The sequence below is a fragment of the Paenibacillus xylanivorans genome, assembly GCF_001280595.1.
Classification (GTDB): Bacteria; Bacillota; Bacilli; order Paenibacillales; family Paenibacillaceae; genus Paenibacillus; species Paenibacillus xylanivorans.
In genome coordinates this window covers 559,515-617,185 of the sequence record NZ_LITU01000070.1, presented here as the reverse complement: position 1 = coordinate 617,185, position 57,671 = coordinate 559,515, and the positions used below count along the sequence as shown (strand labels likewise).

The window sequence follows — 57,671 nt, the reverse complement described above, 5'->3', positions numbered from 1 at the left end:
AAGTATATGAGCAGAATCATAGTCAGATGAGCAACCATGGCAACTGCACCTCCTCGGAAGGTCATGCTCACCCATGGCGAACATCCCTGTATACAGCAGTATATGCTGCATCCCCTGAAGGGTTACACTTGCAAATTCCGAACGCTCATATTCCATTCTGATCGACACTGGACGAAGAAGACAGGCCAGGTCGTTCACTCATTCATGCCGAGGCTTGAAGATAAGTTCTCCTAACTTCACACTTCGCTCATTTGCAGTAATAAAGTCCATTAACCCGCTAACCAGTCCAACATTCTGGAATGGGCGCGAGTAAACAGAATCCTATAATTGCTAACATCAAACTGCATCTAAGTACAATCGTATATTAGAGGGTAACCCAACCATATTTGATCGAGTTGATAACCGCTTGTGTACGATCGTCCACTTCCATCTTCTGCAGAATACTGCTGACATGGTTTTTTACCGTTTTTTCACTGATGAACAGGAACTCACCAATCATTTTATTGCTCTTACCTTCAGCCATCAGACGCAAAACTTCAGCCTCACGACGAGTAAGCGGATTATTGTCGCCAGCGACAAACTTAACGCCTGCTTCCTTCGAAGCTCCCTCGCTCATTGCCCCTGTCTCATTAAGATACGTCATACGACGTAACTGCATGATCAGTTTGCCCGTTACTTTAGGGTGGATAAATGCGTGCCCTTCATGAACGGAACGAATCGCGTTAATCAGTGACTCGGCCTCCATATCTTTCAGCAGGTATCCATTAGCGCCTTTACGCAGCGTCTCGAACACATAGCTCTCATCATCATGAATAGACAAGATAATGACTTTGACATCTGGGAACAGCTCACGCAATTTCTCCGTCGCTTCAACCCCGTTCTCCACAGGCATGTTGATATCCATCAATACGATATCCGGTTTATCCTGATTACAGAATTCGAGCACCTGAATCCCATCGCCGCATTCGCCGATGACCTCAATGTCGTCCTCCATATTTAAAATGCGTTTCAAACCTTCACGGAACAGCTGATGATCATCAGCCAAAAGAACTTTAATTGATGCCTTACCAGTATCACGGTTTTCCATCCTGCTACTCCTTTCCCTTATCCACGTTTGTCGGGATATGAATCACTATTTTGGTTCCTTGATTTTCCGCGGATTCGATCTCTATTCTTCCTTCTAACAGTTCAACCCGCTCTCTCATCCCAATCAGACCGAAGTGGGTATGATCCTTGCTCTTCTTCGCAAGAAGCTCCGGTTTGAACCCAAGCCCATTGTCCTGCACGACAATCTTGACGAGCTGAGCCTGGTATGTAATTTCCACTACAACATAAGTGGGATAAGCATGCTTTGCAGCATTGGACAGACCTTCCTGCACGAGGCGGTAGATCGCAGCCTCCATTGCCGAAGACAAACGGTGTTCCTTGCCTCTCGTTTCAAAAAGCGAGCGGATTTTTGTTTTTTCTTCAAAATCCTGCACGTACTTCCGAAGCGTCGGAATCAATCCCAGGTCATCCAGTGCCATAGGACGCAAATTGAAAATAACTTTTCTCATTTCTCCAAGACTCGAACGAACCTGGCCTTTCAAATCTACTATTTCGGCCTGGACCATCTTAAAATCCTGCTTTATGAGCATTCTTTCTACAATTTCCGTCCTAAGCACTAGATTTGCGAGCATCTGCGCAGGTCCGTCATGGATCTCTCGGGCAATGCGCTTCCGCTCTTCTTCCTGGGCCAAAATTATTTTCAAACCAATCATTTGTCGATTTTTGGCGGATTCAATGATGCGGGTCACTTGACCCAGCTCACCCGACAGATACTCCAGTACAACCCCCATCTGGGAACCGATCGTCTCAGCGCGTTCTACCGAGGCTTCCACATTTTTGGCACGCTTCTGCAGATCATCCCGACGGGCTTTCAGGTACATTTCCTTCTCACGGTAAATCATCAGATCCAGCTGTAACTGCGTCGCTTTCTCATACGCCTGCTTGATATCATGCTCGGAATAACGGACGAAATCACGGCTAACCTCGGTTAGCCGGATCCGGGAGCGGCGGTAGTTCAGCTCCAATTGATCTACTTTCTCGATCGTTTCCGCCGTCTCCTTCAGAACCGACTTCAACTCCTCGTTCAGCGTTTTCAGCTCATTCCGAGTCGAGTCCATAATCTCAAACATTTGATATTTACTGTTTTCCATGACTTGTATGGCGTTTTTTATGACGCGGTCTATGGCATCGGCTTGTAAATCCACGTTTGTTCGACTCCATTTCTATCGTTTCCGGTATATATCATACCATATCACGATGAGATGGTAACGGTCTTCGTGTTCTGTTCCCATTTTACAGTCAGTCCAAGCTGCTCCGAAACGAGTCTAAGAGGGACTAAAGTCCTACCACCAGATACGTAAGGTGCGACTGTTGCGCTTTGTCTTATACCATTGATAATAAATTCTTTCTGACCTACAACCAAATCAATCAGCTTGCCACCACGCACGACAGTAATCCGTTGATTTTTGCTATCCCAGCTCGCCTGTCCGCCAAAAGCATCCAATACATGCTTGATTGGAACATAAGTTGTTCCATTTTTCAGTACAGGTGCGGCGTCGATTGCCTTTTTCGTTCCGTTCACCGTCATGGATTTCTGTCCAAGCACCAACGAAGCAGTTCCTGTAGGCAAGCCCACTTCACTGGATTTGGATGGCATGGTGAAAGCAATGTTGTCAAAAGCAACCGTGCCTGCCTTCGCACGCTCATCCTGACCTTCTTCCACATTCACCACATAAATCCGTTTCAGCTTCGCCGGATAAGCAATGTTCAGCCCATTCAGGTCCACGTTCAGCTTTTTCCAACCGTCCCAATCAATTGCTTTAGCGAGGTCGGCATATACCGTTTTGCCACTGGCATCAGTAAATTCAGCACGTAGCCAGTTCAAGCTCTTATCTCCCATAACATCCATCGACATCGATGTCGCTGTTGCAGATACCTCTTTGCCAGTGGAACCGTTCAGTTGGGCATAAGCATACATTTTACCTATTCCCGCAGTCATGTCATAGCTTAGCTGCAACACCTTGGAGCCCGCTTTCTCACCTGTTCCTGCTGTCACGGAAGCCGATCCAGTTACACCTGATGCGTTGGTCGTGAAGTTGATTGGGTAGCTTACATTCTCGAAGTTCTCCCATATCGTTTCACTTGCCGCAGCAGAGAGCACAACCACCGTGCTGTAGCCGTCATAACGACCGATCGCATAGCCAACTTGAGCGCCAGCATTTACGGAGGATACGGTTAATTGGTCTGCAGACACTTTACCTTTGAATCCAATAAACTCCCAAGTCAGCGAATCCGCCGGAACCGTCACACTTTGTCCGTCTTTGGTCTTCGCCGTCACTGGAATGGAAATCGTTGTTCCCGCTTGCAGCGATCCCAAGCCAGACCCTGCTGTCAGTGAAGCCAGTTCACTGCCGCCCAGCACGGTAACTTTAATGGAAGATGAAGCACCATTGCTTGTTGCAGTCAGCGTCGCTGTACCTGGTTTCAAACCTTTGATCGTTCCATTGCTCACACTTACGATGCCGTTGTTGCTCGACTTCCATGTCATCTTGATATCGCCTGTCGCAATCGGGTTGTAGTAGGTGTCGTATCCTTTAGCTGTATACTTGCCCTCTTGCCCTACCAGCAACGTTTGGCTGCCACTCACGGCAAAGCCCTTCAGCTTACCTTCCGGAGCCGTAGAGAACACGCCCAGCGTGTTTACGACCTGACGCTGCTCTGTACCGTACTCCGTGTTGAACGTAAGCCCTGCTGTCTCCTCGCCAAGCGGACGAGTTACCATCGTTGTGGAGCCGCCTCCGTCCAGATTCATGCCTTTCCATACACCAATGCTGGTCATGAAGGATTGCAGTTCAGTCAGCGACAAGCCGCTGCTGTTACTGTTTTTCTCCGCTGCAATAATGTAGACATACCGACCGTCCTGAGAGTAGCCGACCGCTGTTCTCGCACGAATGCCACCAATGCCGGAAGCAACAATATCGCGGGAGAAAGTAGCCGCCTTGCCACCATTTACCAGAATGGTATGACCTCCGATCATCATCTGCAGGTTGCTCGGATCAACGGTTTCCCCGGTTGTTTTGGCTTTTAGCTTGTAATCCGCATTCAGCGTCTGCCCAACCGCCAGGTGAGTCATAATCCATGTCGCTGCCGTTCCATGCGCACGCAAAATATACCCATCTGCAGGCACCGTCATGTTTAAGGCCTTTTTATCCGAAATTTGGGTGATCACACCGTTCTGCACAAGTACCTCGGTTGGTGTTGTGGAAGGATCATTAGGCCGCTTCGTGGACGTCCAAGCCGGTGTATAAATATACATCGAATTGGCGTGGCTGTATTTCACCGAGCTTGATTCGACTGTGTAGTCCTCTTTATTTATCCCACGCAAAGCAAACGTTGAACCATCATCCGCCTTCACAGTGCCATCGAATGAATATTCATCAATCATCGGCTTGCCGTCTTTGGTTACGGTGAGGGCATACATGCCTGACAATTCCGATGGAGTAGATACGAGGACCCCATCCGAGACCTGTCCACCGATTGGGGCAAGCTCTCCGGATACATTGAAATAATCGCCGTTCACGGCGGCTACTGCACCATTTTCCTTGGCCATGCCACCCGTGCTTTGTTTACTGTTCAGATTGCCGCCCTTGCCTGTCATGACGTCCAGCTTCACATAGGGATTCTGCAAATCCACTTGAATGACGTCCGCCAATACGTTCACTTTCGAGCCGGAACGTGTCGTTGTATAACTGTATTTCATCAACTTCGCACCCGAAGTCAGAATTTCTTCACTCAGTTTGCTTGTCGTTGTAGATGCCGCAGCGGCTACTGACTGCCATGAACTTCCGGACCACACCTGTTGTCCCGCTCCCAGAACCGGTGCAATCCAGATCACGCCTGCCAGCGTCACAATCGCCCATTTCTTCGCCTTGCTACCCTTAACGTCGTTCAGCCGTTTCCCTTGTTTCCCCAGCATGTTTGAAACGTCTCTCCCATCTTGTATATCAATCTTAGATATCACGATCTCTACCACATGGCAGCAGATAGCGAGATTTCTAGTATACTCTTCTATTAATAGACTACTTTTTGTGGAAAAAGTTACGCCCCGAGCCTGAATTCAGGTATTTATTGGGTTACGCGACATCTTATGATTATGTTATACGAACAACGTATAGGGCAAATAGACTTCTGCTATGCCTAGTTCAGCACAACAGAAGTCTACTTGGCTTAGATTTAACTTTTGAAACCATTGCCGGAACCCAATCAACTCTTACATGTAACTCCATCTGATATGATGCTATTATTCCCCTGACTATCTCGACATGATAATTTCACCGACGATAATTGTTGTTCCATCTTTCTCGTACACGGGTATGCTTTGATCCGGCTTCTGCTGGCTCTGCCATTGCAACGCTTCTTCAGGGGTTTTGTGATCTGGACCCTGTAAATCAGACTCCAAAACATAACCAATAGCCCCATTAGTGGCTTCAGCCCGTACTAAGTCCGGACCTACAAACTCATTGCCATAATCTCCGAATTTTCCATACGTCTGTCCTGCCTGATTTACTGGATAGGAGGTTTCACTTCTCTCCTCCCCATCTTCATTCTGTGCAGAATTAGCAGCGTCGATATAAACAGCCCCCGAAATACTTACTACTACAGCCATTATAGTTAATATAGCTATCAGAGATTTCTTTATTTTCATCGTATCCTTACCTCCCTATCCGTTCCGTATGCCAACACTGTGTAATTTCACATATATATTTTCTCACTATTGACTAGCGTACCACTCTAACTACAATAATGTAAACATTTTCCTCTTTCTAAATTAAAAAGGAACACCTCAAGAAATGAACTTTCTTGAAATGTTCCAGCCTTGTTACATATCGTTATCTTGACCATTCCTGAATAAAATGAATGATATATTTATCTCGTTTTTACAAATATCCTAACTTATCCAGAACACGTTTCAACATTACCGCTGCTTGTGCACGAGATGCATTCCCCTGAGGTTCAAAAGTCTTTGACGTCATTCCCTGAATAATGCCTTCCTGCACCGCTTTGGCGACAGAATCCTTGGATTGGATCTTTTTATTATCCTTAAACTTAGCTAATGTTGATGCAGCTGAAGAATTCAATGCAGTTGGCTGACCTCCATAATTCAAGGCACGAACCATCATAATCGCCATCTGCTCTCGCGTGATTGGGCGATCCGGCTTGAAGGTTCCATCGGTATTTCCCGTAATGATCCCCGCTTCGGCTGCAGCACCAATATATGCACTTGTCATACTGCCACTACGAACATCCCGGAAACGGCTTGAAGCCGTTGGTTCTCCGCTTAACCCGAGACCTCTGGCAACCAATTCAGCGAATTCTGCCCGTGAAATATTATCATTCGGTCGATAGTATGAACCGTTAGGCGTATTAATAATCCATTTTGCAGAAAGCTCATTAATTACTGTATTTGCCCAGTGTGATGCCGTATCCGGATAACTAACGATGTGATTAACCGGAATGACCGATTGATTACCGTTCAGTAGTCCTTGTACAACCACACCTCCTGGCGTATTTTTAAACGAACTAGGCACATTGGATAACATAAACGTCACCGGATCAATATACGTAAATCCGGATGTTAATCTAGGCGTATTTGCAGACAATTGCATAGCCAACTGGCTTTTGATATTCTGCTCCACACGTTGATCGGCATTTCCATTACTAGCAAACAAGTATACATCCGTATAATTGCCAAGCTTCTGCGCCCCTGCGCCCGCAATCAAACCTTCTATTGAACCTGATGAAGATACAGGTACCGTCTCTAACTGAACGTACAAGGATGGGGTTGTAGCTCCTGTCGTTGTACTTGTATTGATTGGCGCTCCTATGTTCTGGCTCATAGCTGCTAAATTCAGATTAGACAGCGGTACAGTCCAGAGCCGATCCCCATATTTTACACCGATTGTACCCGTTCGATGACTTGCCGCAATCTGAATAAGTGCATTCAATGGGAACCCAACATATGCAGAGGATTCGCTATCTGGAATCTCAATCACAACAGGCTGATTCATTTTCCCTACGGTTGAAGCATATTCAAAAGTCTGGATTAACTTGTTCGCATCCACATTAAATTGACGAGTCGAACGATTATTACGTGACACCGCAGATACGGCAGAAGCAGTATTGTTGTTCATCACAAGTAAAGACTGACCATAGCTCGAAGAATCTAATTCCTCCACCCAGGCAGGACGCGCCCCCGTTTGACCACTACTACCACTCAAACTATTGCTCGTCTGTTGCAACGTAAGAGGCCCAAATGCCGCTATAGTAACACTCGACGAGTCCCTTAATGGGACTGCACCAGGCACATAACTAACGGTTCCTGTCTGGCTAGCTGTAGTAGATGATGAAATATCTAATTTCAGCGTCACCACAGATCCAGAAGCAGAAGCAGACAATACAGTTGTGGATGAATTGCCAAGCACCACACTGAACTGAGCTACCGTTAATGCCGTCTGAGACTGAATTGCATCACGGAAGTTTATCTGAACGGTGTCTCCTTGGAGCGTGGCCGACAGAATTTTACCATTTCCGTAGGTGTACGTTACTGGAGTCAGATTGAGATAGCCCGCAGGGTTACTATTCAGATCCGTTAATCGTAGGGCTCCAGGTACATACGATAAAGATATATTTTGTGTATCCTTCACGGCCGATGCCAGTGTCAACGTTACCAGATCATCTTCAATCATGGAATCCGTTACGTAGATTGGCTTGCCATCCACAAGAACAGAATATTGGCTATTGAGCGGCTTATTCGTCGTTTTCAGTGGTTCATTGTATCGAATCCATAATTTATTCCCACTGACCTCGGCGCTCTTGAACTCAGGCGGTTTGGTATCAATCGTATTTCGGACATAGAAGCCGCTGAATCCAGCAAGAGCCTGTCCACGAGTATCTTTTACAGGCCATGAACCTGGCGTGTACGCAACACGAACAACTTCACCATCCGTAATAGACCGACTGAGATTCAATGTCACAACGGAACTATTATTGACCGATATGCTATTAATGCCTACAGCTGACTGATCGGCAGTTACGCTGAATTGTCTCACTGCATCACTTGAGGTAATGTATACCGTCTCAGGGTAATACAACGTAATTGTACTGTAATATACACTACCTTCTCGCGGCTTGGACATGACGGAGTCCAAACTGTTCTCCACATCTCGTGCACCAAAAGCAGCTGCAGCATTCAAAGACTGATCTGTAAGGCGGTTACCTGTTGTACCAGGCGCATAAGCAATCCGCACGACCTGTCCTACCGCTACACCAGTATCCAATACAACATATACACTATCACCTGAAATATAGGTGGAACTAACGTTCCGATTCTCTCCATTTACGGTGACTGTATAACTGCTACTGAGTGAATTAGTGCTATACAACCATTCATCGTACGTTAGACGAATGGTGTTATTACTGTGCATCTTCGCTGTCTTAAGTACAGGAGCCTTTGTATCCGGGCTGAGCGTCCGGAATGTCCATGACGTTGCGCCATTCAGACCAACGAACAAGTTCCCTGTCGTATCCTGCAAAGCCCCGCCTGCGATATCTACAGTATAGCTCGTATTGCTAGCCAAACTGGTGTTTGGGGTTATGCGCAGCTGCCTTTTGTTAGAACTGATAAATGAAGGAGTAGTCGCTATAATTGAACCATTAGCATTCTTCAGCGTAATCCGTCCAATAAAGCTCTGATCCAAGTCCTTGTTGAACGTTACAAGTAAATCGCCAGTTAAAGCAACGTTACTTGCTCCGTTGGCAGGGGATAAAGTCGCTACAGTCAACGCAGCCGGATCGGATTGGAATGCCGTAAAAGTCCATTCCCCTTGTTGGATGGCCGATACGTCATTGCCTTGTTTAAGGTCTCGTAATGCACCTTCTGGAACAATGACCGAGTATGTAGCCTTGTTCTCGAAGGTTTTGGACGGCGTAATTGTAATGGAACTATCACTTATACGAATCCGGTTGGAGTCCTTGACATTGAATTTCTCAAACAAGGTGTTACCCTGCATGATCTGAATTTCACCTGCTCCAGCTTTAATCGGTTCACTGTATGTCAGTTGAATATTTGATGCAAGAGGAACTGAATTAGCCCCTTTCGTCGGAGAAAACGCTGTTGCTTTCGCCGTACCTATTCCCTTCGTGGTAAACTTCCATAGCTTCACAGATGGAGTGCCTATTCCTATGTTATTCGCTACAGTGACGAAAGCTCCTGAAGTATACTGCACATAATATGTACCCCCGGGTAAATCTTTGTGATTAATGGTTACCTCAGTGCCAGTTCCCGTACTGCTTGCAGGGATCGCTGGATCAGCAGAAGGGTCACCGATTAGAACATTTTCACTATTAAGAACAATGCTTTCTTCATATTCATCATCTTGATAACGTTTGATATACACCTTTGCATCATACTCTGTTTTTCTAACCGCTTCCTTAAAATGTATAACCAGCGGCTCCTTACCGTCTACTTCCTTAGCATCAACTGCTGGAATGGTTGATTCAATAAATATCTCATCCCAACGCGGATCTTCTGCTGCATATGCCTTATTTTCCGCATTCGGGAATCCAAAACTGCCTTGGACTGCCAATAGTGAAACCAATAAGACGATCATGCTTTTACGAGCCAATCTTGATATGCTCACCTTTTTCTTCCCCCTCATCCGTATCAAATGTCCCTAATTCTATTATGTAGACCTCATTGTGTATATCGGGTTTAGGAGCGCTTTCCTTTAGTAATATGGAAAATAACGTAACAAAAAAACATTTAATCGTAATGGTCAGCTAAGCACAAAAAAAGCCTTAATCCCTTTTAAGGGATCAAGGCTCTTATTAATTTCACCATTTTGAATTACAGACCTGCTTGCTCTTTCAAAATGTCTGCTTTGTCCACTTGTTCCCAAGGTACATCCAGGTCTGTACGGCCGAAGTGACCGTAAGCAGCCGTTTGTTTGTAAATTGGGCGACGCAGATCCAGCATACGGATGATACCAGCCGGACGAAGATCAAAGTTATTACGCACAAGCTCAACCAATTTCTCTTCACTGACTTTGCCTGTTCCGTATGTATCTACGTTGATCGATACCGGGTTGGCTACACCAATCGCATAAGCGAGCTGGATTTCCACTTTGTCGGCAAGACCTGCAGCAATAAGGTTTTTCGCTACATAACGAGCTGCATAAGCTGCGGAACGGTCTACTTTTGTTGGATCTTTACCGGAGAATGCGCCACCGCCGTGACGTGCATAACCGCCGTAGGTATCTACGATGATTTTACGTCCGGTCAGGCCTGCATCTCCTTGAGGTCCGCCAATAACGAAACGTCCTGTTGGGTTGATGAAATATTTAGTCTGCTCATCCAGCAATTCAGCTGGAACGACAGGCAGAATTACATGTTCTTTGATGTCTTTTTGGATCTGCTCCAGTGTAGTCTCTTCAGCATGCTGAGTAGACACGACGATTGTATCAACACGTACCGGTTTGTCACCGTCGTATTCAATTGTTACTTGAGTTTTACCATCCGGACGAAGATATTCCAATGTACCGTTTTTACGCACTTCAGCCAAACGGCGAGCGATACGGTGTGACAATGCAATTGGCAAAGGCATGAGTTCAGGTGTTTCGTTGGTTGCAAAACCAAACATTAGACCTTGGTCTCCAGCACCAATATTCTCTGTTTCGCGAGCCATTTGTTCCGGGTCACGATTCTCCAGAGCTGCGTTAACGCCTTGTGCAATGTCAGCAGACTGCTCATTCAGAGAAGTCAGGACTGCACATGTATTGAAGTCGAAACCGAACTTAGCACGAGTGTACCCAATTTCCTTAATCGTATTACGAACGATGGACGGAATGTCCACGTATTCAGACGCTGAACTGATCTCACCGATGACAAGCACAAGGCCTGTAGCTACCGAAACTTCGCACGCTACACGAGCGTTTGGATCATTCGCGAGGAACGCATCCAACACGGCGTCCGAGATCTGGTCGCAAATTTTATCCGGATGTCCTTCAGTTACAGACTCCGATGTGAATAGATGTCGGCCTTTAATAGACATTGAAGTTTCAACCTCCCATAACCAGTAGTATGGCGATTGCCCGAACAAAACATTTACGTTGATTCGTTCACTGTACCCTCGAAAGCTTTCCGGGCGGAATAAGGACGCAGGGGCCGCAGTTACGAAGATAAGGATTTTTCAGGTAATGGCCTCAACAAAAAATCAACCTTTTCCTAGCGGAAAAGGTTGCGTACCTCAACTGCCATCTTAACGTATTTGTCAAGACGTGTCAAACCGATTTGGATAAGGAAAACATCCTATAAGTGCTGCTGTGCCTGGCGAATCAGCCTTTTCGTAATCTCTCCACCGACCGATCCATTCTCACGGGAAGTCAGATGGCCCCAGCCTTTATACTGGCCATAAGAGTGATCACTCACTTCACCCAGTTCAGAACCAAATTCGGTATCTGCACCAGCAAGACCTCTACCGCCATATCCCACATTCAGACCAAACTCAGCAGCAATTTCATATTTCATTTGATCCAACATCTGACGACTTTCGGGTACCACTTTGCGGTTGCTTCTAGCCATAATTCCTGCACCTCCGGTTATTGGTTGTGTACAGTTATAGAGTGAGCAGGAACAAGGCTGGCTAGCCATATTAATGTTTGTTAGAACTGGGTAATCTCAGCAATCCTTATTACGTAATATTGAATAATTTCAGGTTACAATGCTCAAACTACTTCAAAGAATATCCACCGCGAACCATAACGGTCAGACTGTATTTGTTGCCATCGAGAACTGTAATGCCTCGACCATCCTTTGGAAAAGAGAGCAGGTGATTTGTCGGCGCTTCCTGACCATTCGTCAGGTCTACCCCGTCCGTCAGATCGGCTACACCATTCGTACCCTCACTGACGATCACAGCCTTGCCGCTACGTACGATGAACTCCGCGCCAGTTGTACCTATCAATTGTTGACCCGGTTTCACCATAACGATCTCAAGCGCATCCGAAGCACCGGATACTAGTGGAGGAAGCGTGGTATCGCCACCTGTGTTACTTGAGTTTCCAGTTCCAGTTGAGCCGGTATTGCTACCATTGCCTGCATTACTGTCTGCACCACTACTGTTATTGCCACTGCCCGTGGAGATCTTCCCCCCCAGCGCCTGCTGAATTTGTTGATCTACATAACTTTTGGTAACTACAGGATCATCTGCTGTTCCTGGTTGAATTGTGCCTGCACCTATTGCCGTATTGCTGTATACAGACCCAACCCACACGCCAACACCAATCGCCAGCGCAGCCAGGGATACTTTCATATAAGGTTTCATGTGATTTATTTTCCTCCTCTGGAAATCTATTAACTTTAACTATAGAGAAAAAATGTTGTGGGGACAAGCAAAACCTCGCTCCCGATTTCTCGGAAACGAGGTTTTGCTTGTATTCACAGTATAGTAGTATAGATAAACTATCTACTTATTATTTTGTATTGTTGTTCCCGGAACCCTCTTCCGGAAACTCTGGTTCTTCTTTTGGCAGTTTGGACACATCGTAACTGTACCCTTGTTCTGCAAGACGAATCCGTTGGCCCTCAAACACATCATACAATGCTACACGATATGAACCCCCGCGTATTTTATTGAAGACGGAGTCATCTATGCTCCAGTTCAGCGTCTGATTAATACCTGTTTTCAGATCGGTTCCCGGTGTAAGCTCTTTATCAAACACTTTACCAGATCCATCTGTGAGAGAAAGAATCAATTTGTGTCCGTATTCGCCGCTATCTACTGCTTCTTCCTGCGTTAACGAGTAAATCATCTCAATCTGAACCGATGTACCACCTGTGAGATACGCTCTGATATTGCTGCCAGAGAATTTGTATGGATACAAATCAATATCGTTCAAGGAAGCCAGCACTTGTAATGTTTTTGGCTGTACTTCAAATGCCATCGCATTGACATAAGCTGTAGCCTCTCCTTCACCAGATACAAATTTGTTGTCAGCCACACCTTCACCCACGATCAGTCGCATATCGGATGTTGACGTTACACTCTTCGGTACTTTGGCCCAGAAGGTTACAACACTCTTCTGACCTGGTCCTGGTACACGATCAGCCTGTTTGGCAGTTGCTTTATAATACTGACCATCTGCTGTTTTATAATATCCTACTAATTTCGCGAGACCGCTCTGACGCAATGATTTGTTCGTCATTTCGAACTCGGTATAGACAATATCGGACGAAGACCCCGGATATACATATGTTCTGCGCACACCCAGCTCGGTTTCTTTTTCGGCAGTACCTTGAGTAAAGGTCTTCCCTGCACCTACATAAGAAAGTGGCTGAATTAAACCGGACGTACTGAGGGTAATCCAATCGTTTGTTTCTTCTTCGCCTACCTTCTCCAGTAAAGTCACTTCCAGACGACTCATATTCAGCTCCGATGGAATTTTGGTCAAGAGATAAGCTTCTGTAGTCATACCTGGGCCAAGTAACTTACCACCTTGCGCACGAATCAGCTTTGTATCTCCATCAATTCGTGCGGAGTCGATGGTGAACATCGCTTCCAGCTCAGGTAATTGAACGGTTTTGGCCGATGCGTTACGAATGGTCACCTTGGCAGCAATAATATCACTATCTGTCCATGGCAGGCGTTGGAGAGAGCCGACAGACACTCCGAATGTGCCTTTGCTGTTCTTGATCACCGTTTCAGTAGTAAGCCCATCTCCACTGGTTACAGACTCCGGTATAGCGTAGATACCCACAGGATAGGAGAACTCAAAGCTGCTAGCATTCGTGTTTCCTTCCTTACTTTCTTCCTTCGTTATCGGAGTCATGGCATACAGTTTAATTTTGCTGGTATCCCCATCACCTTGAATGGTAGTGATCAGCTTAATCGTCTTCGTCGCACCTGGCTTCAGCTTCAGATCATCCAATGCCTTCGTCTCAATCGGGTAAGCTGTACCATCCGCTGTACGGATCTCTAATGCGTATTTAGGAATCTTAACTTCTTTCTTCCCTTGGTTCTTAATAACCCATTGCATCGTTAGATCATATTCTTCATCCTCTCCACGAACACGTGTAGATTCAAGAAGTGTGGATACAGGTTGTCCATCAATTGAAATGATATTCGGTTGATTCGCTGCCGTAACCACATTAGATTGACTACTAGCTTCTGGCAGTTGTAAAGCAGCCACAGGTAGAGCTGTCTTCTCTTCACCTTGTTCTTCCACAAGCAGCAATTCAGACTTTTCGAGTTTCAGCGCTGTGGGCAAAGAGGCCATTAAGCTCAATGTTTTATTTGCCTGTGCCTGGATGCTGATGCCTGTGCTATCTTTATCCGGGGTTAATGGATAGTTCGTACCACTCGATGTACGCAAAATCCATTTGATATTCGGATTATCTAGCAGTTTATAGCTAATGTTATTGAGGTTTACACCAACTTTGACATATTGCTTCTTATCTTCACCCGGATATACTTTGATTCCTGACACCTTAACCTTGACGGCTGAATCACTCAAACGAACCGTTTTTGTTTTGCCTACGGGTGTTGTAATGCTATATGAAGCAGGAACGTTGAATTTCCCCAATGTGCTTTCATAGTTGGGTTTACTGAAATCCCATTTTACAATCAGGAAGTTCAGATCACTCAACTTCACTTCACGTCCAACCTTCATCACGTAAGTGAGATCCACCGTGGAACCTGGAGATACCGTCTTTTTTTCCTGATCCTTGGCAATCAGTTTCGGAGAAAAGCTCGTCCCTCCTTTGGTCTTCACTTTGCTCCAATAATCGAGCATCATCATAGGTTTACTGTCATTATTTTGATACGTTAACGTATACGTCACTGTGTTCCCATCATCTTGAGACAAGATATTTACGTCCGTTAATTTCACGGTACTCCTTGCGGTTACTTTCACCACAGGAACGTTGGCCAATGTATGTACTACCTTTTTAGCTGTGGGTGTCTGTTCTTTCTTCGTTGTATTGTTATTTAATGAATTATTTGAACTCGTCGACGTATTCGCAGCTGCTGCGATCCCCCCACTTGAACTGATCAACAACATACTTGCTATTAAAGTCATCATGACCTTTTTATGATCCACTTCCAAACCTCCCATAAGTTGCTTGTTGCTTATAGTATAAACGTTTGAGAGGGAAAGAAAGTTACGATGTTGTTGTATAAAAAGAAAAAAGCTTACCCTAAGGGTAAGCTTTTTCTTAACTAACTTCTATTAGTTAGCAGAAGTTGTAATAGTGATTGTTTTGTTAGCCGCAGCATTATCTGCTGTGAAGATTACATCTGAAGCTGAATTTGTTACTGTGTAACCAGTCAGTTCTCCAGCAAATGCATTTTTGATATTTAGAGCAATATCACTTGTAGATTCAGAAGCCAAAACATCAACTTTTACTTCTTTAGTGATTGTTCCATCTGTGAACTTCACTGTGTTGCTTCCATCTCTGTTCGCTTTTTGCGTTACAGTGATTTTCACTTGTTGTGCAGCAGCAGCCACTGGCGCTTTACCTTCAGATGTTGTCCGTGCAGAACCAGACAATGCAGCACCAGAAACAGTAGCACCAATTGGTTTGCTATTCGCTTCATTTTTAGCTGTGAATACAACTTTTGCACCGTTGCTAGTTACAACGTAATTAGCCGTCAATGCAGTATTAAAGTCACCAGCAACAGCTGTAGCAATTGTAGTCAGTGTATCACCAGCAACTACTGTATGAGTTACACTTTTAGCAGCACCGTCATTGAATACTACAATCACATCTTCATCAACAGTTGGTGTTCCTGTCAGAGTCAATTCTGCTACTTGTTTTGCACCATTGTCTTGAACAGCGCCTTCTCTAACAGTTGAAACTGCACTAGTAGTAACACCTGTTGGTGAAGTTACATTAGTCGATGTTCTGAATGCATCCGATTTAGCAGCAAACTTACCATCAGTAGTGCGAATAAATGTTGCATTGTCTTTCACACTAACAATATATTCAATATTGCTAGGGTTGGAATAAGTGTCTTTAATAGTGATTTCAACTGTACTACCTACAACTTTAGCTGTGTAATCAGTTACAGGCACCAATGCATCGCTATCAGACGCTTTGTCAGCACGTTTGACCAAAAGGTTTGCTGCCACACCAGTAGCATCTACTGTGTTATCAAGAGCTACAGTAAATGGAAGTACAATTACTCGGTCATTTTGTGAAAGAGTATCACCAGAATTAAGTTTAACACGTGGAGCTACACTTCCAGTAGTAGTCAACTGAACTCCAGCAATTTTATGACCAGCATAAGTTTGAATGCTGTTATTGTTCAAAATGTTAACATTAGTGCTGTTAGCAAGATCTGCTGATGTTTTCAGCGTCACTTTATTATTGTCAATTGATACAGAGTTCACAGTGTTATTTCCAGATACAGTGAAATCATTTACGGAAGCTTGAGCAATCGCTTTGTTGAAAGTCAACTCGATTGTTCTTGCATCTTTTTGTTCCGCTGTAGGTGTAGCCATAACTGTCTCATTCAAAGTGCCGGATTCAATCCAAGATGTAGCTTGACCTGTTTTGGATTTCAAACCAGCAATGCTAACTTCTTGAACAGATCCTGGGAATGAAACAAGTGTTCCTTCGATGTATTGTGGGAATACCAGAACAACAGATTTACCATCGTTAGCTACATTCACTTGTACATCAGTTGGAAGAGAAATGTTTTGTGCTACAGAAGATCCGGATTTTACAAATTTAACATAATAGTTAGCACGATTGTTCAACGTAGCGAGATCAATTTCTCTGTCGAATGTAAGTGCAACTTTACGCTCCGAACGATTAACATCTACGCCGCCAAAGTCTGCCAGTTTAGGAGCAGCACTATCACTTGCCAAGAAAGTACCTTCATATGTTACCAAGGTATTATTCAAAGCTGTAAAGTCTTTGACATCAGCTACTTTCAAGCTGTAAGAACCAGACAGTTTGGAATAGAATGTAACATTAAATACTTTATTATCATAACCTGGTTTTGCATAAACACTCTTAACTGGGATTACATCGTTACCTTTTTTAACAGTAAAGTATTTGATATCTCCTGCGTTAACAGCTTTATCAAAACGAACTGTCAATTCGTCAGTCACATCGCTACCATAAGTTACGTCTACTACTTTAGGTTGAACAAGGTCAACTGTAGCAGTCACTTTATGTTCTTTAGTAGCATTTGCATTACCAGAGTAGTCTTTCACGTCAACAAACAAGTTTGTTTCGTAACCTGGAAGACGGTTAGCAGTAAAGTCTACTTCGTAAACATTACCAGAGATTTGTGTAGCTTTACCAGTTTTCTTAGTTGTACCAGACAACCAGTAGAAGCTTTCGTTAGTTACAGAGTTTGGATCTACTTCTTCATCGAAAGTTACAGTAACTTTTTCCAAAGTAGCGGAGATTTCAGTCACTTTAGGACCTTCAGTATCAACTGCCGCTGTGAAATCAGATGTTGCTGCCAAAGATTTCAGGCCTGCATAATCTTCAACCAAAGAAGTAGTCAACTTGTGAGCTCCAGCGGAGATTGTTCCTGTGTAGTCACGCAGGATTACTTCACGCTCATTAGCACCCAAAGTTACAGATCCAACAAATGCTTTATCATCCAATTGGAAGTTGCTGCTTGTTGGTGTTTTAATTGGCTCAGAGAAAGTAACTTTGATTGCTTTAGTTCCCAGAGCTTTAACTTCTGTTACTGTAGGCAAAGTATTGTCAGCAGATGTGAAGGAAACCTCACCTTGTGGCAATACTGTACCAGTAGAAGATTTCACGTTTTTAACAACTACTTTGTAAGTAGTTCCTTGTGTGAATGTACCTGCAGAAGTTGTATCCAACAAGAGACGTGCTGTTTTGCCATCTTCCAACAAGGTTACAGATTTAACTTTACGGGAGTTATTGTCCACTGTGTAGTTGTTTTTGTCAGTTCCAGTAGCTTTGTCTACTTTACCGTCAAAAGCAACGTCTACTTCTTTCAGGTTAGTGGAAGAAGCGGATTGTACTTTAGTTGCAGCTTCTACAACATAAGTAACTTTTTCAGTGAAAGATTTATCTTTGTAAGTAAATTTCACTTCAGTTTCTTTGTTAGCTTCAAGAGCTTTTTCCAAAGTAACCTTTACAGTTTCGCCGTCACTGATTGTGAAAGTAACGACTTTACCGCCTTCACTTACTTCGTATTTTGTAACTTTCAAGCTTTGCGCTTGGTCAATTGCGTAAGCAGCGCCTACAAGCAATTCACGGGAAGCGTTAGCACCGAAGTTAGCTTTAGAATCGATCAAACCAGCGTTGATTGCTGCTTGAACATAACCTTTAGCCCAATCAGCTGCACTATTGTTAGTTTCAGCTGGGATTTCCAGGTCAAGTGCACGAGTCAGGATGGTAGCCATCTCAGACACTGTTACTTTACCGTTGAAGTCGAAGATTTTCTTCTCAACGTTTTTACCTTCCATGATACCCGCAGCAGTTACTGCTTCGATGTAAGGTACAGCCCAGTTTTTAGCTGTGTAGTTTTTGTCAGTGTAAGAAAGAGTTCCAGTGATCTCTTTCAGACCGAGCAATTTAGTGATGACTTTAGCGAACTCAGCGCGAGTCATGTCTTTATCCAAACCTGCAGTACCATCTGGGTAACCAGAGAAGATACCTTTTGCTTTCAATGCATCAAACTGTTGTTGTGGTGAAACTGCTGTGTCACCGAATGCTACAGATGCAAACATTGAGAATGCCATTGCTGTAGACAATGCTACGGATAAAATTTTCTTCATAACCTTTTTTTCTCCTCCTTGGGTGTTCATAACATTTGAATTTTCTTTAATAGGGTCGCTCGTATTCCTCATATATTGTTGCACCCCCTTTCCAGAGTTGTGAGCAAGTTAATATAAATGATGTCTGTGAGCATATCACAGAAACTTGTAAACTAAGTTGTAAAGCAGAACCATACGAAAATAGAGTAGTTTCCTAATCCTACCTTCGTATTATACAATGGGTCTTCCGAGTCGTAAAGCAATTTTTTCTAAAAAATAGACAAGATTCTTCACGAGGTCATTCTTGGTAGCAGGCCCAATGTTTTTAACTCTACATCTTAAACGCAGCAGATTTCAAAAAGTTGCGGATTACACAAAAAAAGTTTTGAATTTATTTATGTATAGGTACAGTGCGGGTAAGATAGCCATTCAAAACCATTATATAGCATTGATGCCACTGTGTTCTTTCCAATATAAAGGGTGCTTCTTCTATGTTGCCAACGTTTATTTATACCCATAGTTTCATACTATGAAGCGACAAATTCCACAATAAGTAAAATAAAAAGCATCCCATTCTGGGATGCTTTTCGTACTATTCTGGTTATATAGGTTAGCGAATTTTCATCGCAAGATCGATAATTTGAGCACGCATCTGCGGATCGCTGTTCAATCTCAGATACATATCATCGATTGGTTGTCTGTTCTCACGGTACGTTTTCTCATGCTTCATCGTCGTGTGAGACCATTCAATCAATTCATTCTCAGCCAGAACCAGATTGTTATACGCATCATGGAAGCCAGTAGTCTGTACAAGCCCTTCCATCACTTCCTGAGAGATCTCCTCCGTCTTACGTGTATCTTCCAACTTTTTCTCCAGAATGACTGCCTGCTTCTCGAACTGTGTCTTTGCCTTCATGTAGCCCAGCTGGGCCTTCGAATAAATCGGTTTCATTAGCTAACTTCACCCTCTAGATCATTGTGTATTTACCGTTATTGTATCTTAAACTCTAGCAAATTACAAAAATAGTTATTGGTAAAAAACTTATTTCTTCTATTATAAAAGTGTTCTTTATCAGTTACATAACACTCATAAAAAGGACCTGCCCCTTTAGCGCAAGGGACAGATCCTTCCTAAAATGCATTAAAACATCACCTAAATTAACTCAAGGTTTTCGGGAATAAACCGGTGCTCTTTTTGAGCAATTCCACAGCAATTTTAGCCGCTTCCGCACGAGTCATATTCCCTTTGGGGTTAAATTGGAACTGTGCTTTTTTAGCTCCCGCTACAGTCACAGGACTACCATCCATGATTTTAGCCTTCGTTACAGCTTGCACAGCTGGACGAGCATAATACTCAATTGAGGAAGAATCCAGAAATGACTTACCTAGTGCTGAAGATAGTTTGCTGTCATTGGCTGCAAGTTTGGCGTTCATCGCACGCGCTATCATAACGGCTGCATCTTCTCTGGATATTGGCATTTGCGGCTGGAAGAACCCATCGCTGCGTCCCGTGATAATCCCTACACGTGCTGCTGTCTCAATGGCTTCATAACTCCAAATCTCAGCTCCAGTACCTTTTCCTACATCACTGAATGTTTGCTGCGTCGGAGTAGTAATTGGAATATCCATCCCTTTAACCAACAATGTTGCAAACTCCCCACGTGTCACTCGGTCATCCGCACCAAACGAATTACTCTTCAATGGCTTCATCAGACCTTTGGCATACATTGCATTAAGGTAGTTTCTTGCCCATGGATGGTTCGTAATATCCGCGTAACTTCTGCTTTGTTTCATTACTTTATAATAACCAAACTCATCAAATGGAACAGTTATTGTATGATTTTTCGTATCTACTTTACCACCAATCGGCACCCAGGTGCCCGTCTGCGTTTTGTCCGAAAGACGGAATACGGTGATTGTTGAACCCACATCATCTACAATGGACGGATCATAGTTCAAAATTAATGATCCACGATTGGATGGAGTAAGGATACGTTCAGCGGCAAACGTAGTGAAAATTCCGTCCATACTGTATGGTGTGACTCCATCTGTAGCGGACTTATATCCGCTATCACTTCTATTACCTTGTTCTCCTATCCCTCCATTGATCCAATAAATATCGGAAATCAACGTAAAGTCACTCGTATCCAGTGCAGATGAGAAATTACCCGAAACTGATAACGGAATTTCAATCTTAGGCTTATATTCGCCTCCAACTTCAGTGTCATAACCATAATCATTTATCTTTTCCACTATTCCTTTTCTCGGCTCTGCAATTCCAAATAAAACTTTGTTATTTGGATAGAATTTTGTAATGCCTATTGAATTTTGAGATTGCAAAACGGTCCCTTTAGGGAAAGAAAGTTGTAAATTTTTATTAAATGCTGTATATTTGTTAGCTACTTTAGGAGCCATATACTGTGAATTCGTTGTCACTGCACTAGTGTAGTATACAGAAACTGTATCGCTAATTTTCCCACCATCACGTGTGATCTCAATCTTGATTTTATTATCCTTATCAGGCTTCAATCCCACATAATCGAGCACGAAACGATTATTATAATCTGTGCGCTTCTCAGCAACTTCTTTTCCGATCAGGACTTGAGTTGCTCCCTCTGCTTCAATATCAAATCTTACATAGTTTTTGTTAACAACGATCTGGTCGCCTACCGTAGGTTGAGGAGCTAAGATCCGGTATGGAGCAGGCTCACGTACAACCTCAATCCGTTGTGTCGAGCGAGCACCTGTACTGTTAATCAACTCAAGCGTATACACTTGCGTTCCTGGCGCATCAAATTTCAATCCACGAATCCGTCCGATGAACGAATCCTCATTACCAGCAAAGTCAGAGCCGGTGATATCTCCAACCGTTGAACTGTTGTCTGTACTTTCCAATACTTCTGTATTATTAACAGTTTTACTGAAAATCACTTTTGACCCATAGCTCAAGTTGATATTTTGCGCTCCACTCCCCCGGAACACGAGGTCGAATTCTTTTTCACTCGTTACATACTTACCGTCTCTGAGAATAAAGTCAGGAGTCACCGCAAAAATTCTACTTAATTTTTCTTCTGTGTAGTTTGCGACTGTTTTATTATCAAATGATTCTCTGCTTGTAGGGATACGTGTTGGCATAAAAGAAGCAATGGTTGAATTATACGAATCCACTACATTAATCTTCAGAACCGATGTTATTGTTTTCGGTCGTCCACCCGCATCGTCAACAATGGCACGAATATCAATAGTGTTCTCTCCGTAATAGATTGGACCATTTTTCTTAATCGGCAAACTGAATTTGAACTTTTGTGTTTTCGGGAATGCAATGACCGGAACCTTTGTAGATCCTGCAGGGATTTCCAAATCTGTAGCATTCACTAAACTTTCTACTGTTGTTGCTATCAACTGACCATTAACAAGCATCTCTGCCTTCAAGTCAGTTAGGTCTTTGAAACCTAGGAGTTCACCTTCTACGTTCAGGTATTGCGTTCCTTTGGATGAATCAAACGTGTACGTTTCACCTGTCTGTATACTTCCTACATAGATTGAGCTAATCGTCGCATAAGTAACCTCGACAACCTTAGCCAGATCCGGTTCCGGATTATCACTGAACGAGAAACGGAGTTGCTGTTTACCACTTGCAAGATTCGTCACTTCGTACACCTGCTCATTATCCTTCAGACCTGTTGCACCAATGTATCTTGTAAGAATAACCGGGTTAACCCCTGACGGTAAGTACACACCTTTAAGTACTGGGACAGGGTCCTTGTTAAGCGTGCTTCCTGATTCTACAAGGATATACAATTTATCCTCTTGTAATGTTGCACCATTAAGCGGCCTCTTAGAGTCAACTGCTCCTCCCTTATAGTTAGGCAGGTAATATAGGTTCGTAATGTCTTGTGCACCTGATGAATACACGTAACTAGCTGTATATTCCGCACTGAACGCACCTTGGGCTATTTTCACTACAAGTGTCTGATTCTTGGCAGCCTTCGTACTGTCGGTGAGACTCGGGTTCAGATCATACTCAGCATTGGATGTAAAGCTTACCATCCGATACTTGACGGTTTTTCCATCTGGACCTGTGATCAACTTCTCATCCTGGTCCTGTACTGTAATACTGTAACTTTTACCTTGGACGGTTACGGTACCCTCATCTGCGAATTTGCCACTACCCTCCACATAAGGAACCAGGATCTGACCAGCTAATGTCCCTTTTGTTTTATCTGGGTCCGTGAAGGTTGCCAGATCCGTTTTACTCACTACAGATTTGGTCTCATTTCCAATCGTTACCTTGAGATCTACGAAAGGTTTAGTTTTATCAAAATAATAAACAACACGCTCCGTTTCAATCCCATTAGGCTGACCTTCAATGTTGAACTTCAAAATATTTTTACCGGGTAATAGCTTTATTTGAGATGCAAAGAAACTACCATCCGTTGTTACAGGGGGGTCCATTGGTTCCCCGCCATTAACGGAAATGGAGACTTGTGTTGCATTCTTAACCGTACCTTGGAAATCTACACGCTCTGTATCCACAACGGTCTCGGTACCTTCATTTAGGTTATACGCTACACCGCCACCTGGTATGGTACGGTCTGTATAGAGTATGAAGTTTTCAATATAAGGAGCAGGATCATACATTACATAGAATGAATCAGAACTTTCTACTGAACTATTGCCTTGTGTGCCAATAAACGTAATTCTATTGAATCCTGAAAACAAGCCTACATTACTAGCTGTAAAACGATTACTACCACTATTCGTGATAGCTGTAGTTACAGCACGTGTTTCATCCGGAACCCATTTACGCAAGTTTCCTTCTTCAACTAGCTTTAACTGCTCAACTTTCACTTTTAGACTTGAACCGTTAACCATTGCAAATGTGCCCGTAATATCTAACGAAGAAGTAGGGCTTTTATACACAAGTTCCCTCGACAGGAAGTTGGAATTATCCTTGCCGGGACTAGAATCATAGACAAGTGAAAGCCTTGAACTTTCTCGAATTGTTCGATCGGATGGTGTAAAATACGTCGAAAATGCATCTGCAGCGGATGCAACGGACCCACCGAATAGACCTTGTGGAAACAGTGAGAATACCATAGCGACCAACATGATCCATGCCAACGGCCGTTTCTTTTGTTGCATTACGTATCATCTCTCCTCTTTTTAAGTCAGTTACCGTTATATATCGGCCGAAGGGTTCCAATTATTTAGTAAAAACAGCAAAATAAACAAAAAACCTTGTCCACGAGGGACAAGGTTTGGGTTGAAAGAATATTCAATAATATCAGTAATCGAGCGTTTCTATTTAGGATTTCGAACGGGTTTCCGGGTTCAACTTGACGCGCATACGCATCAGGAAGTTAATGACCGGCCTTCTGGTTTTGCTAACAAGTCCGATGACTTCTGCTCCGACCTGGAGGAAGAACATCATGATACAGATCACGACGAATGTTACCCAGTTGGCTTCGAACATCGCAGCGGAAGATTGGATAATCGCCAGTACACCGAAGAATGCGGCAATACCGTAGATGATCAGTACCGTCTGACGGTGACTGAATCCAAGCTCACGCAGGCAGTGATGCAAGTGACCTTTGTCCGGTGAAAAAATCGGTTTCCGTTGCACCGCACGACGAATGATCGCGAAGAAGGTATCCGAGAGCGGCACACCGATAATGATGAGCGGTGTAATGAAGGACACAACAGCAATTTGTTTAAATCCGAGCATGGACAGCATCGCCAGAGAGAAACCAAGGAATAGTGATCCCGTATCACCCATGAAGATCTTGGCTGGGTGGAAGTTGAAGAACAAGAAACCAACAATACTACCAAGCAGTACAAGACACATCAAGGCAATCATCATGTTACCCATCAGGAAGGACATCACGGCAATGGTACCAATGGCAATACCGGATACACCGGCAGCCAGACCATCCAGACCATCAATTAGGTTAATCGCATTCGTTACACCAACAATCCAGAGGATCGTCAGCGGAATGGACACCCACGCTTCCAGTGAGGAGTATGCATCCTGAAAAGGAATATTTACGAAGTCTACACGGATATTGAATCCGAATACGACTACAGCAGCAGCAACAATTTGTCCGAGCAGCTTCACTTTGGCTGACAGTTCAAAACGGTCATCCAACGCACCAATCAGTACGATGATCGATCCACCAATCAGAAAAGCACTGACAAAGCTCATATCTCTTGTCGTAAACCATGCCGACACAAAAGGAAGCAGTGCAGCAACCGTAATGACAAAGGCCAGGAAAATCCCTAGACCACCAAGACGCGGCATAATCCGAGTGTGCACTTTACGGGCATTAGGCGTATCCATTGCTCCGATTCTGACTGCGAATTTTTTGACAAGCGGTGTCAGGGCAAGAGCCAGTCCCATTGACACGATAAATCCAATGATAAAGATCGCTACCATTTGAACATTCGACCCCCAATTATAATACCTGTAAGAAATTATAAATCCCCTGATCTCTTTTTATATATAAAAAATGTTTTGTTAGTCATTTTTGAATACTTGTTACACGATAACGAAGAGAGCAAGGAAAACCTGAAGAAGCGAAGCGTTCGCCTGAAAGCTTTCTGAAAGAAAGCTACTTCGAAAGCATACGCTATCACCTGATTTCACCCTTATAAAAGGGTAATAAAAGAAATCTGGGGATAACAGCGATCGAAAGGTTGCCTTGCTATCGTAGTTGCTCAGTGTAACGTTTTAATTCAAGCAGCACGACACATGTAATCCGGAATGAATTATACGCTGATCACAGGCGAAATACCAACCTCAATTTTTAGCAAAAACGTTCATTTTACGCGTAATAGCCTAATTTTAACGGACTTTAGTCACGTTTTCTTTGTCCCGCATCACTTTGATGGCGAATTTCGGAAGCGCAAGCATTCGGCCAGCCCGACTAGGTTCGCGAAGCAGACGATAAAACCATTCCAGTCTTAACTTTTGGAACACTTTAGGTGCACGTTTGGTTCTCCCCGAAATCACATCAAAGCTGCCTCCAACCCCCATCGTAACGGGAACTTGAAGCGTATCTTTGTACTTGTGAATCCACGGTTCCTGCGTGTCTGCCCCACGTGCAACAAACAGAAGATCAGGTGAAACTTCACGGATGGAAGCAACAACCTGCTCGTCCTCAGCCGGACCAAAATAACCGTCGCGATAACCTACAATTCGAATCGCCGGATATTGCTCTTGTAACCGAACTGCCGTTTCTTGAATCACCTCAGGTGTGGAACCGAGCAGATACACGCCCCACCGATAGTTTTCTCCAACACGCAGCAATTCATGTAAAAGCTCAAATCCAGGTACCCGCTCTGCCACAGGCTCCCCACAATAATTGGCAGCCCATACAACGCCTGTTCCATCGGGAACAATCATTTCCGCAGATTGCATAACCTTCATCATCGCTGGATTCTCCAGCGCGGCCATCACCATGATGGGATTGGCTGTGATGACCTGGTGCGGCTGCTTCGTGAGCACAGCTTCGCGTAGAACATCTACCGTTTCTTTCATCGTTAGTTTGGAAAAAGGAATACCATAGATCGAAACGGTAGGTATTGGTCCGGTCTGATTCATCTTATCTCACCCTTTGCGGCCTAAATATTTAATAATTTGCTGAGCAGGCACTTTGGCTTCCTGCTTCAATTCGGTAATGCTGTCTTCATGTTCCTTCAGCCACTGTGAACGCTGATCCAACAGGTTAGCCACCGTCTTCGCCAGTTTATCCCCATCCAGCGCATCCGTACTGCCCACGGTTTCACTATCCAGACGCAGCATGAACTGATCAATCTTCGGATCATACGAGATACCAACGGGTGGGACATACTGTGAAGCTGCATAGATCAGACTGTGCAGACGCATGCCGATAACGACATCACAATTGCTAACTTCCTGCAGCATCAGCTGAGGATCGGTGAGATCCTTGGTAATACTTACTTCGCTACCCTTGTTACCGAGGTCACCGAGCATTTCCATGACAAAACGTGAAGCCTGCTCATCATCGGGCAAGTGAAATGGCATAAAGCGCAAGTGAACGGCCTTTTTGGAGCATAGCTTCTTCAATCCCGCAGCAATGGCTGTAAGCTCTTTACGATCGGACTCCCAGAAACGTACCGAAACGCCGATCACCGGGAGTTTGGTATGAATGCTTGCTCCTTGAGCATTAACCACGATCTTCTCGGTAGAAGTTGTTTGTTCAGTAGATTTTTCAGATGATTCTTCAAATGGAGTTTCTACCGAGTTTGAACGTTCGATGTTCGGTTTCACCGAACTTACTTCTTCCGCATTGGCTTCAGGCAGTGGCAGACCCATCACCGGGTCAGGGACCACATGAATCTGATTCCACTGCAATCCGAGCCCGCGCAAATATTCAGCGGATTGTTCATCACGCACAGATACATAATTGCAAGCTTTGAAGACGGATCGAATCATTGGATTGAAAATTTTGCGATTTACAGGTCCAATGCCCTGCGCATAGATAAATGTTGGTTTTTTTAACCATTGTGCCAGTTTGATGACACCCAGGTAGTAAGGGATGGATTTCAGTCCGGTTGCATCCTGCAACAGACTTCCTCCTCCGCTAATTAATCCATCACTTTCCTTGATCGCTTCGCGAACCTCCTTCAACTTCATCCGATGTACTGAACGTACACCGTACATTGAAGTGGTCGACTCCGGGTCACCGGAGAGCACAATCGGCTCAATCGTGACGCTCGATCTGTGACTCTCCTCTTCCAGCGCCGTCAAAATTGACTTTAGTACCGCTTCGTCTCCGCTGTTGTTGAATCCGTAATATCCCGAGATGACTAACTTTTGAGAAGTGGTGACCATTTTTTCCAACATCCTTCCGCTACTTGCCACACACCCACAGCAATGATACCGAAGATTAAGCCAAGTCCCAATCCCATCACTCCACGAATGAGTGACAACACAGCTGGCGTATGGATATGCGCGAACGTATCCACCATGGACAATTGTCCAATTGCTGCAATTATGAGTACAAAGATGACTTTACGATATTTTAAAGCGGCGAACACGCCAACGATAAACAGCGGGTGTCCCAGCATAAATTCTTTGAATCTTGGCCGCACGCCGAATGTGTCTTCCAGCGTTGTACGCAGGAACATCTCGAATGGTGTAACCGAACCAGAGTTGCCTGTACGGCTCAAATAATAGTATCCAACCACAGCAGCAACCAGTGCCAACACAACCATCAATACATTAATCGGTGTACGAAGAATATCCTTAATTTGTTTAATGGAGAACGTACCCGAACCACGGTAAAACAAAATATAAATCGCAACAAGCCCCATCGGTGCAAAGTGCAACAGACTCACGCCTCGGAACTGGTTGATGACCAGACTGTACGTAATGCTGTTCAGCAATGCGATAACAAAAGGCACCGCCAGGAACGAAAGAATCGACGTTCTTACATATAAGAAAATCGTTTGTGCCAATCGACGACCCGCAGGCGCGTCTGGCTGACGTTGTTGCTGATAGTTCACTGTACGCACCGCCAGTACCATCGCAATGGTTGGCGCGCTAATTGCGACCAGCAAGGCAATTCCTTGCTCCAGCAACGTCGGTTTAAGCAAGAATAATCCGGCACTACCTACCAGAGCCAGAGCAAATACCAGCAATGTAAGCAGTGGTACAAAATACGAGACCATAATCGTAATCATTGCGATTGCACCAATCAGGGCAACCAGCTTGGCATAACGCTGAATGGAAGAATCTTTAACCGTGAACGCTTCAGCTTGTCCCAGTTCGTAGCCGTGTTTCCCCATACGTTCAATCGCATGACCAGGTTCACCCAAACTATTGATTAGATTATCAATTGGATTGGTGATCATGGCTTTGGCTGTATTCCGACTTGGCGCAGCATTCATATAGAGCATACGAATGTTGCGGTCTTTGGTAGCCAAAACAAAACGGTCAGCAATAGTGTCTACATCCAGATTGGCGTCCCCGTCACTTAAGGAGTACAGACGAGTTACATTGTAGTCAATTTTATAGGAGAGAGTCTCAAAACCGGATTGTGGTTTCTTCAAGTTCTCAATAGCCGCCAGACCAATATGATGCTTGTTCAGCAGCTGGGCAAACATATCGAGACTCTTCATCTCTGCATTATCATTGTACCCTTTCACAGCATCGCCATCAAACAAGATGCGCTTTACCCCATTCTCTTCGAAGAAGGTAAGCAGGCGTTCCATGGATTCCTGATTGTAAGGAACACTGTCTGCAATCCGTGGCAAAATGTAAAACCCTTTATCACGCAGCATCTTCACGGCAACCGGATCTGGCTGCAAAGGCTGCATGTTCGCATTCTCCGGTGAAGTCTGCAATATTAAGCCGCTACGACCTTCATATTCCCATGGAACCACAGGAATCTCCCGATCGGCGAACGTTTGTTCAATGATAGGGATATACGTTTGTGCATTTTCCTCATTTGTGAACAGCACATACGTGTAATTATCGTTAGAAGGAATGACATTTTGGGTCATGTTCGCAATATCCTGCCCGTTATATACCATCAGACGGCGGGACTTCTTCAACTCTTCCAGTGTACTTTCGAACACCGCCATGGTTGTCACTCCGGCATCTTTCAAACGAGTCAGTTGTTCATTCATGAAGTCTTGCGGATGGGCCTGATAAGCCGAGATATCCAATAGACCCCGATAATTGAAGACAAGCTCCACCTTTTTGGTGGAAGATTCCGTCTGCACCCGATCACTGATGACAGGGATGGAAGCAATCAAACCGATAATAACAACAATCCACAGCCACTTCCGGGAAGCGGTATTCCAATAAAGCCATTTTTGACGCACTACATGTACCTCCTCAAGTGTTGGAACCAAATGCACGTTCAGCTCATGATTTTCATTGCAAAATAGTGAATAAATACCGGATACACACAGCTTGTGTCAACAAACGTGCATCTATCCGCAATTCATCCAAAATAGACGTAGACTTTTACCCTTTTTACCTAAAAGAAAAGCCCCTCCGCCAACCAACCTTACGGTGCGGAGAGGCTTTCTCATGTTCTTGCTCAGTACTGCATTCGTATTTATTGTGCGTCTACACGCGTCATCACTGTAGTAGCCAGACGTTCGATACGGTTTTCCGCGTCTTCCAGGCTCTCTCCGCGCACGGCGAAGTACACTTTGATCTTCGGTTCTGTTCCCGAAGGACGCAGGCAGAACCATGATCCGTCTGCCAAAATATATTTCAGAACGTTCTCTTTAGGCAAGCCATCCAAGCCAAGGGAGTAATCCAGCACATCTTGTACAGCGATGCCGGCTACTTCTTGTGGCGGATTGGAACGCCAGTCGGTCATTTTCGCCTGAATCTGAGCTACGCCATCCTTGCCTTTCAGCGTACGGGACTCCAGCTTCTCCAGGAAATATCCGAATTGGCTGTACAGCTCTTGCAGGACATCATAGAGAGTTTTGCCTTGGTTTTTATAATAAGCAGCTGCTTCAGCAATCAGCATTGCCGCCAGAACTGCATCCTTGTCACGTGCGTAGCTGCCTGCCAGGTAACCATAGCTTTCCTCATAACCAAACAGGAACGTATGACTGCCGGTTGCTTCGAACTGGTTCATTTTTTCACCGATATATTTAAAGCCTGTCAGGGTGTTCATCACTTCTGCACCGTAATGCTCGGCAATGACCGCTCCCATCTCGCTGGTTACAATCGTTTTGATAACCGCGCTATTTTTCGGCAGTTTACCTGTCTCTTGCAAGCGGCTCAACACATAATGCACCATGATAGCTCCGGATTGGTTACCCGAGAGTACGAAATACTTGCCATCATTGTTTTTCACTACCGCACCCATGCGGTCTGCATCCGGATCTGTACCGATCAGAATGTCTGCACCCACGGATTCACCCAGCTTCATTGCAAGCGTAAATGCTTCGCGCTCTTCCGGGTTAGGGGATTTTACTGTGGAAAATTCAGCATCAGGCTGTTCTTGTTCTGCCACAATGTGAACCTGCTCGAAACCGATCTGTTCCAACACACGACGTACAGGCACATTACCTGTTCCGTGCAGTGGAGTGAAGACGATTTTGAAATCACTGCCGACGCCGGATTGAATCAGGTCACGACTGAGACTTAGGCTGGCAACCGTATCAACAAATGCCTGATCTTCCTCTTCCCCAAGCCATACGAGCAATCCTTGAGCTTCGGCTTCTTCCTGCGTCAGCTTTTTCACATCCGCGAGGGAAGGTACTTCCTGAATGTATTGAATGACTTTCTCCGCTTCGTGTGGTACCAGTTGGCCACCCTCGTGGTTGTACACTTTGTAGCCATTGTATTCAGGAGGATTATGACTCGCCGTCACCACAATACCGCCGGTTGCTTGCAAATGACGTACACTGAAGGAAAGCTGAGGCGTAGGACGCAGGGAAGTAAACAGCTTAGCCACAATGCCATTTCCAGCCAGAACCAGGGCAGCATCCAGTGTGAACTCAGGTGAGAAATGACGGGAATCATGCGCGATCACTACAGAAGGTTTACCTTCTTTAGCGCCATGCTGCTCCAGCAAATAACGCGCAAACCCTTGCGTTGCACGACCCACGGTATAACGGTTCATCCGGTTGCTTCCCGCTCCAATCACACCACGCAATCCACCTGTACCAAACTCCAGATTTCTGTAGAAACGATCCTCCAGCTCTTTCGGCTGATCCTGCAAATCACGAAGCTCCTGTTTCGTCGCTTCATCAATCGAAGCATCCTCCAACCACTGCTGCAATGTTTGTGCTGCTGTTCCGCTTAACTGTTCCATTCCTGCAAACCCCTTCCTTCTATATAAAATTCAATTGAATTCTGAACTCTACAATCATTAGCTTGGGTCAGACAGTGCGAACATGATCTCGCCTTCTGCTACCACTTTGTCGCCCACTCTGGCTGTAGCTTTGCCTTTACCAATTGAACCTTTAAGACGCGTAATTTCCACTTCCAGCATCAACGTATCTCCAGGCACAACTTGTCCACGGAATCGGAAGTTGTCCAGTCCCGCCAAAAAGCCGATTTTGCCTTTGTTGCCTTCCAGATTAAGAATGGCTACTGCACCAACTTGTGCCAGTGCTTCTGTAATCAACACACCCGGCATTACCGGATACTCTGGAAAATGACCAATGAAGAAAGGTTCATTAATGGTTACATTTTTTAATCCAACGGCACGTTTGCCATCCTCTAACTCTACAATCTTATCCACCAGCAAAAATGGGGGACGGTGCGGAATAATTTCTTGAATCTGTTTGATGTCGAGCACAGTGTAATCTCCTCTCGGGATGTTTATATGAGAATTCTTCATCATAAAGCTCACATGTGCGCACTGATGACCGTTACGGTTGCGGATCGTTCTTTCGATCGCTGTTGTTTCCGAATGTTTCTGAACTATTTTCAGATGGATAACATTCGGAAACAAAGGCGAGCGCTTCGCTTCTTTAGAACGATTCCGTTCCCTCCACTGACTTTAGTGTGGACATGGAAAATCTGATTATGATCAAGTCGAGCCTCATATAAAAGGTTTTTAATTTTAATGTTGTATGGAAAGCATATTTTCAGTTAACACTAGTTATATCCTTCATGACTGCAGTAGTGAAGGTTAAGATAAGGGGTCTCTCTTCGCGATGACGAATGTCTTTCGCAGGGGAGGCCTCTTTTGCCGTGAAACGTCATCCATCATTATACTGTTTTCAACGCCAAAAAGAAAACTCCTGCCTGCGCAGGAGTTTTCGCATATATCGTTCATCTACGGAGCGAACACCAAATCATATACATGTTCCCATGTACTCCACTGCAATACGGAACCGATATCCTGTTTGCCCAGTACCACGTAGCCAGCCACCAATCCGCCAGCGAGGGCAAGAACAAGTAGGACCGGAACCAGAAACCATCTTGCGATGCGCCATCCACTCTTCTTCTTCTTGACTTTCGTCTTATCCGGCTTACTGTTCTGCTGCTGTGTATCTGTCATCACATTCACCTTTTATGCTCTCATATTGTTGGCAAGACCCGCCATGGAATCACTGGATGTCAGCGCACGTGCCGCCAGTTGGTACGTCCGCTGTCCTTGCATCAGCAAAGCCATCTCTTGTGTCAAATCCACGTTGGATTGTTCAATGTAGCCTGCACGAATCATCGCTGTCGCTTCACGTGTAGCTGCATTGGCTCCAAATACATCATCCTCAGTTAGACCCGCATCCAGACCAAACAGGTTATCCGCATACTGCACAAGCCCTTCCGGGCGCTCGATATCTACCAGTTGCAGTTGGGCACCAATCGTTGCATTGGCTTCATTGCCACGACGGATCAACAGATTACCTTTTTCATCAAAAGCAACCTTGCTATTATTCGGTGCCGTAATGCGATTACCTTGACGATCCAATGCAAAATGGCCATCGCCATTGACCAATACCATCATGTCTGGCGCATTGGGATTCGTTTTGGGTCTTGTATCAGGGACAAAATGGAATGCACCCTGACGTGTCCACATTTTCTCACCATTTGCTTCAACAGCAAACATCGCATTGCCTTCAATCGCCAGATCGGTAGGGTTGCCCGTCTCATTGAGCGTACCCTGAGTCATATCCTTTGTCACATCCGCCAAACGTACTCCAAACCCGAGGTTGTATCCCATCGGGGTCGAGCGTCCATCCAGCTTGTACTTATCCGGCTGCTGCTGCACTCGGGTCAGCACATCTTCGAAGGCTGCTTGCTTACTCTTATAGCCTGCCGTATTCACGTTGGCAATATTATCGGAAATGACATCCAGACGCTGCTGTATTCCGGTCATGGAGACCATTGCACTAATCATGGAATTATTCATACGGTGGTTACCCTCCCTGTTTTCACCCTCCCAAACCCTCCCTGGTAGGGAGGGCCCCAGATGGCGCTGCCCTCTGGACTCCCGAAACAGGCGGAGTGGGTGCGTGGGGTACGATCTTGCTAAGTGACTGTGGTATGTGTGCGCCGCGACTGCCCAGGAACGATTCACGCCATGATTTCACATGGCTGAATCGTTCCTGGGCACGCTCTTTGTGCGACGGGCAGCTCCGCGTGGTCTCTCCCTGCTTTGCTTCGCAAAGGGCTGTCGACACCGTCGCTGCGCTTAGCTTACTCCTGCGCAATCCTCGCATAAGCTCGGCTGCGTTTAGGCTTTCCGCTTCGCGTGAGCCTCTCTGCTTTGCTACGCAAAGGGCGTTTGGCTCTTCTCTACGCGGTTATATTGGTATGATAGCGTTATACACGCCCAACTTCATTAACGGCTTTATCCAGACTGCGGTCGTAGAATTGTACGACCTTCTGGTTCGCTTCATATGCACGGAATGCGGCATTCATATCTACAGTTGCCTGTGATGCATCCACATTCGAGCCTTCCAGGTAGCCCTGACGAATCTGCACATTATCCCCTGCAGCCATCATCCGGGCCGTTGCTCCATTCTGATCATTTAGGCTGAAATTGCCATCACCCTGACGTACCAGTTGGTTGGGTTGATTAATGACACTGATTCCCAATGTAACACCAGTGGGTGCACCCGTCTCTGCATTGACAAGACGACCTTGCTCATCCACTTTAAATTGGTCTACCGAACCTGTCAACACAACGGGTTGTCCATTATTATCCAACACTTGTGAACCCGTTGAGCTCAAGAGCTGTCCAGTTCCTGTAACCTCGAAGTGACCATCACGCGTATATCTTGTGTTGCCTTCTGCATCCTGTACCGTAAAATACGCTTGAGGCTGGTAGGCTACCGTGCCATCAGCCCGTACAAATTTGCCTGAACCATCAAACGGGACAGGTTGCCCTGTCTGTGGATCATTCACGGCCAGATTGGACGAAATGGCAAAATCGCTTTTTTGACCACTCTCCATAATGGCTCCCTGCAAATTCATGGACAAACTTTCTTCCGCGAACACACCCGTGTTCAGCTTGCCCAAACGCTTCGTCGGAAGATTGGCATCTCCGCCTACCAACGTAATGAGCATTTCCGGGAAAGAACGGCTTACGCTGTTCACTTGTTTATATCCCGTTGTGTTCATATTTACGATATTCTGTGTTGCGGTGTCATGGCGGCGTTGCTGCGTAATCATTCCCGCGGTAGCGGTGTACAGACCTCTTAACATGTATTAACCCCTCTCCTCAAGCGCTTGTCCTGCATAACAGGATAACTGCTTGTCCGTTCTTCTCCCGAGCATGGGCGAACCTTTGCTTTTTATATCGGCAGATTAGAACTTTTTCTTAACCACCTGATCCAAATTATTCAACATAATGCCTGTACCTTTGACGACACAATGCATCGGATCCTCTGCAACCCATACCGGTACATGTAATTCATTGGACAAAAGTTCATCCAATCCGTTCAGCAAAGCACCCCCGCCTGTCAACACGACACCTCGATCAATAATGTCCGCCGACAATTCCGGTGGCGTCCGCTCCAATACCGACTTGGCGGCAACGATGATGGATTGCACGGAATCCCATAGCGCTTCCTGCACTTCATTTCCCGACACCGTTACGGTAACAGGCAGACCGGATACCATATCCCGACCACGAATGTCCATCTCCGTTTGACGCCCACCCGGATGAACGGAACCAATCGCAATCTTGAGGTCTTCGGCTGTACGTTCACCAATCATGAGCTTGTATTTGGCTTTGATAAATTTAGTAATCGCTTCGTCGAACTTGTCCCCTGCAACTTTAATAGAAGAGGCGGTGACTACGTCGCCCATAGACAGGACTGCAACGTTAGTCGTTCCGCCGCCGATATCCACGACCATATTGCCGCTCGGCTGAAAAATATCCATTCCCGCACCGATCGCTGCCGCTTTCGGCTCTTCTTCCAGAAATACTTCTTTGGCACCGCTGCGCTCAGCAGCCTCGCGGATAGCCTTCTGCTCCACGGAAGTAATGTTGGTTGGCGCACAAATCAAAATACGCGGGTGGCTGTACCAGCTTCTTGCTCCCACACGATTAATGAAATGTCTAAGCATTGCTTCCGTAATCTCAAAGTCCGCAATAACACCGTCACGCAGCGGTCTAATGGCAACAATGTTACCTGGAGTACGCCCCACCATACGACGCGCTTCTTCCCCAACAGCAAGGACCCGCTTCGTATCGCTTTCAATGGTCACGACGGAAGGTTCATCGAGGACGACCCCACTTCCTTTCACGTGAATAAGCACGTTCGCCGTGCCAAGATCAATACCGATATCCTTGCTAAACATAAAAGAGCCCCCAAAGTGATATTATTTGGTCAGCGTATCCTGTGAAAAAGAGTCCCTTATCACGTCACCGCTCGTTCGACAAAGTGCAACATATATATGTAAAAATCGGGCTGATAAGATGTCATAATTCGATCCTGTACCAGCTTTTAACATATCATACTTCAGGGGAGGGATTCAATGCATGTGTGAGCTTTTTGGCCTACGTCTTTCCGCAGGTCCTTACGATTTAGCCGAAGCCAGCACCTCGCGTTTTTTACCGCTTGTTTTTTTGTATTTGATTTTGGTCGCTTCACCGCCCCGCAAATGACGGATGGACTTGTGATACTCCAAAATGTGTTTCACCTGGTCAGCAAGATCAGGGTTAATTTCCGGCAGACGCTCCGTCAGATCCTTATGCACAGTACTCTTTGACACGCCGAATTCCTTGGCAATGGTACGGACCGTATTCCTCGTCTCAACAATGCAGCGACCAATTTTTATGGTCCGTTCCTTGATGTAATCGTGCACGCTCCCGCCTCCCTACTGTGTGGATAGTTTGGTACATTATATGAGGAGCATGCCTATATATTCGCGGTTTAACAGTGTGACAAGCTTCGAAGGTCCCATTATTTTCTGAAAAGCACAAAAAGAGCAGAGGAGAATCCCCTCTGCCCGTCATGTTCCTGCGGTAAAAATCATTTATTTTTCCGGAAGATATCCTTGTGGGTTAACCGGTTGTCCGTCTTCGTAAACTTCAAAGTGAAGGTGGTTACCCAGCGTTTTTTCCAATTCATTGACGCCGGCCGATGCAATTGCATCTCCTTGCTTCACTTCATCATCCTGTTTTACTTTGACGTCAGCTAAGCTTTGGTATACGGTCTTGAGGTTATCACTATGTGTGATTTCCACAACTTGACCTGTCAGCGGGTTTTGTTCGACCCGGGTCACTTTTCCGCCGAGTGCTGCTTTGACTTCGAACGTTTTGTTATCACCCCGTGCCAGATCTACACCCGTGTTCGGAATGAATGTGTCATTGTACTGCACCATCGCCGCTTCATGTTCCTCGGTTGAAGCTTCGTTGTCATAGAAAGGTTTTACTACCGAAACTTCTGAAGGAACCGCTACCGGCCATACGAAATTCTCCGACTTTGCAACAACTTCCACACTTTCCTGTTCTCCGTTTACTGCTGTTCCTTCTGTACCCGATGCACCTGTTTCTACTACCCCACTCGTAGGATCCGAGTTCAGCGTTTTTTCGCCTGTGCCCTGATAGACCCACACTAAGGTTAGTATAATGCCTGCTGCTGCGATGTAGGCTGCCGGGAAGACCCAACGTTTGGACATTGCTCTTTTCCATGAAGAGGGCTGGCTAGCCGGTACTCCTTGAGTTGTTTTAGGAGTTTCTTCTTGGACTGTTTTTTTGTTTTGTTCATTCATCTTGATCACCTCAGTAACAAGTGTTACCGGGTGCAACTCTTTTATACACGCGCGACTCTAATTATTTTCACAGAGCTTTCAAAGAGTGCTATATATGCGGGAATGTGCTCAGTGCGTGCGCCGCTTCGGGGCCAGAAAATCTTTCGACCGGCTGTTACTCCCAGATTTCTTCTATCACCTTCTTCAAAGGTGAAATCCGGTAGTAAAGGCGGACACTTCGTTTCTACAGGCCTTTTCTGTCCCCTCCGCTCTCCATACGCTCGACACTCTCCGCATATATAGCCAAGTCGTGAAAGCCCCGAGGGGTGATTGGTAGAGAACCTGGATTGGCTGTAATAAGCCAACCCTTCTATGAAATGTGTTGGTGAAATCAATTTAAAGTGATTATAGGTAGGTTGAGATTAGCTATATAGGCGATTATAAGACGTCTGAGATTCTTTAGCCCTCCAAGCCGGGAAGAAGGGGAGCCTGAACAGATCACTGTTCACCTGCTGCTGTTATCCTTATCCATTCGTTCCAGTGTTTCTACTTCGATGCCAGCATCTTGGATGCCTGTCCGAAGGAGATGCCGGTGTAGTAGTGTTTGAGAATCTGGGTCGCGGTGTGACCCTCCTGTGCCATGCCGTTGGCCCCCCACTGGCTCATTCCGACTCCATGACCGTATCCATAGGTTGTAAGCTTGACCTTGTCCCCGTCTGTCTTCCAACTGAACTGGCTGGATCTCAGCCCAAGCAGCTTTCGAACCTCTGGCCCGCTAAACGTTTTCCCTGCAATCTGTATTTCCTTGATTCGATGACCCTTCGTAGTAGATAACACTTCCATCCATGAGCCATTCTGCTGGGCGGTAACCGGGATGGAGCTCGCCCCCAGATTCAACTTTTGGAGAATCTCACTGCGCTTCATCGTGATCGTTTCCTCAAAACCCGGAGCCAGGTTTTTATCCCACGGACTCGCTACACTTTGCAAATAAGGTACAGGGTTGCCCCATACATCCTCTGCATTTTCCGTATACCCATTACTTGTAGAGAAAAAGGAAGCAGTAATCGCTTTGCCCTGATATGTCATGACAGCATCTCTGCTTTCGCGGACAGCCTGTTGCAGCTTCTCCCATTCCTTTGCTTTCCCCAGGCGCGTCCAGTCCACTTTCACTTGTTCTGGTGGTATAAACACCTGATGACTCACGGTATCCGTTACATCAGCTTCTCCTGAAGGTACACCGCTTGTATCATTGGCTGCCAGCCTCCTCACGATAAATGTCCTTGCAGCAATGGCCTGCGCTTTCAGAGCTTCCAATCTGAACTCAGCTGGCATCTCGGCAGCGATCACTCCCGTAACATAATCTTCAAGGGGAAGATTCATCGTCGTAGCGGTAGCAGACAGGTATACCCTTACTTTAGGTTCAGGGTAAGTAACGGGCACAGCTGGAGAAGGTGCTGGAGTCGTGACACTGCCTGTACCTGGTGGGACTGGGATCGGTTTAACAGGGTCATCCGTCCGTGGCCATACTAGAATGGCGGGGATTAACAGCGCAAGCGCCAGTACGGCCGATACAGCCGCTGCCGGCTGCCAGCGAGTGTTGCTCTTTCCCCATCTGCGGCCTCGGCCGAACGTACGCATTCGGCGCCGCTTCACACGACGAAACTGGTCCAATTCAATGACAGGCATGTGTATCCGCATTGCAGCTGGCCCGGCTGACTCCTGTTTCGGGCCAGGCCGTCTAGGAGATGTTGGTGTAGTCTCTTCTGGAACAGTTCTGATGTTCGTTGAAGCAAGCTTGTCTTTCTCCACACCGAAACCAGCATTCTCCTCTGGCTCCTTCACTTGTGGACGAGGGACAAGAGGTACCTTAACCTGCACGCGGGCTTCTTTCATTTTGATATAACCCTCCGTTGTCCATGGCCGGTCAAGCGCCGGTCCTTTGTTCAAATCCATAGTTTAGGGTATGAGCTGGCCCGATCTGATAGAACCTGATTTAAGAGAAACGATGGCATTCCACATGTGGTGATTTCTAACTTACTCCTGATATGTATTATTGAAAAATGTTGATCTGTCGCGGTATTCCGTTGCATAGGGCACCATCACTCCCGCAAAAACATGCTCTTTCATTCTGTTCAGAATGGGTACAGAATATGATGTTATGCTATATAAGTTAGGACCAGCTATTAATAGAATCAGGTACTGATTGCGTTAATTGTTGAACACAAAAAAAGCCAAGCCAGATGGCTTAGCTTTTGATAAATTATTTGACAGGAGCCCTGCTCTCGTAACCGCAATTCACACTGATATGTGATTGATACTACGAAGAGCAACGACCATGGTCCTAGTCTACGTTAAGCCCAGGTCGGTTGTACTTTGAAAAGAGGTACTTCTTCCCCGACTTTTTCATTCGATGCTTTAACTGCATCCAGCTTAGGCTCTTCAACCGAAATACGATAAATATCGGCTCCGAGTCCGTTAAGCTTCTCAGCGAGATGGACGTAGCCACGGTCGATGTGATGAACACCGCCTACTTCTGTTGTACCTTCAGCAACAAGACCCGCAATAATGAGTGCGGCACCCGCACGCAAATCGGTAGCTGTTACTTTGGCACCCTTCAGCTTGGCATTGCCTGTGATGATGGACGAGCGTCCTTCAACTTTGATCTCCGCATTCATCAACTGGAATTCATCCACATGCATGAAGCGATTTTCAAAAACAGTCTCTGTTACAACAGAGGTACCTTCAGAGGCAAGCAAGAGCGCCATCATTTGGGATTGCATATCAGTAGGGAAACCTGGGTATGGTAATGTTTTCACATCCACGGCCTTGAGCGGACGATCCGCAATAACACGAACGCCATTCTCGTCAGGATGAATCGTTACACCCATCTCTTCCATCTTCGCAATAACAGAACCCAAATGGTCGGAAATCGCACCTTCGATATACACATCACCACCGGAGATTGCAGCAGCAGCCATATAGGTACCTGCCTCAACCCGATCCGGAATTACGGTGTGCTTCACGCCAGACAGTTTCTCCACACCTTCGATGCGGATGACTCCTGTTCCGGCTCCCCGCACTTTGGCACCCATTCCATTCAGGAAATTGGCAAGATCCACGATCTCTGGCTCTTTTGCCGCGTTCTCCAGAACAGTTACACCTTCAGCCAATGTTGCGGCCATCATAATATTTTGAGTGGCACCTACGGAAGCCACATCCAGATAAATTTTCGCGCCACGCAACCGTCCTTGGCTGCGAGCTTCTATATAGCCTTGGCCCAAGCTGATCTCAGCGCCCATGGCTTCAAAACCTTTCAAATGCTGATCAATAGGCCGTGTACCGATGGCACATCCACCAGGAAGCGAAATTCTTGTATGACCCATACGCGTCAACAATGGCCCCATGACCAGAAAAGACGCCCGCATTTTACTTACCCATTCATACGGTGCCTCACAGGAAGTAAGTTTCTCCGCATTTACGGTAATCACTTCGTCCCGGTATGTAACACCCGCTCCCAGCGATTCCAACACCTTGTTAATCGTCATCACATCGTCTAGAGGAGGAGCGTCAATAATAACGCTTTGTCCTTCTTCCCCTAAGAGAGAGGCAGCGATGATCGGAAGAACAGAATTTTTAGCGCCGCTAACTTTGACACTTCCGGTCAACCTTTTGCCACCGCGGACGATAAATTTGCTCATCATGGTTCCCTCCGCGCTTTTATTCCCTTTTCTTCATTCCGGAATACGTGAGCCCTTCTGTAATAGAAAAGACTGTTGCTGTGTGTGGAATTTCGACATAGCCTGGCAAATAATGCCCTTGATGTCTATTCAGAAAAGAATTGGTTTATAATCCATATCGATGATACCACGTGCATTGCATAATGCCTTCCGACTTGTAAATGTAATGCCTTACAGGCCAGCAAGCATCTGAACAGACAGATTGGGATGATTATTAGCCGGATTCAACCGGATATCCCGTTTATAACCACAAAATAAGTGAACAATTGTGAATTCCCTAACTTCCATCATAACATTGTTGAATTGTACGATACAAGCATTTTTACATAAAACATCTCAAATTCATCCAATTACACGTCACACTTTTTTCTTAATTCCTGTGCCGACAACTCATACTCTAATTGTTAACACAATTAATCGATGTTATTCGACATTGAACTGCTTGAAGAACCTAACAGATGATTAACCAACCATCTCAACATTAAAACAAATAGCGCAACATTTGTGTCCATGACAAATAGTCAATGACAAAGCCTGAAACAGCGTGCCCAAGTATAATGGCCAACAATAAGTGTAACAGTCTTCCCTGTGCTCCTCGTGGCTGCCTGATGATTAAATCCAGCTTGAGATTCTGCAAAGCCCACCACGCCAACGCTATACATAAAAGAGAGACGATAATTGAGACTAAGCCATTCGTACTTAATGTCTGGTTCAACTGATTCGTCAGGTCAGTATCCATATATTCATTACCTCCACATTTGTTGCAGCGATCAGCATAATTATGCCTGGCATCCATAACTTGTTAGAACAATGGATTGACTTGAACACAACGCACTGAGCCTACTGTCAGAATTACTCCTGCTATGCAGGAAATCTGGATGCCCAATCATGGAGCAGCAACAATCTGGCTGTGAATGACTATGGAATTCATCAACGCAGCTTCCTGCATCTGCTGACTCTATGGAATATAGGCTCTTTCATCATACATTGTCAATTACATTGATTTCCACTTAGATCATATTTTAAATTCAAAATGCCGGGATTTTGTGACTAAAACGACATAAAAGAGCGTTATTTCGATATCGATCCTGTCATTTCCTCGGAAATAATTTGGATTTCCGTCGTTAAAAATGGTTCCATCAGTGATCATTATCGCCACGACTTTAGTCCTACATTCTATTCAACTGCCCATAAACGGTGAATACAATTAACTTTATTTGCCGTTAAATTTCGTGCTTCAGCTGAAGATTGCGTCCATATATTTTACTGTAACTGGAAAAATAACGCTCAGAAAACTCAAAAAAGCCCGGCAGACTAAGCCGCCAGGCTCCAATGAACAGTTTATTTACCGTATACGTTGATCCGGTTAACCGCTTTTTGCAGAGCAATCTCTGCCCGGCGGTGATCAAAATGGTCCTGATTGCTTTGGCTGCCGAGCCGGCGTTCTGCCCGCTCTTTCGCTGCACGCGCACGGTCCACGTCAATGCTTTCCGGGAATTCGGCACTCTCTGCAAGCACAACAACCTTATCCTTACGGACTTCGATAAACCCGCCACCAATAGCGACGCGCTTGTTCTCTTTTCCGTTTTTGATATAGATTGGTGCGATTTGCAAAGGTGTAACCATAGGGATATGACCTGGCAGAATGCCCAGCTCCCCTTCAATGCCACGAGCTGTGATACTATCCACTTGTTCTGAATATACCAGACGCTCAGGCGTTACAATTTCCAACAAAAAGGTGCTCAATTCCATCCCTCCTGAAACTATCCGATAGCTCGCTTCATAAGGACAATCCTGGATTCAGATTATACCAGTGTTTTGGCTTTCTCCACTGCCTCTTCAATCGTACCCACGAAGAGGAAAGCTGCTTCCGGAAGATCGTCGTGCTTGCCTTCGAGAATTTCTTTAAAGCTGCGCACCGTTTCTTTAACCGGAACGTATTTACCCGGAATACCGTTAAATGCTTCAGCAACGTGGAATGGCTGGGACAAGAAACGTTGAATTTTACGAGCACGGTAAACGAGTGCTCTGTCTTCCTCACTCAGCTCGTCCATACCCAGAATCGCAATAATATCCTGCAACTCATTATAACGCGCCAAGATGCGTTTAACGCCTTGAGCTACGTTGTAATGCTCTTCTCCTACAACTTCAGGGGACAAGATCCGTGAGCTGGATGCCAGCGGATCTACCGCAGGGTAGATACCCATCTCGGAAATTTTACGTTCCAGGTTTGTCGTTGCATCCAAGTGGGCAAACGTCGTTGCTGGAGCGGGGTCAGTATAGTCATCCGCAGGAACATAGATAGCCTGGATGGATGTTACAGAACCTTTTTTAGTCGAAGTGATACGTTCTTGCAGTTGACCCATTTCCGTTGCCAGCGTTGGTTGGTAACCTACCGCGGAAGGCATACGTCCGAGCAAGGCAGATACTTCTGAACCTGCTTGGGTGAAACGGAAGATGTTATCGATAAAGAGCAACACGTCACGGCCTTCTTCATCACGGAAGTATTCCGCCATCGTCAGACCTGTGAGGGCTACACGAAGACGTGCGCCTGGAGGCTCGTTCATTTGTCCGAAGACCATCGCTGTTTTGTTGATAACGCCGGAATCACTCATCTCGTGATACAAGTCATTACCTTCACGCGTACGCTCACCAACACCGGCGAATACGGAGATACCACCGTGTTCTTGTGCGATGTTGTTGATCAATTCCTGAATCGTTACGGTTTTACCTACACCGGCACCACCGAAGAGACCGATTTTACCACCTTTGGCGTAAGGAGCCAGCAAGTCGATAACTTTGATTCCTGTCTCCAGCATTTCAGCCTGGGTAGTCAGTTCATCAAATGCAGGAGCCGAGCGGTGAATCGGATTTTTATGTGCAGCAGCTACAGTGCCGCCAGTATCAATAGCTTCGCCGAGTACGTTAAATACACGACCCAGTGTTGCTTCCCCGACAGGTACAGAGATTGGAGCTCCTGTATCTACGGCTTCCATACCACGAACGAGTCCGTCCGTGGAGGACATCGCGATACAACGTACCCGGTTGTCACCCAGATGCTTGGAAGCTTCGAGTGTAAGATTCACACTTACGCCGCTTTCGCTTACTGTAGTGATCGTAATGGCATTGAGGATTTCCGGCAGACCGCCGCGATCAAACTCGACGTCAACAACCGGACCCATGATGCTCACAACGCGTCCTTTGTTCATCTTAACGTTCCCCTCCTACAAGCCTGCTAGTTTTGCAGAAATAATGTTCCGTTCTCTTTTATCTCTGCACTGCAAGCCTTCATTAATAAAAAACGGTTAGCCTTGTGCTGCGTTGGCACCTGCCACAATTTCCGTAATCTCCTGCGTAATCGCCGCTTGACGGGCTCGGTTGTACGTCAATGACAAGTCGTTAATGAGTTTGGATGCATTTTTGGTTGCATTACCCATCGCAGTCATTTTCGCTCCCAGCTCACTCGCCTTACCGTTCAGAAGTGCACCATAGATCAGCGTTTCCGCATAACGAGGTAGCAAAACTTCCAGTACAGCTTCCGCTGAAGGCTCATATTCGTAGCTTGCCGTCGGTCCTTCTGCAGCAGTTACCTCAGGTGTTTCCATCGGAAGAAGGCGCTCTACCGTAGGAATCTGGGTCAACGCATTCACAAAGCGGTTATAACAAATGTACAATTCATCAAATTTAGCCAGCTCAAACCCATGAACAGCCTCGTGTGCAATGGATTTGATATCTGCAAATGATGGTGAATCGGATAGATCCGTTGTAACGGATGCCATCGCAATTTCGCGCCGTCTGAAATAATCGCGTCCTTTACGCCCAATGACGAACAATTCGTAGTCATCCTGAGAGTTGTGGCGCTCTTTGAGCGTCAGATTGACCTGACGCAAAACGTTGGCATTGTATCCGCCCGCAAGACCGCGGTCCGATGTAATAATCAGATATGCTGTCTTTTTAACCGGACGGCTCTCCAGCATCGGATGTTGGATTCCTTGCGTGCTTGAAGCAATACTAGCCACAACTTCTTTCAGTTTCTCCGAATAAGGACGGGCTGCCTCAGCTTTCTCCTGCGCTTTGCGCAGTTTTGCGGCAGCTACCATCTCCATTGCTTTGGTGATCTGCTTGGTGCTTTGTACGCTTTTAATTTGCCGCTTTATTTCGCGCATGCCTTTTGCCATGATTTCACCACCTCAAAACTTTGACAACGTCAAAGTTACTTCGTAAGCATTCACTAGTTTTGACAGAGTCAAAACTACATCGTAAGCATAATCTCACTTTGACAACGTCAAAGTGACTTCGTAAGCATATTGAAACTTTGACAGAATCAAAGTTTTGCATGCAGACATGCGGAATCGGTTAAACAACTCCGCAGCTGCATATCATCTATTTAGACGGAGACAGCAAAGCTCTTTCTGAACTTCTCGATAGCGCCCTTCAGCGCATTCTCATTGTCTGCAGTCAATTCTTTGGTATCACGGATGGATTGAAGAATCTCAGGATGGCTGCTCTCCATGAACGCGAGGAATTCGTGTTCAAAACGAGTCACATCACCTGTAGGGATTTCATCCAGGAATCCTTTAACCGCTGTGTACAAGCTGACTACCTGTTGTTCTACAGGCAGAGGCTGATTCACGCCCTGCTTCAGGATTTCCATCATACGAGCACCACGATTCAGGCGGGCCTGAGTCGCTTTGTCCAGATCGGAACCGAACTGGGAGAACGCTTGAAGCTCACGATATTGAGCGAGGTCGAGACGCAGGGAACCTGCAACCTTTTTCATCGCTTTGATCTGAGCAGAACCACCAACCCGGGATACGGAAATACCTACGTTGATCGCCGGACGTTGTCCAGCATTGAACAGGTCAGCTTCTAGGAAGATTTGTCCGTCCGTAATGGAGATTACGTTCGTCGGGATGTAAGCAGATACGTCGGAAGCTTGTGTTTCAATAAACGGCAGTGCGGTTAAAGAACCACCACCAAGTTCATCATTCAGCTTCGCAGCACGCTCCAGCAAACGGGAGTGCAGATAGAAAACGTCACCTGGGTATGCTTCACGGCCCGGAGGACGACGAAGCAGCAAGGAGAGCTCACGGTATGCGGAAGCTTGTTTGGTCAAGTCATCATAAATGACCAGAACGTGCTCACCTTTGTACATAAAGTACTCACCCATCGAACAGCCGGAATACGGCGCGATGTACAAGAGTGGTGATGGATCGGATGCTGCTGCAGTTACCACAATCGTGTACTCCATTGCGCCTTTACGACGAAGAGTTTCTACGACCTGTGCAACTGTAGATTGTTTTTGACCGATCGCAACATAGATACATTTCATGCCGCTGCCTTTTTGGTTCAGGATGGCATCGATCGCGATCGATGTTTTACCTGTTTGACGGTCACCGATGATCAACTCACGTTGTCCACGACCGATTGGAACCATGGCATCAATTGCTTTGATTCCTGTTTGCATCGGCTCATGAACCGATTTACGATCCATTACGCCTGGTGCTTTACCTTCAACCGGACGGAATTCCGTTGTTGCGATCGGCCCTTTGCCATCAACAGGAATACCGAGCGGATTAACAACGCGTCCAATCAATGCTTCGCCAACTGGCACTTGCATGATTTGACCGGTACGTTTTACTTGGTCGCCTTCACGAATATCATAGTAAGGTCCCAGGATAACGACACCGACATTGCTCTCTTCCACGTTCATGGCGAGTCCCATAACACCGCTTGGGAATTCAACCAACTCATTGGACATTACATTCTCAAGTCCGTATACACGAGCGATACCGTCACCGACTTCAATAACCGTCCCGACTTCGACTACATCGATATCGGTCTTGTATTGTTCGATTTGGCTCTTAATTAATGTACTGATTTCTTCTGGTTTGATACTCAAGTGTCCTCACCCCAATCTACTGTACTCGTCTGTTAAAAGACTGCTCAAGACGTTCGAGCTTGCCAGCCAAGCTGCCGTCATAGATCGTATCGCCAATGGCGACCTTCAATCCGCCCAGCAGAGTCGGATCAACAATATTCTCGATACGAATCTTTTTATTCACACGGCCACCGAATTCACGGGCTACCGCTTCTTTTTCTTCATCATTCAATGCATAAGTTGAGTAGACGCGCGCATCAGCTATGCCGAGCGACTCGCCTTGGATCTTCAGATAATCATTCAGCAAAGCTTCCAGCAATTCAACGCGTCCGCGCTCAATCAAGAGCAGGACGGTGCGAAGGACAGGCTCGGATACCTTGCCATCAAGGCTTGAGTGAAGCACATTCTGCTTCGCTTCATCAGAGATGTTCGGAGATACGATAAATTTTTCGATATCAGCATCCCCGGTCAATGCACTAACAACCACACGCAGTTCCTGTTCAACTTCAAGTACCTGCTGTTGCTGAAGAGCAACTTCGAACAATGCTTTCGCATAACGCTTGGCAACTATCGTATCGCGGCTCATTGTCGGCCTCCTACCTCATTGAGGTATTGGTTCACAAGTTCCTCTTGTGCAGGACCGTTCTCAACTTCTTTTTTGATCAATTTGGAAGCGATTTGCACGGAAGCAGTACCCAGTTCGCTGCGAAGCGCTGCAACTGCTTTGTTCTTCTCGCTCTCGATCTCACGTACAGCATCGTCTTTGAGACGATTAGCTTCCGCTTTCGCATCAGCCAGAATGGATTCGGCTTGTTTGCCGCCTGTTTGTTTGGACTGTTCAATGATGTCGTAAGCATCTTTGCGCGCTTGCTCCAAAGCTTGTTTTTGTTCCTCCACATAGGCAATGGCCTGTTCCCGAGTCTGAGCAGCCTCATTCATCTGCGTCATCACGAGTTCACGACGTTTTTCCATAATGGAGAACAAAGGACCGAAAGCATAACGGCTAAGCAGCCAATATAAAATTAAAAATGCAATCATCGCAAGAATCGTATTTTCCCATATGAAACTCAATCTGTTCACTCCTTCCTGGAGGTATCCTTGAAACGTCATCCGTTAGAACGGACATTACCTAAAAAGAAGGCGCGGATGGCTATGGCCTTCCCCGCCAAACCTGTATCGATTTAATTAAGCCATACCGTAGAACATGAACGCCAATACCACACCGATGATCGGCAATACCTCGATCAGACCTACACCGATAAACATTGTTGTTTGAAGAGTGGATTTTGCTTCCGGTTGACGGGCAATCCCTTCCACCGTTTTGCTGATTACCATACCGTTACCAATACCTGCGCCAAACGCGCCCAGTCCTGCAACAATTGCTGCTGCGATTAATGCCATTGCTCCCATTTGTATATCCTCCTTAAAATGTTAAATCGAATTTTTTATTGTTCAGCCTGGTGAAGAAATCTTCGTAGGGCTTGAAACTTAATGTTCGTCATGCGTCTCGATGCTTTGTGAAATGTACACCATCATCAAGATTACAAAAACAAATGCCTGGATTGCGCCGATAAAGATACTAAAGCCCTGCCAAGCCATAAGCAACGGAATTGCTGCAATGGCGCCAAACACTTTGAATGTGGTCAGCTTCAGGATCGTTGTAATCAGTACCTCGCCCGCAAAAATATTCGCGAACAAACGCATTCCGTGTGTTAGCAGCTTGGATGCCGTCTCGATCAGGTTGATCGGCAAGAACAAGGCGAACGGTTTAAGATAATGTTGGAGATAACCTCTTGTGTTACGGAACAATCCGAGTCCATGAGACACCAGGAATGCTACGAGTGCCAATCCCATCGTTACAGACAAGTCAGCTGTCGGTGATTTCCACCAAGCCAGCTCAACGTGTGGATGTGCTTCAGGGTCCTTGGCATGCGCTTCGTTAAAGGCATCAACAGCAGTGACAATCGGTTGATTGAACACCTGCGCCTGACTAACCTCCGTAACTTCAGTAACCGCCTGAAACGGAAGACCGAGCATGTTGCCTACAAAAATGAACATAATCATGGAAAGAGCGAGAGAGATAAAATGTTTCCCTTTCTTCATGTCCATCGTGCTGGAAATCAGATTGCGGACGAATTCTACTGCCCACTCCATAAAATTTTGCAGCTTGCCGGGATTTTCAACAGATAATCTCCGTGTTGCCAGTACAGCAAAAATAAAAACAAGTGCACCTGTAACAACCAGCATCAACAGAACCGATAGATCCAGTCGAAATCCGCCAAGCATAATAATTGGAGCTTCATGCATATTTTTCTCACCCCTTTCTCGACTTGAAAGCTGCAGCACCTAACATCATTCTGCTTTGCGGGAATAGACGATCCCTATAATCAGTAAGGAAAATTGTGCAATGACCAGACCGCCTGCAACCGCATATGTATTGAAGTACTGCGGAAAGCGCATCGATATGAAGATACCGAGCACTGCGAGTGCCGCTCTTGTCAAAAATCCCAGGTTCACACGCTTCAAGTTACCTTCTGCCGCATCATCCGACATTTTCCTTACTTTGTAGCCCAGGTAAAATGCATTGATCCAGCTAATTCCTGTACCCAGGGCCAGTCCCAAAGCAATTGTCTCCACACGTGGCATAAAGGCCGCTGCGAGAAAACAAATCATAAGAAAGTACATGATGAAAACAGTCATCATTCTGCGGTATCTGGTTAGTTCACTCATCACTTTCCCCCATGAATTTTTTCGCGATAAAGTAGATGCTTACGCCGCCTGCCGCCAAGAAAAAGAGAACGCTTACGGCGATCCATATTCCGTTACCTCCAATGGTCTTGTCCAACCAGGAGCCAGCGTAATATCCGGCAACAGCGAGAATGGCAATCTCGATTCCAAAAGCTGTAACGAGCCCCATTGCTTTCCACACATTATCATCATGGTTACGGGATGAATTTGGTTTGTTCGAATCGGCCATTTTCCACGCCACCCTTGCAATCCCAGTTAATTTTACTGAATGATGAGAGCCTTTGTCAATTGAATGATTTTAGCGTTTTAAAGGGGGAAACGACGGGATTACAGGCCATCAGAGCCCATAAACCCGCGTAAACCGTACAGTTTAACTGTATGCTGTACCCTTTATTAATCCATCAGAAAAAATGAATTATTTTTTGAATTTTCTGTGAAATGATTCCGGACGTTCACTATTCACACCAAAATGATGCAAAATCGCATTGACAATTCTTTCCGAAGCATGTCCATCACCATACGGATTGGCAGCTTGGCTCATGCTTGCATACAGTGTTTCGTCTGTAAGCAGAGCTCTGGTCCGCTCATATACACGTTCCTCTTCGGTACCCACCAACTCCAGTGTTCCAGCCTCGATTCCCTCCGGACGCTCCGTTGTATCCCGAAGGACGAGAACAGGCACACCAAACGAAGGCGCTTCTTCCTGCAAACCGCCTGAATCTGTCAGAATCAAGTGCGTATGCGGGTAAAAGTTATGCAAATCCACCACGTCTAGTGGATCAATAAGTTGAATACGGGGGTGATTCCCCAAAATCGCGTGAGCCGGCTCCTTCACAGCAGGACTTGGATGCACCGGGTACACGATGGCAATATCCTCAAACTCGTCGGCAATCCGTTTGACAGCCTGGAAAATGTTACGGTGAGGCTCGCCTTGGGATTCACGGCGGTGAGCTGTCATCAACACAAGACGCTTGCCCTGTGCCCAATCGAGTACCGGATGTGTGTAATCCTGCCGTACTGTATATTGAAACACATCTGTTACCGTGTTGCCTGTGACATACGTACTAGACTCCGGTTTATTTTCTTTGGCAAGGTTGGAAGACGACCAGTCCGTAGGCGCGAAATGCAAGTCAGCAAGCACTCCGGTTAACTGGCGGTTCATTTCTTCCGGGTATGGAGAGAGCTTATTCCACGTCCGGAGGCCCGCTTCCACATGCCCCACCTGAATCTGTTGCAGGAACGCAGCATAGCTGGCTACAAACGTTGTCAACGTATCACCGTGAACCAACACGATATCCGGCTTTGCTTCACGCAAAACCGGCTCCAGACCTCCCAGCACACGAATTGTAATTTCATTCAGCGTCTGGCGGTCTTTCATCACATCGAGATCGTAGTCCGGATGAATATCGAATACTTCAAGAACCTGATCCAGCATCTGACGATGCTGTGCAGTAACGCAAACGATCGATTCAATAGATTCGGGATGTTTCTGCAGTTCCAAAATAAGCGGAGCCATCTTAATGGCTTCCGGGCGCACCCCGAATATCGTCATGACTTTAATTTTCTTGGACATTGAAGCAAAGCCCCTTTTCTATTCAGCATGCAATATGCTTATTTAGTGCCGTACAGACGGTCTCCTGCATCTCCCAGTCCGGGAACGATATAGCCGTGATCATCCAGACGATCGTCCAGTGCTGCTACATAGATATCCACATCGGGATGTGCATCCTGTACAGCTTTTACCCCTTCCGGTGCTGCAACCAAATTCATCATCTTGATTTGGGTACAACCACGTTTTTTGAGCACGTCAATGGCTGCAATTGCCGAACCGCCAGTCGCGAGCATCGGATCAATCACAATCAATTGACGCTCTGTCACGTCTGTAGGCAGTTTGGTGTAGTATTCTACCGGTTGCAGTGTTTCCGGATCACGGAACAGACCAACATGTCCAACTTTTGCCGCTGGCAACAATTTCACAACGCCATCGAGCATTCCGAGTCCTGCACGCAGAATCGGCACCAGTCCGAGCATACGTCCGGAAATGACTTTGCCTTGTGTTTCAGCTACAGGGGTTTGTACATCAATAGTCTCCAGCTCAACATCTCTTGTAATCTCATAAGCCATCAACGTTGCTACTTCATCCACCAATTCTCGAAAATCTTTCGTATTCGTACGCATATCGCGTATAAACGTCAGTTTGTGTTGAATCAAAGGGTGATCACATATTACTAATTTTCCCATCTAATTTGTCCCTCCGGTATGTTCTTCATGTTCAGCATTACCAAATATGCCTAATCATCATTCATAGGCCCGATAAATCCTGTATATTATATCATCACCTACACCGAATTACACCATCAAAGGGCACCTAATCATTACAGAAAACCGAATCCTATAAAAATAGGACCGGAAAAATGAGTCTTCCGGTCCTGTTTGCTCGTGATGTTATGTCGTTGAGATGATCAAATGCATGTAAACACAGCGATGCTCCGCAAACAGAATGACCCTTCGATCGCTGTTATCCCCGGATTTTTTTGAACTCCCTTATTAAGGGGAAAATCCGGGGATAAAGGCGAACGCTACGCTTCTCCGTCTTCATTCTGTCTGCTCCGTCTGAGTGTTTACATTAAGAACACCTCAAATACAAACAGCACGTGCAATGTTTTTTAGTATTTAAGGTCAGTATAGAGCGGGAATTGATCCGTAAGCGCCGTTACTTCTGCACGGGCTTCGTCCAATTTCGCTGCATCTTTAGGATTTTTCAATGTTTTGGCAATGATCTTACCAATAGCTACCATAGCCTCTTCGTTCATACCACGGGAAGTCGCCGCAGGTGTACCGATCCGGATACCACTTGTTACAAACGGGCTGGTCGGGTCGAACGGAATTGCATTTTTGTTCACGGTAATACCGATGGAATCGAGTACATGCTCGGCTTCCTTACCTGTAATATTCACGCTGCGTGTGTCGATCAGCATCAAGTGGTTGTCTGTACCGCCGGATACGATGTTCAATCCTTCAGCAATCAGCGTTTCAGCAAGAACCTGTGCATTTTTCACCACATTTTGTGCATACGTTTTGAACGAAGGTTGCAGTGCTTCACCGAACGCTACGGCTTTGGAAGCAATCACGTGCATCAGAGGTCCACCTTGGGAACCTGGGAATACCGCTTTATCAATCGCTGCTGCCCATGCTTTGCGGCACATAATCATACCACCACGAGGTCCACGCAGCGTTTTGTGTGTAGTTGTTGTTACGAAATGCGCATGTGGAACCGGGCTTGGATGCAAGCCTGCAGCAACCAGTCCTGCGATGTGGGCCATATCCACCATAAACAAAGCACCCACATCATTGGCGATGGAAGCAAGCTTTTCAAAATCAATGATACGCGGATATGCACTCGCACCTGCAACGATCATGCGTGGGCGATGTTTAAATGCAGCTTTGCGCACTTCATCATAATCAATCAGGAACGTATCTTCTTGTACACCATAAGCCACGAAATTGTACAGCAAACCGGAAGCATTAACCGGGCTACCATGTGTGAGGTGTCCACCATGCGCAAGGTTCATGCCAAGTACTGTATCACCTGGTTTCAAAGCCGCAAGGTATACTGCCATGTTCGCTTGTGCACCGGAGTGAGGTTGAACATTCACATGTTCTGCTCCAAACAGTTCTTTGGCACGATCACGAGCGATATCTTCAACGATATCGACATGCTCACAACCACCGTAGTAACGTTTGCCTGGATATCCTTCAGCGTATTTGTTCGTAAGTACAGATCCCATTGCTTCGATTACCGCTTCGCTTACGATGTTCTCGGACGCGATCAGCTCGATGTTGTTCTGTTGACGTTTCAATTCAAGATTCATCGCTTCCAGTACTGCCGGGTCATTCTTGCGCAATTGTTCCATGATTAAATTCCTCCCAGTTTATAAGTGAATTGGTTGAATAAAAATTAGTCACAAAATGTCGAATCCGGTTGTTCTTCCATACGATACACTGCGCGTTCGCCGCCAACCAACTTGGGACGGGTTAATGCTGTAGTTACACGTGCATCACCGATGTAACGGAGTGCTGTTCGGAAAGGTACTGCCACATGCCGCAAGTGCATGCCAATCATCGTCTCGCCAATATCCAGTCCCGCATGGGCCTGCACATGTTCAGCCAGGCATGGATCGGTCAGCGAGCGATACGCTGCGGATGCCATGGAACCACCTGCTTTGGGCACAGGTACTGCACCAACTTCAGTCAATCCAAGACGTGTAAGCAGAGAACGCTCCATAACCAGTGCACGGTTCAGATGCTCACAGCATTGGAATACAACATCAAAACCGAACTCCTGCTGCACCTCGCGTATACCCGCAAGAAGCTGCTGCGCCACTTCAATCGCACCGCTTGTACCAATCCGTTGGCCTGCGACTTCACTTGTACTTGTACCGATCACAACGATCTGTCCAGGTCCAAGTTGTCCGGCAAGCGCCAGTTCACGCAGAATGGATGCGGTCTGTTCATGCAATCCGGGTTGTTCCGAATCTAACTCAATAGTCATCCTATCGCCTCCCGATAAAATCATGCCCGGCTTCCTCTTGGTGCCCTTCGTATTCTTGCATGGCATTTCAGGTACTATTATAGCGAATAATCAGATGAAAGACGAAAAAAAGAGCAGTCTGCGGGTAACGCAGAATTGCTCTTTTGCCCAGGCGACCGGCCGTTTGTTCCGGTGCTCCATTGTGGTTGTGCCCACTTCGTCGCCAGTTACACCGGATCCCTGTTTTCCCTTTCATCATAAAACAACCTGCGTTTAAAATCAACGCCTAATTTACATCCCATGTCCGTATTAATATGGAAATTCAATCGGTAGATGCGAATGTTTAAAAGAAACAAGATCAAGTCGTGCGCAACCGTATGAATCCAATAAGCATAAAAAACGAATCAAATTAATCCAACTTGTCCAAAAGTCTATCGAGCGCGGTCCGAATCTCTGCCGCAGCTATGTTGTAATCGTCGCGACTGCCGCCAAAAGGGTCCGAAATGTCAAAGCTCGGAATGCGCTGTCTAATCTCGATCGCCCGCTCACGTTCAGACGCCAAAATCTCCTGACCGAGCGCACGTTTCATCTCCAATGTCGCAAACAGGCTGTCCAGTTCCTGAACATCATTAAGGACTTGCACGTCATTTTCCACATACTCTTTCAATGTATACGTCTTGTGTACCGAGTCGGGAAAAACCTGCATGACATGTTGTTTATGACTGCGTGTCAACGTAAGAACCAGATCTGCCCAGCCAACCAGATTCGAGCTAAGGAGTGTCGAATGAGGTGGGCCCTCAACGTTGTGATCCCTTAATACGGCCTCTGCATGACGGGAAATAGGCATGCCCGTTGTTGCGGCTACACCTGCGGAACGAACGTCCACTTGAATGCCCCGCTCAGACGCCAGTTTACGTAAAAGTCCCTCCGCCATGGGGCTGCGGCAAGTATTCCCTGTACATACAAACAAAATATGTTTCATTGTGGTTAGCCTCCCCATTTTGCAAATGTTGTCGAATTATGTTTAAAACTCTATCCGATCTAATGAACCTCATACCTATATATTGAAGACTGCACTAGGCTGTAATCATGGTTAACGTTGTATTTTAAAATATAAACAAAAGTCCAAAAGCGAGCAAGATCGCTCCGCCGACCGCTTCCCCGTAATCTCCCATGTTCTGGCTCACACGCCGTCCCAACAGCAGCCCCATGACGGACATTAATCCACCGCATACGCCGAAAGCCAGCACCGTCAACACCAAATCACTGCTGAACATGCCAAGCGAGACTCCAACGGAGAACGAGTCCACACTGACACTCAGTGAGAACAGTATTACACCGAGCAGGGATCGATGATCCACCAGTTTGGTGTCTCCCTCACGGAAAGCGTTCAAAATCATATGGGCGCCGAGCAGGACAAGCAAACCGCCAGCTGCATACGACGTAATGTCACCAAGCAGGGAACTGACGTATTTGCCCGTATACATGCCAATGAGCGGCATGATGATGTGAAACAGGGCCGTTACGGTACTGATTCGCAATACGTCTCTCAGACGAATGCCCTTCATGCCAATCCCGATGCCAAGTGAGAACGCGTCGAGTCCGAGAGCGACGGCCATAATCAAAATGGTTACCAACTGCCCTACATGGGCAGACACATCCCACATCCCCATACCCCCAAGTCACGTAAAGGTTCTTGTACACCATATGCGGACAAGGACATAAACATGACCTGAGAAGACTTTTTGCATTCCTGGCATTCAGAAAAAGGAATTGCTGGTCGTGGCGTATAGAAGGGCTAAGAAAATAAATGCCTGACGAAGCCGTGGAAAAGAGTCTATCGGTTGCCGACCTGTATGAGTCGGTGACCTGCCGCTTTGAGCAGCCGGTTCATGACGGCTGCTCCCAGCCCTTCGCGCGAGCAGGCTTCAGCCACAATATATGTGGCGCCCTGCTCATCGCAGCTGCGCAGCGCGGCGTACAGCCGGCGCGCTGCTTCCTCCAGCTCGCTGGCTTCGCCTAGCGAGAACACGGCATCGGCGCGGTACTGCTCCGCGTGCTCGGCGAACGCCAGCACAGCGGTGCGCTCCCCGCGCTGCGCCGCCTCTGCGAGGGCGGCGCAGATCCAGGCCGCCACCGCTGCGGGCGGCCCCTCCACCACGCACAGCGCACCTGTGGGCGCGTAGTGCGTGTACTTCATGCCCGGCGAGCGCGGCGCCGGGCTGTCATCGCCACCGGGCCCCTCAGCGAGCAGCGCCGGGTCCGTGGCAACACGGGCGGCAACGGCGGACAACTGTTCCGCCGTAATGCCGCCAGGGCGCAGGATGGTGACGGTACCGTCGTCACCGACCTGCACCACCGTGGACTCGACGCCCACCCCGGTGGGGCCGCCGTCCACGATGCCGCCGATGCGGCCTGCCAGATCCTCGCGCACATGTGCTGCGAGTGTCGGGCTTGGCCGCCCGGAGCGGTTGGCGCTCGGCGCGGCGACCGGGCATTCCGCCGCCGCGATCAACTGCAAGGCCACCGGATGATCCGGCATCCGCACGGCCACCGTGTCCAAACCGGCGGTAACCCGCGGGGATACCGCCCCTCGCCTAACCGGCAGCACAAGCGTAAGCGGCCCTGGCCAGAAGGCCGTCATCAGCACCTCCGCTGTGCCATTCACTTCCGTGACCAGTGAATCCAACTGGTCACGCTGTGCAATATGCACAATCAGCGGATTGTCCGAAGGCCGCCCCTTGGCTGCAAATACAGCTTCCACCGCAGCTGTATTGCGAGCATCTGCACCCAGACCGTATACCGTCTCGGTCGGGAATGCCACGGTCTGCCCTTGACGAAGACAGGTTGCCGCATCCTGCAAGTCAGCGAGGGCCTGTTTATACGCAATCCCTTTTGCCACATCATCCGTGTTCTCATTGGTTACCAGTACATTGACATTCCACATACTCGTAACCATTTCCTCTGTACTTTCATCGTTCCCCATGCCTTTCATGGAAGACTGATGCAATTGCTCGTTCTCTCTCGTCATATATCCATCATTCCTAAACTTCAGTAGGGTAGTTGATGCAAGACATCCCGTTTCCGCAATGTCTTCTTCGCTTATGTTTTCTGATTCCTATAATTATAACATATCTGCTTTGCCCAAGGATGCGGTCAGATTCTCCCCAGCGATTAACATCACGAGGTCTTTGACCCGAACCCATAATAAAACAAAAGGGCACTTCCCTGAATCGAAGTCCCCTGATAAAGCTTATATCCA

45 protein-coding genes and 1 riboswitch (1 of these 46 only partly in view) are annotated in these 57,671 nt (G+C 46.3%); all 45 genes read right to left on the bottom strand.

The genetic code is table 11. From position 1 onward, the window contains the following. Window positions 1-65 carry the 5' end (the start) of a hypothetical protein gene (locus AMS66_RS22420; RefSeq protein ID WP_201782211.1) on the bottom strand. 343 nt of this gene lie to the left of the window's left edge, so only the first 65 of its 408 coding nucleotides appear in the window; it begins with the start codon at window positions 63-65; the stop codon falls past the left edge of the window. A gap of 299 nt (window positions 66-364) precedes the next feature. Continuing rightward, window positions 365-1,087, bottom strand: coding sequence for a response regulator transcription factor (locus AMS66_RS22415; RefSeq protein WP_024631627.1), 723 nt, complete (start codon window positions 1,085-1,087; stop codon window positions 365-367). A gap of 4 nt (window positions 1,088-1,091) precedes the next feature. Then, window positions 1,092-2,252, bottom strand: a complete 1,161-nt coding sequence (locus tag AMS66_RS22410; RefSeq protein ID WP_024631628.1) for a sensor histidine kinase — start codon at window positions 2,250-2,252, stop codon at window positions 1,092-1,094. A gap of 47 nt (window positions 2,253-2,299) precedes the next feature. Next, entirely contained in the window at window positions 2,300-5,023 is a 2,724-nt protein-coding gene (locus AMS66_RS22405) for a stalk domain-containing protein (protein WP_053782870.1), read from the bottom strand. A 336-nt stretch (window positions 5,024-5,359) separates the two neighbouring features. After that, window positions 5,360-5,752 (bottom strand): hypothetical protein, encoded by a 393-nt coding sequence (locus AMS66_RS22400; protein WP_053782869.1) that lies wholly within the window; start codon window positions 5,750-5,752, stop codon window positions 5,360-5,362. A gap of 232 nt (window positions 5,753-5,984) precedes the next feature. Further along, complete coding sequence (locus AMS66_RS22395) at window positions 5,985-9,746, bottom strand: Ig-like domain-containing protein (RefSeq protein WP_053782868.1); 3,762 nt, start codon at window positions 9,744-9,746, stop codon at window positions 5,985-5,987. 206 nt (window positions 9,747-9,952) lie between these two features. Beyond that, window positions 9,953-11,155, bottom strand: a complete 1,203-nt coding sequence (metK, locus tag AMS66_RS22390) for a methionine adenosyltransferase (protein WP_053782867.1) — start codon at window positions 11,153-11,155, stop codon at window positions 9,953-9,955. 257 nt (window positions 11,156-11,412) lie between these two features. Continuing rightward, on the bottom strand, window positions 11,413-11,685 hold the full coding sequence (locus AMS66_RS22385) for an alpha/beta-type small acid-soluble spore protein (protein WP_053782866.1): 273 nt from the start codon (window positions 11,683-11,685) through the stop codon (window positions 11,413-11,415). A 148-nt stretch (window positions 11,686-11,833) separates the two neighbouring features. Next, the gene (locus AMS66_RS22380; protein ID WP_053782865.1) at window positions 11,834-12,427 is read right to left on the bottom strand and encodes a hypothetical protein; all 594 of its coding nucleotides are present in this window, start codon (window positions 12,425-12,427) and stop codon (window positions 11,834-11,836) included. A 148-nt stretch (window positions 12,428-12,575) separates the two neighbouring features. Then, entirely contained in the window at window positions 12,576-15,200 is a 2,625-nt protein-coding gene (locus AMS66_RS22375; protein ID WP_053782864.1) for a hypothetical protein, read from the bottom strand. Between the two features lie 129 nt (window positions 15,201-15,329). After that, window positions 15,330-18,947: an S-layer homology domain-containing protein gene (locus AMS66_RS22370; protein ID WP_053782863.1), complete on the bottom strand. Its 3,618-nt coding sequence runs from the start codon at window positions 18,945-18,947 to the stop codon at window positions 15,330-15,332. Window positions 18,948-19,464: 517 nt separating this feature from the next. Then, the gene (locus AMS66_RS22365; protein WP_053782862.1) at window positions 19,465-19,806 is read right to left on the bottom strand and encodes a hypothetical protein; all 342 of its coding nucleotides are present in this window, start codon (window positions 19,804-19,806) and stop codon (window positions 19,465-19,467) included. A gap of 206 nt (window positions 19,807-20,012) precedes the next feature. Further along, window positions 20,013-23,999: an S-layer homology domain-containing protein gene (locus AMS66_RS22360; RefSeq protein ID WP_053782861.1), complete on the bottom strand. Its 3,987-nt coding sequence runs from the start codon at window positions 23,997-23,999 to the stop codon at window positions 20,013-20,015. Between the two features lie 163 nt (window positions 24,000-24,162). Continuing rightward, the gene (locus AMS66_RS22355; protein WP_053782860.1) at window positions 24,163-25,290 is read right to left on the bottom strand and encodes a glycosyltransferase family 4 protein; all 1,128 of its coding nucleotides are present in this window, start codon (window positions 25,288-25,290) and stop codon (window positions 24,163-24,165) included. Between the two features lie 408 nt (window positions 25,291-25,698). Continuing rightward, window positions 25,699-26,457 carry a WecB/TagA/CpsF family glycosyltransferase gene (locus AMS66_RS22350; protein ID WP_053782859.1) on the bottom strand — a complete coding sequence of 253 codons (759 nt, stop codon included), beginning with the start codon at window positions 26,455-26,457 and terminating at the stop codon, window positions 25,699-25,701. 6 nt (window positions 26,458-26,463) lie between these two features. Further along, on the bottom strand, window positions 26,464-27,711 hold the full coding sequence (gene csaB, locus AMS66_RS22345; protein WP_053782858.1) for a polysaccharide pyruvyl transferase CsaB: 1,248 nt from the start codon (window positions 27,709-27,711) through the stop codon (window positions 26,464-26,466). Then, window positions 27,687-29,708, bottom strand: coding sequence for a DUF5693 family protein (locus AMS66_RS22340; protein ID WP_053782857.1), 2,022 nt, complete (start codon window positions 29,706-29,708; stop codon window positions 27,687-27,689). Before AMS66_RS22340 ends, csaB begins: the two co-directional genes overlap by 25 nt. Before the next feature lie 239 nt (window positions 29,709-29,947). Next, complete coding sequence (locus tag AMS66_RS22335; protein ID WP_053782856.1) at window positions 29,948-31,669, bottom strand: phospho-sugar mutase; 1,722 nt, start codon at window positions 31,667-31,669, stop codon at window positions 29,948-29,950. Window positions 31,670-31,726: 57 nt separating this feature from the next. Further along, complete coding sequence (gene fabZ / locus AMS66_RS22330) at window positions 31,727-32,158, bottom strand: 3-hydroxyacyl-ACP dehydratase FabZ (protein ID WP_024632705.1); 432 nt, start codon at window positions 32,156-32,158, stop codon at window positions 31,727-31,729. A gap of 483 nt (window positions 32,159-32,641) precedes the next feature. Further along, entirely contained in the window at window positions 32,642-32,866 is a 225-nt protein-coding gene (locus AMS66_RS22325) for a DNA-directed RNA polymerase subunit beta (RefSeq protein WP_024632706.1), read from the bottom strand. Between the two features lie 12 nt (window positions 32,867-32,878). After that, window positions 32,879-33,718, bottom strand: a complete 840-nt coding sequence (locus AMS66_RS22320; RefSeq protein ID WP_053782855.1) for a flagellar hook-basal body protein — start codon at window positions 33,716-33,718, stop codon at window positions 32,879-32,881. A gap of 413 nt (window positions 33,719-34,131) precedes the next feature. Then, window positions 34,132-35,016, bottom strand: a complete 885-nt coding sequence (locus AMS66_RS22315) for a flagellar hook-basal body protein (protein WP_053782854.1) — start codon at window positions 35,014-35,016, stop codon at window positions 34,132-34,134. 102 nt (window positions 35,017-35,118) lie between these two features. Further along, window positions 35,119-36,117, bottom strand: a complete 999-nt coding sequence (gene mreB / locus AMS66_RS22310; RefSeq protein ID WP_053782853.1) for a rod shape-determining protein — start codon at window positions 36,115-36,117, stop codon at window positions 35,119-35,121. Between the two features lie 219 nt (window positions 36,118-36,336). Beyond that, the gene (spoIIID, locus tag AMS66_RS22305) at window positions 36,337-36,624 is read right to left on the bottom strand and encodes a sporulation transcriptional regulator SpoIIID (protein WP_024632710.1); all 288 of its coding nucleotides are present in this window, start codon (window positions 36,622-36,624) and stop codon (window positions 36,337-36,339) included. Between the two features lie 171 nt (window positions 36,625-36,795). After that, a complete protein-coding gene (locus tag AMS66_RS22300; RefSeq protein WP_053782852.1) occupies window positions 36,796-37,533 on the bottom strand; it encodes a M23 family metallopeptidase in 738 nt (245 codons plus the stop codon). Between the two features lie 525 nt (window positions 37,534-38,058). Further along, window positions 38,059-39,405 (bottom strand): stage II sporulation protein D, encoded by a 1,347-nt coding sequence (spoIID, locus tag AMS66_RS22295; RefSeq protein ID WP_053782851.1) that lies wholly within the window; start codon window positions 39,403-39,405, stop codon window positions 38,059-38,061. Window positions 39,406-39,863: 458 nt separating this feature from the next. Next, entirely contained in the window at window positions 39,864-41,210 is a 1,347-nt protein-coding gene (gene murA / locus AMS66_RS22290; protein ID WP_082350839.1) for a UDP-N-acetylglucosamine 1-carboxyvinyltransferase, read from the bottom strand. A 520-nt stretch (window positions 41,211-41,730) separates the two neighbouring features. After that, a complete protein-coding gene (locus AMS66_RS22285) occupies window positions 41,731-41,988 on the bottom strand; it encodes a DUF1146 family protein (RefSeq protein WP_053782849.1) in 258 nt (85 codons plus the stop codon). A gap of 602 nt (window positions 41,989-42,590) precedes the next feature. Then, complete coding sequence (locus AMS66_RS22280; protein ID WP_053782848.1) at window positions 42,591-42,995, bottom strand: F0F1 ATP synthase subunit epsilon; 405 nt, start codon at window positions 42,993-42,995, stop codon at window positions 42,591-42,593. Between the two features lie 59 nt (window positions 42,996-43,054). Then, window positions 43,055-44,458 carry a F0F1 ATP synthase subunit beta gene (gene atpD / locus AMS66_RS22275; protein WP_024632716.1) on the bottom strand — a complete coding sequence of 468 codons (1,404 nt, stop codon included), beginning with the start codon at window positions 44,456-44,458 and terminating at the stop codon, window positions 43,055-43,057. A gap of 96 nt (window positions 44,459-44,554) precedes the next feature. After that, window positions 44,555-45,427 (bottom strand): ATP synthase F1 subunit gamma, encoded by an 873-nt coding sequence (gene atpG / locus AMS66_RS22270; protein ID WP_053782847.1) that lies wholly within the window; start codon window positions 45,425-45,427, stop codon window positions 44,555-44,557. Between the two features lie 209 nt (window positions 45,428-45,636). Then, complete coding sequence (atpA, locus tag AMS66_RS22265) at window positions 45,637-47,151, bottom strand: F0F1 ATP synthase subunit alpha (protein WP_024632718.1); 1,515 nt, start codon at window positions 47,149-47,151, stop codon at window positions 45,637-45,639. A 16-nt stretch (window positions 47,152-47,167) separates the two neighbouring features. Continuing rightward, window positions 47,168-47,716, bottom strand: coding sequence for a F0F1 ATP synthase subunit delta (locus AMS66_RS22260; protein ID WP_053782846.1), 549 nt, complete (start codon window positions 47,714-47,716; stop codon window positions 47,168-47,170). After that, the gene (gene atpF, locus AMS66_RS22255) at window positions 47,713-48,201 is read right to left on the bottom strand and encodes a F0F1 ATP synthase subunit B (protein WP_053782845.1); all 489 of its coding nucleotides are present in this window, start codon (window positions 48,199-48,201) and stop codon (window positions 47,713-47,715) included. Before atpF ends, AMS66_RS22260 begins: the two co-directional genes overlap by 4 nt. 114 nt (window positions 48,202-48,315) lie before the next feature. Next, window positions 48,316-48,540, bottom strand: coding sequence for a F0F1 ATP synthase subunit C (atpE, locus tag AMS66_RS22250; RefSeq protein ID WP_017691934.1), 225 nt, complete (start codon window positions 48,538-48,540; stop codon window positions 48,316-48,318). A gap of 78 nt (window positions 48,541-48,618) precedes the next feature. Further along, window positions 48,619-49,437, bottom strand: a complete 819-nt coding sequence (gene atpB, locus AMS66_RS22245) for a F0F1 ATP synthase subunit A (RefSeq protein ID WP_053782844.1) — start codon at window positions 49,435-49,437, stop codon at window positions 48,619-48,621. Window positions 49,438-49,482: 45 nt separating this feature from the next. Further along, window positions 49,483-49,860, bottom strand: coding sequence for an ATP synthase subunit I (locus AMS66_RS22240; protein WP_053782843.1), 378 nt, complete (start codon window positions 49,858-49,860; stop codon window positions 49,483-49,485). Then, entirely contained in the window at window positions 49,853-50,107 is a 255-nt protein-coding gene (locus AMS66_RS22235) for an AtpZ/AtpI family protein (protein ID WP_024632723.1), read from the bottom strand. The genes AMS66_RS22240 and AMS66_RS22235 overlap by 8 nt, the downstream gene beginning before the upstream one ends. Window positions 50,108-50,293: 186 nt before the next feature. Continuing rightward, on the bottom strand, window positions 50,294-51,451 hold the full coding sequence (gene wecB / locus AMS66_RS22230; RefSeq protein ID WP_024632724.1) for a non-hydrolyzing UDP-N-acetylglucosamine 2-epimerase: 1,158 nt from the start codon (window positions 51,449-51,451) through the stop codon (window positions 50,294-50,296). Window positions 51,452-51,489: 38 nt separating this feature from the next. Continuing rightward, window positions 51,490-52,119, bottom strand: coding sequence for a uracil phosphoribosyltransferase (upp, locus tag AMS66_RS22225; protein WP_053782842.1), 630 nt, complete (start codon window positions 52,117-52,119; stop codon window positions 51,490-51,492). Window positions 52,120-52,544: 425 nt separating this feature from the next. After that, complete coding sequence (locus tag AMS66_RS22220) at window positions 52,545-53,792, bottom strand: serine hydroxymethyltransferase (RefSeq protein ID WP_181014147.1); 1,248 nt, start codon at window positions 53,790-53,792, stop codon at window positions 52,545-52,547. Window positions 53,793-53,836: 44 nt separating this feature from the next. Further along, complete coding sequence (locus AMS66_RS22215; RefSeq protein ID WP_053782840.1) at window positions 53,837-54,430, bottom strand: TIGR01440 family protein; 594 nt, start codon at window positions 54,428-54,430, stop codon at window positions 53,837-53,839. A gap of 138 nt (window positions 54,431-54,568) precedes the next feature. Beyond that, window positions 54,569-54,650: riboswitch (ZMP/ZTP riboswitch) on the bottom strand. A gap of 168 nt (window positions 54,651-54,818) precedes the next feature. Continuing rightward, entirely contained in the window at window positions 54,819-55,391 is a 573-nt protein-coding gene (locus AMS66_RS22210; RefSeq protein WP_053782839.1) for a low molecular weight protein arginine phosphatase, read from the bottom strand. Between the two features lie 124 nt (window positions 55,392-55,515). Beyond that, window positions 55,516-56,076 carry a manganese efflux pump MntP gene (locus AMS66_RS22205; RefSeq protein ID WP_053782838.1) on the bottom strand — a complete coding sequence of 187 codons (561 nt, stop codon included), beginning with the start codon at window positions 56,074-56,076 and terminating at the stop codon, window positions 55,516-55,518. A gap of 170 nt (window positions 56,077-56,246) precedes the next feature. After that, window positions 56,247-57,395, bottom strand: a complete 1,149-nt coding sequence (locus AMS66_RS22200; RefSeq protein WP_407944567.1) for an L-threonylcarbamoyladenylate synthase — start codon at window positions 57,393-57,395, stop codon at window positions 56,247-56,249. Window positions 57,396-57,671 lie beyond the last annotated feature (276 nt).

What these genes read in the sequence shown, in the direction of transcription:
- csaB (WP_053782858.1), bottom strand. Translation starts at nt 27,711, where the DNA reads ATGGTCACCACTTCTCAAAAGTTAGTCATCTCGGGATATTACGGATTC.
- AMS66_RS22325 (WP_024632706.1), bottom strand. Translation starts at nt 32,866, where the DNA reads ATGACAGATACACAGCAGCAGAACAGTAAGCCGGATAAGACGAAAGTC.
- atpG (WP_053782847.1), bottom strand. Translation starts at nt 45,427, where the DNA reads ATGGCAAAAGGCATGCGCGAAATAAAGCGGCAAATTAAAAGCGTACAA.
- atpE (WP_017691934.1), bottom strand. Translation starts at nt 48,540, where the DNA reads ATGGGAGCAATGGCATTAATCGCAGCAGCAATTGTTGCAGGACTGGGC.
- AMS66_RS22315 (WP_053782854.1), bottom strand. Translation starts at nt 35,016, where the DNA reads ATGTTAAGAGGTCTGTACACCGCTACCGCGGGAATGATTACGCAGCAA.
- AMS66_RS22355 (WP_053782860.1), bottom strand. Translation starts at nt 25,290, where the DNA reads ATGGTAGCGATCTTTATCATTGGATTTATCGTGTCAATGGGACTGGCT.
- AMS66_RS22405 (WP_053782870.1), bottom strand. Translation starts at nt 5,023, where the DNA reads ATGCTGGGGAAACAAGGGAAACGGCTGAACGACGTTAAGGGTAGCAAG.
- AMS66_RS22380 (WP_053782865.1), bottom strand. Translation starts at nt 12,427, where the DNA reads ATGAAACCTTATATGAAAGTATCCCTGGCTGCGCTGGCGATTGGTGTT.
- AMS66_RS22320 (WP_053782855.1), bottom strand. Translation starts at nt 33,718, where the DNA reads ATGAATAATTCCATGATTAGTGCAATGGTCTCCATGACCGGAATACAG.
- mreB (WP_053782853.1), bottom strand. Translation starts at nt 36,117, where the DNA reads ATGTTTAGCAAGGATATCGGTATTGATCTTGGCACGGCGAACGTGCTT.
- upp (WP_053782842.1), bottom strand. Translation starts at nt 52,119, where the DNA reads ATGGGAAAATTAGTAATATGTGATCACCCTTTGATTCAACACAAACTG.
- spoIID (WP_053782851.1), bottom strand. Translation starts at nt 39,405, where the DNA reads ATGAAAGAAGCCCGCGTGCAGGTTAAGGTACCTCTTGTCCCTCGTCCA.
- AMS66_RS22370 (WP_053782863.1), bottom strand. Translation starts at nt 18,947, where the DNA reads ATGAGGAATACGAGCGACCCTATTAAAGAAAATTCAAATGTTATGAAC.
- AMS66_RS22200 (WP_407944567.1), bottom strand. Translation starts at nt 57,395, where the DNA reads ATGGGGAACGATGAAAGTACAGAGGAAATGGTTACGAGTATGTGGAAT.
- AMS66_RS22215 (WP_053782840.1), bottom strand. Translation starts at nt 54,430, where the DNA reads ATGACTATTGAGTTAGATTCGGAACAACCCGGATTGCATGAACAGACC.
- AMS66_RS22210 (WP_053782839.1), bottom strand. Translation starts at nt 55,391, where the DNA reads ATGAAACATATTTTGTTTGTATGTACAGGGAATACTTGCCGCAGCCCC.
- AMS66_RS22240 (WP_053782843.1), bottom strand. Translation starts at nt 49,860, where the DNA reads ATGAGTGAACTAACCAGATACCGCAGAATGATGACTGTTTTCATCATG.
- AMS66_RS22300 (WP_053782852.1), bottom strand. Translation starts at nt 37,533, where the DNA reads ATGAATGAACAAAACAAAAAAACAGTCCAAGAAGAAACTCCTAAAACA.
- AMS66_RS22415 (WP_024631627.1), bottom strand. Translation starts at nt 1,087, where the DNA reads ATGGAAAACCGTGATACTGGTAAGGCATCAATTAAAGTTCTTTTGGCT.
- AMS66_RS22360 (WP_053782861.1), bottom strand. Translation starts at nt 23,999, where the DNA reads ATGCAACAAAAGAAACGGCCGTTGGCATGGATCATGTTGGTCGCTATG.
- murA (WP_082350839.1), bottom strand. Translation starts at nt 41,210, where the DNA reads ATGAGCAAATTTATCGTCCGCGGTGGCAAAAGGTTGACCGGAAGTGTC.
- AMS66_RS22205 (WP_053782838.1), bottom strand. Translation starts at nt 56,076, where the DNA reads ATGTGGGATGTGTCTGCCCATGTAGGGCAGTTGGTAACCATTTTGATT.
- wecB (WP_024632724.1), bottom strand. Translation starts at nt 51,451, where the DNA reads ATGTCCAAGAAAATTAAAGTCATGACGATATTCGGGGTGCGCCCGGAA.
- AMS66_RS22235 (WP_024632723.1), bottom strand. Translation starts at nt 50,107, where the DNA reads ATGGCCGATTCGAACAAACCAAATTCATCCCGTAACCATGATGATAAT.
- atpB (WP_053782844.1), bottom strand. Translation starts at nt 49,437, where the DNA reads ATGCATGAAGCTCCAATTATTATGCTTGGCGGATTTCGACTGGATCTA.
- AMS66_RS22335 (WP_053782856.1), bottom strand. Translation starts at nt 31,669, where the DNA reads ATGGAACAGTTAAGCGGAACAGCAGCACAAACATTGCAGCAGTGGTTG.
- atpD (WP_024632716.1), bottom strand. Translation starts at nt 44,458, where the DNA reads ATGAACAAAGGACGCGTTGTGAGCATCATGGGTCCGGTTGTTGACGTC.
- AMS66_RS22350 (WP_053782859.1), bottom strand. Translation starts at nt 26,457, where the DNA reads ATGAATCAGACCGGACCAATACCTACCGTTTCGATCTATGGTATTCCT.
- AMS66_RS22285 (WP_053782849.1), bottom strand. Translation starts at nt 41,988, where the DNA reads ATGGATACTGACCTGACGAATCAGTTGAACCAGACATTAAGTACGAAT.
- metK (WP_053782867.1), bottom strand. Translation starts at nt 11,155, where the DNA reads ATGTCTATTAAAGGCCGACATCTATTCACATCGGAGTCTGTAACTGAA.
- AMS66_RS22220 (WP_181014147.1), bottom strand. Translation starts at nt 53,792, where the DNA reads ATGGAACAATTGCGCAAGAATGACCCGGCAGTACTGGAAGCGATGAAT.
- AMS66_RS22385 (WP_053782866.1), bottom strand. Translation starts at nt 11,685, where the DNA reads ATGGCTAGAAGCAACCGCAAAGTGGTACCCGAAAGTCGTCAGATGTTG.
- AMS66_RS22365 (WP_053782862.1), bottom strand. Translation starts at nt 19,806, where the DNA reads ATGAAACCGATTTATTCGAAGGCCCAGCTGGGCTACATGAAGGCAAAG.
- AMS66_RS22260 (WP_053782846.1), bottom strand. Translation starts at nt 47,716, where the DNA reads ATGAGCCGCGATACGATAGTTGCCAAGCGTTATGCGAAAGCATTGTTC.
- AMS66_RS22400 (WP_053782869.1), bottom strand. Translation starts at nt 5,752, where the DNA reads ATGAAAATAAAGAAATCTCTGATAGCTATATTAACTATAATGGCTGTA.